Source organism: Pseudarthrobacter xylosi (assembly GCF_055412765.1).
The window spans coordinates 172,660-214,276 of the sequence record NZ_JBVAYT010000009.1 but is presented as its reverse complement, the minus strand read 5'-3'; the positions used below and the strand labels follow the sequence as shown (position 1 = coordinate 214,276).

The window sequence follows — 41,617 nt, the reverse complement described above, 5'->3', positions numbered from 1 at the left end:
GCTCGCGCCGGCGAGCGGCTTGTTGACGCACCATGTCACAGCGGGTGTAGCTGCCGTGATTGGACAACCTATTGGTTCCATCGCAGCCGAGACGCAGCCGGGCGCGTTGATCAAAGCAACGGAAGATGGGGCAGGGCAAAACCACCCAGACCCCATTTCTGACGAACGAGCCGAAGACGCTAACGGGATTCAAACCTGCGAAGCAGACGTAACTGCCGTCAGGTCCCTGTTGTGTAGTTACAGCGCAGGGTTCCGAGCTATCGAAGGGGTTGAACTCACAGAACATACTTTCGTAGCGCGCGCTGTCACTGACGCATTGAGGGCATACCCGCAGTTCAGCCCGCGGAACCATCCAGCGAAGCAGTCGGAGAAAGATTACGCATCGGTCACCCTCGCAATTTCCCCCACAGCCTCCGTTGATGATCAGGTTACTGTCAGGGACGCCCATCATTTGTCCTTGGCGGGAATAGCGCGTGCAATTCGCAGAAGCGGAAAGTCACCCCAGACGGAGTCCCCCGGGGCATCCGTACCCGGATTTTCCATCGTGAGTTTGCGCGACCCTGAGTTCCCGGTGGATGCAAGACATGCTGGCGCCCCTGTCCCCGTGGTCTTCGGATTTGGACACGTCGTACAGACGCCCCCAGCGAGCGATGAAGCTGGGCCAAAGAACATTATTAGCCTAAGCCTTCTTTTTAACCAGCAGGTGTTCAGCAATACAGAGGTGCTTGAGTTCCTGTCCTTGGTGAAGGACAGACTTGAAAATGCACACTTCGAGCCTGAATTGCGATACGCCTCTCAAGGCTGCTAGACCGCAAAATCCGCATCATCGAAAGCAAGAATGTGGACTCAAGCCGCTCCCACATGGAGCAGTGAGAGGCCCTCATCGGCCCTGCTTCTGGTGCGCAATAGAATTCTCTTCCAACACCGCAAGCACGAGCTCGCTAAAGATCAATCGGTTACCCGCGGAAATCACTGACCAGGAAAAAAGATGACAACTATCGACGAAACCGTACTCACTGACCCGGACCCCGGGTGGATGGCAGCCATAGGCACCTATGTCTGCCTCATAAAGCCGGGCGGTATGCCCCAGTGTGGAACTCTTGATGCCAAGACCCCAGATGGCAGCGTTATCTGGGTTACCTCCGACTCTGGTGAACGCCGGCTCTTTCACGTGAGCGATGGCTTCAGCCTTCTGAGCTTGATCGCACCTTCCCCTAAGACCAAGTCGTCCTGAGTCGCCGCCGCTGACGGCGTCCGTACCGGCGGCCTGGTGTCGACGCGGACGGGACGAGGACTTCGCAATGGATCTGTGGGAGGCTGCCAGCGCGGTAAGGTCGCGTTCTTTTCAAACTTCCCTGTCCCGTTAGGTACACCCCAACCTGACGTCAGGCTACGGCTCGTACACCGTCAGAATAGGGTCCGGAAAGCGTTTCCTAGACGCCCTCCGCGCCACTCCTATATGCCAATCTGACGGGGTTTGCAGTCTGGACGGTGATGCACCAGTGCGGGTGAAGACTGATGGATCTTGAGTCTGCGGGTGTCGTTTCCCGCTGGGACTTGTTGTTCCCGCCCGGTGAAACACGTCACCTGGACGGGAGTTTATTTCTTCGGTTTCGTGCGCCTCTTTTGAACAGGCGGGACGTCCAGGTGCGGGACGGCGCGCAGCATGAACCGGTCAAAGTGCGGAACCGTGAAGCCCGCGTAGCCGTGGGCGGGCGTATAGAGCAGGCCCATGCTGATGAGTTCTGACCGTGTGGGGGCCAGCTGGGTGGACTCGCGTCCCATGACGGCGGCGACGTCGGCGGCCTTTTGGGAGTCGGGGCCCAGCTGTGCCATCGCGCGCATGTAGGCGATCTGCAGCTGGGTGGCCCTGTCGAGCCGGACGCGGAAGAACGAGGAATCAAGTTTTGCCTCGTAGGCGTCCTTGGCATCCTCAACATCTTCCAAGGTGATGGAGTCGCCGTCTGCGACTGCCCACACTTGGTACCCAAGTTCCTGCACGAAGTATGGGTAGCCTTCAGTGAGGTCGAAGGCCCTGACCAGTGCATCGTCCTCGAAGTGCACATGTTCGATGTGCGCTGGCTCGGCCAACGCTTTCTTGGCATCTTCGAAATCCAGGGATCCGAGTTTCGGGAACTTGAAGAGCCGCTCGGCGTAGGATTTTGCGTCGCCGGCAAGCTCGGCGATCTGGGGTAACCCGGCCCCGACAAACGTAACCGGGAGTTTTCTCTGCACCGATTTGTGGATCGCCTGGATGACGGCTTCGAGTTGTGATTGGCTCAGGAACTGGACCTCGTCGAACAGGAGCACCAGGCCCGTCCCGTGTTCCCTGGCGGCTTCGCCTATCGACACCAGGACGTCCGTCAGGTCCAGGGTAAGACTGCCGTGATCGGCGAATCCTTCGGCGGCGTCGACATCGAGTGACAGGGTCGGGATACCCGAGGAAGGATCGATGGAAAGGCTGAAGGACTGCAGGACCTGGGCAGCCTTCCGTGCTTTGTCTCCCCACTTGGCTCGTGGTGAAATTTGGTAGAGCGCGGCCCGCAACTGCGAGTAGATCGTCCTCCGGAAGTGGTCGTCATCGTGTTTGCTGGCCTCGAGTTCCAGGACCTTCCATTTGAACTCTTCGGCGATCTGACGGAACTCCCCCAGCAACACGGTTTTGCCCACGCCGCGTAGGCCGGTGACGATCATGGATTGATTGGTGCGGCCCTTGTCGAGTCTCCGCAGGAGGATCCGGAAGTCCTCAAGGAGATCGTCACGGCCGATGACAATCTCCGGTGTAGCGCCGGCGTTCGGAGTGTAGGGGTTGTTCACTGGGTCCATGTTACGAATCTTACAAGGTTTACTTCACTTTATTGATTTCTAATAAAGGATGCATTTTGCAATAAAGTCTAGGTACGGGTCCGACGCTTATCCCACGCTGTACGCTCTGTGCTGTAACTCCAGGTCGCGCTCGGGGCTCCGCTGGTCGGTGCGTAGACCGTCGGCACGTCGAGAACTGCAGGGCAGCAGGGACCGGCTCGGCAGCACCGTACACTTGTGGAGGCGTCTCCACCGTTTATGCTGGCCAACTCCCACATCCTCACGGTGACCCCGAAGACACTGGCCAACCTCACCGCACTGACTGCCGGCATGACCGAGGACCTGAAGGTCACCACGACCCTGCCGGACACCGCACCGAAACGAGCTCCAGGGCCTCAGCAGCACCATCGGCTTCGACTCCACCGCCACCCAGCGGACAGCCACCACCAAGTAATCCGCCAGTCTCCGGAACGAGGGGCCCACCCCCATGAGCACCGCCATCAAATTCACCTCAATCGCCCATCAGGGTGAAGCACGGCCGCAACATAAGGTGAGCCCTCGCACGGGTTCCTGGCCGGCGGCACGGATCCTCCGCCGGACCCTGTCCCTGCTCATCACCCGCCTGCTGGTCCTGGCTGTCGCCGCGTTCCCAGAGACGCCTCAAGCTAAGGCGGAGGCAGAGGGACTTGCCTGAGCGGCTCCTGGCGCCGCTGTATCTTGACCGGATCTACGACCTGGCCGATCAGCTGGAAGACCCGGATGAGGCCTTGAAATTCCTCGAGGCCTATCTCGAAATGTTGCCCGGCCGTCTGCAAAGGATTCTGACCGCCCTGCACGGATACGACAAGAAGGCATCCGTCGATGCCATTCTGAGCCTGAAAATCACGTCGTCAATGGCCGGCGCCCTCAGTGCTGAGGCATGCTGCCTGGAACTTGAAATGCTCGTCCGGGAAGGACAGTTCGGCCCGGCCATGATCACTTCTCGGCACCTGGAGTCCGAAGTATCAGCGCTGTGCGCCTACACCCCTGACGTAATAGCGGAAGCCCGGAACGGCTTCACGGATAAGTAGGATATGGCGGCATGAAAACTCGAGTACCGCCTACTCGTGTCTCCGGTCTGCCATGCCGCGTATCGTCCCTCCTAAGTCCTGGGGGACGTTGGTAAATGTGGCGACTCTCAGGGGCTGATTATGAGTTTGAATCTGGAAGGATACCGGGCACTTCAGCAGAATGGCGCCAGCGTCAAAGCGCCGCCACTCTTCGATGCTGCGGTGCTGGAGAAGCTTCGTGAGGGACTCGGCGAGGACGACAGCGTCTGGAGGGTGTTCGTTCAGAATTTCATTGCGCTGCTGCCCGACAGGATCCGCCGGGTCCAACTGGCTGACGACCGGAGACCTGGCGGGCGCGCTGGATGCTGCGCTGAGCCTGAAGACGTCCGCGCAGATGGTCGGCGCAGAGAGGCTCGCGGGCCTTGCCCTGGAATTGGAGCTTTCCCTTCGGGCCGTGAACGATCAGGAACCCGAAAGAGCTTTGCCCCCGATGGCGGCGGTGCACCTGCCGCGGATCACGCGATGCAGCCAGCAGACCACAGATCTGCTGCTGCGGTGCCTCCCCTGACATCGGGAGATGAGCGTTAAGCATCCGGATGACGATGAGCTTGTGGCCCTCAGGGACCATCGCTTCCAGGGCCTGCCTTGGCTTGCGCGTAGGTGTCACCGACGGCGTTGACACTGCTGTGTCCGCCGTCTGGTTCCTCAAGGGTGCCTGAAATCTCCGCCCAACGCCTTAGCTCAAACCCGGCAGTGGTCCCCGGGTTTGAGCCACTTCCGGAGGGACAACGAACCTGAGATCATTCAAGCAGGCCTCCTGAAGGTGGGACCAAAACAGCCGGGCCGGTAGCGTTCCGCCCCACACCGAGGTATCCCGTGGAGGACCACATGCATCCTCTGACTCTGATCTGTATCGTCCTCGCGGCGGCGGTTCTGTGGATCGCATTCACTTGGAGCCTGCTTGCCCATCTCGCCCGCTCAGAACGCCGTGAAGGGGTGAGAGCACCCCGTAAGAGTGCCGACAACAACACCGGTCGGTGGCATGGGACCAGAACACCGAGGAGACTAACGGTGCGGCGCGTTCGGCCGTCTCGGAGGGTCGTCGTACACAGTCGAATCAGGTAAGTCAGTACTCTTCTGCCTGCCCCGGGCGTCCTCATAAGGTGGAGAACAGGGGTCGGCGGTGAGTGGTGCGGTCTGCGACCATGCACACCACCCCCAGCCTCCGTCGGCCCCCTCTACTCTGCGGCTTCCAGATGGAATTCGACCCGGTACTTCATGAACCGGCGGCGGACCAGGAAATCTTCAAGCTGCTTCTCCATTTGGAACGCGTGCTGGCGGCTGGACCCATCCCTCGTGCGTGGCCCAGGAGTTGGCGGTTCGGTGCCTGCTGGACCAAGTGGAAGTCATTCAGAACCTGTATGGTCTTGACCCTTGCCTACGGCTGGCGCGGCAGGCTTGAAGAACGCGTGCTCGAAGACACCGACAGCGGATTGCCTTACCAGAACGCGATGGACGGATTCGAATGGCACCAGACTTGGCTGGGTGTCTGGGAGCAGGGACGGCACAGCGCGGCGCTCCCCAGGGCTTCTGCAGCCGTTACGGCTTCATAGTGTTATTGCCCTGCCAACAGGTGGCCAGGCAATAACACCATGAAGAGGCCGGGGCCGCTCGAGGCGGCTCCCGGCGTCGCTCGCATTATTTTGTGCCGCGGCGTGGCTGCGGCGCCTTAATGCCCGATTAGCGGCGGGTTTCGTCCACGTCGTCGGATTCGATGCGTTCCTTGCGGACTTCCTCATCGATGGTGACGTCGTCCGTGACGGTTTCCTTATTCAGCCGGACACGCTCGACCGGCACCGTTTCCTTCTCGACCACGGGACGCTCCTCGTGCAGGATCACCTCGTGCTCCTCCTCGCTGATGTCCGGGCCCGAGAGTGCGGCCCCGCGGTTGGCGTCCGTGATGGGCTCCCGCTCCAGGCGGACTTCCTCCCGCTTCACAGGAACCGTTTGCGTCACGTTTTCCGTGACGACGTACTTGCGGAGCCGGACGCGGCCGGTGGCCTGACGCTCCGTGCCCACGTTCAGGCGTTCTTCGGATCGGGTCATGGCGCCATCCGTAGTGGGACCGGACGTGTCGTGACCGACCGCACCCTCGTTCCGCGTGCCTGCGTTAAGATCGGCATCGCCGGCATCGCGAACGGCCCTGTCAGCGTCAACATCCCTGTCAGTATCGGAGCGTGTTTGCGAGTAGGTGCTTGCGCCCCGTTCGTAGTGGGCATAGAGGCGGTCTTCCTCTTCCGGCTCCAGATGACCGTCCGTCTCCACGCGCGGGGCGTCCTTGACATGGTCCTTTGTATACGGGACCACCAGGTCATTACCTTCGGACCTGGAACCCTCAACCGGAACGAAGGACTGGGACGTGCCAAACAGTCCCGTCTTGACGGTGACCCAAGTGGGCTCGCCGGTGTCGTCGTCGGCGTAGAGCTGGCCGATCGAGCCGATTTTCGCGCCGTCGGATCCGATGACGTTTCCGCCCTTGTTGAGCAGGACTTCGATGTTTTCCCTCGTGAGCATGAGTTCTCCCTTGGATGGCGTCTTTGCGCTGAGCTGTTGCGGTAGGGCCACCCGTCCGACGGCGATTCATCAGCCGCGGCAGGTGGCATCCCCCATCTGCTTGAGGTCCGCTGCAACTGCCTTAATATGGTAAGCATGCTTAGCATTGAAAGCAAGGCTACTTAGTATTATCAAGTGCATGGGGGCCGCTTTTCTGGACGAGAACAGTGACCGCCCGCATCACGGCGCAGCGGGGCGGCATTGGTAGCCACAGGGCGTACCAAGGATCGGAACGCTGCGCGCCCCCCGCTTCCTTCCCACGTCCTGGGGTAGCGGCAAAAACCAGCACAGGCAGGAGTGTTGCCTGGTCGGGCACCCGCCGCGAAAACGACGGGTCCGCATACGAAACTGCAGGATCCATTCCGGCCGCGCCCGGCTCTGCAGGAACCTACTCTCGGCTCCACCTTGACTCCTTACGGTTCGCCTTCCGCCGCCTCTTCCTCTAGCCGACGCTTGGTGAGTTCGGCACCTGCGCATCCTCGGACGAGGCTCGGTGTTTCCGGGCGGTCAGATAGAGCCGGTGCGCGGTGATCACCAGGGCCAGCCACGCAGCCCCGAGGCACCACGCGGCCAAAACGTCGGTAAGCCAGTGGTGGCCCAGATAGACCCTGCTCAATCCGATGGTCAGCGCAAATGCAGCGGCCAGGGCCGCCACGAGAAACCTCCTCCGGGGTGACTTCAGGCGAAGAATTATCAGGTAGGCCACGATTCCCGCGATCACCACCGAGTTCAGTGAATGCCCACTGGGAAACGACGCTGAATACTCGTACGGCGGAACAGCGTCGGTCAACGGCGGACGCGTCCTGCCAACCAACTGCTTGCCGGCAATCGTCATCAGGAGCGACCCCGCCGCGGCCGTGACGATCAGGATCACCGGGGTCCAGGAGCGGCGGCGGAACGCCAGGAAGAGCATTACGGCCAAGGCCAGGATGGGCATTCCAATGGTGCCCCCGATGTCCGTATAGGCCGTCACCAGCCCATTCAGCGCGGGGGAACGGACGCCCATCGCTGCGTCCAGCACCGGATGATCCAATCCTGCCACTCCGTCAGCATTGACCACCGACTCGTAGACCTGAGCGAAGACTGCGGTGAGGGCTACCGCTATCACCGCTCCCGCCGCCAGGATGAGAATCAGGGCGGAATGCGGTCCCAGGACGGCACTGATGCGCTGGACCATGCGAGCCAGGAACCGCCCAAGGGAGTTGTCCCAGCGCGTTAAGTCCTGGCCACCGACATACCGGTCCTGTTGCAGTTCTCCCTGCACCCCGGCGGCGGGAGAGCTGTTCACGTCCTTGTACATGTCACTCCCCTATCCACGGCCGGGATCCTTCTCCCGGCAAGTTGTAAGCAAGCTTACTTTCTTGCCTCGGCGGAGCGTCGAACTCTCTGACTACAGCGACGTCATAGGTGTCGGACATCCGAATCCCTTTCAGCTGCGATAAGCAACGAAGATGGATGCCGGAGACTACATACGGCCGGCGGTTAGGTTCGCGTCACCCTCGAATCCGCTCCGCCTGCTTCTTGGCCGTAGCGAGCAAGCTTGGGGTGGTAGAAAGGCTGTCCTCCGGTTGCACGATAGTGGACTAGTTGTGCTCTTCCCGCTCGGGGGCGGTACGCGTCTTCGCCTGACAGCCGCCGCAGATCCGGTCAGACCAGCCAGCGCCAGCAACGTGACCGCTCCGGTTCCGGCGTCGGTTCCGGCTCCGGCTCCTCGCCCAAGGCCAGCGCGGCCTCGACGATGTCGTCCGCGGTGAGCGTCATGACGGCCTCACGATCGAGCGCGTCGAGACTTCGTTCCTCGTCGAGCGACAGCCGCAGCGCCTGGCGGTTGAGCGCCTGCTCGAACAGCGTGCGGGCGAACCGTGCGTTGCCGGAGTCCTCGCCCGCGTGAAGCCCGGTGAGGATGCGGCGCAGCATCTGGTCCGCACCCGGCCCCAGCGTGTACTCGTGCTGGGCCAGCATCTGGTGGAAGATCGTCTGGAGTGCGTCGACGGAGTAGTCGGGGAACGTGATCTCTCGGGCGAACCGGGAGCGCAGTCCGGGGTTCGAGAGCAAGAAGGACTCCATCAGCCGCGGGTACCCGGCCACAATCACGACGAGGCGGTGGCGGTGGTCCTCCATCCGCTTGAGCAGGACCTCGATCGCCTCGGGGCCGAAGTCCATCCGGCCGTCCTCCGGGGCCAGCGCGTAGGCCTCGTCGATGAACAGGACGCCGTCCAGCGCACGCCGGATCACCCGGTCCGTCTTGATGGCGGTCGCGCCGACGTACTGCCCCACCAGGCCCGAACGGTCGACCTCGACCAGATGGCCTTTCTGCAGCAGACCGACCGCACGGTACATCTCGGCCAGGAGCCGCGCCACAGTGGTCTTGCCCGTGCCAGGGTTTCCGAGAAACACCAGATGCTGTGATGTGGCCACCTCAGGCAGGCCGTGCGCCTTACGGCGGGCCTGGACCTGGAGCAGTGCGACGAGGGCCCGCACCTGTTCCTTCACGGTCTCCAGTCCGACCAGCGCGTCGAGCTCGGCCTGGACCTCGGACAGCGGCCGGGCCGGCCCGGGCCTGGCACCGATGAGATCGCCGACCAGGTCGTCGACGCGCTCTGAACTGGGCAGCTTGAGCTGATCGGCCAGATGGCCGAGGGTTTCGCGCAGGTCGTCGAGCGGATGGCGGCTGGGAGCCATGCATCCACTGTAATACTCGATTCCCGGCCGGGGTGGGGTCGGCCTCACCAGTCTCAAGTCCCTTTTGGTCGTAGTATTCACGCGGTACGGGCTGTCTCCGTTGGATAATGCGGGCACGTGCGATCCGCAGGACAGCAGCAAAAAACAGAAAAACGCTTCTACAGGGCGGGCGCAGCGAGGCCCTTTAGTCAGTGTTTAAAGAGGTGAGGCCGGCCCCTAATGAAATGGTCCCCCACATCAAGACTCGCAGAACGGATACCACCGTGGATTCCCCGCCGAAACCTAGCAGCGAACGGCGTCAGGTTCTACCCTAAGAGCAGGTGAATGTCCTGCCGCTGGCCGGGCGGTCAACACTTAAATAGCATCATCCGGGCCTAGTGCGATCATCGAATAAATTGGGAGCAGAAAATGGATGCCGGGACCATTCTCGGGTTCATATCGGCGTACGTTGCAACCCTTGCCGGGGTATTCCTCCTGTACTCGCCGATTATCGTCCTGATAGTTGCGCTGTTGATGGCAGGTGGTGTTCTCCAACTGCTGCTGTTACCGTTCGCCATCCTGATACGCAAAATTAAGGGGTCAGAGCCGGAGTCTGCAATGGATGGATCCTGGCTCTTGGACAGCGACCGGTAGCTCAGGCTTTGATCCGGGCCGTGGAACGGCCCCCCTGCCCGGTCGACCTGACCTTCAGTCGGGGGCCCGCGCAGGGCCGCACTGCGTTACCGCGGTGCCACCCGGCCAGCTCGACCAGCTCGTTATGAATCCGGGACTTCCCCGCACGATCCGCGCTCTGATACTGCCTGGCAAGCGTACTCTCGGCACTAGAGTCCACCCCCTTTGTAAGCAAAACGAAAGCCTCGCCGACTATTCCCGATCAGCGCCCTGGACTATTTTCCGCCGGCTGCATCATCACTTCCAAGAGGCTCGTGAGCCCGTGGGCTCGTGATTGCCGGCGGCCCTCACGCGGATCCTCCACTCGATGTTCAAAAAGGTTAAGGATACGGTCGAACCGAAAGCCCACCGGTCCCCCATCGGTGGGCTTTCTCTTTGTTAAGCCGCCGTCCCGGTTCCTTGGAATAACACTATCGGGGGGACAATCCCCGCCTCTCGCTCGCGCGCGGCGGTCAGCCCTGGACGGTCCCTTGCAGCTGCGATAGGCAACGAAGATGGATGCTGGAGACTACATTCGGCCGGCGGTAAGGTCCGCGTCACCCTGAAAATCCGCGCCGCCCGCGTCTTGCACGGGTGACGGGGACATGGTCTCTTCATCGGGTGTCTTCAGGGAGCGCCACACGCCTACCGCGGCCACGACCATGGCCAGCAGCCCGACAATCCACCACCACTTCGGCGACGCCGGCAGTCCAGCCTGAACCCGACCGGGCTCAGGGACCTCAACAGCGGCTTTCGGTGCAACCCGCTTCAAGCGTTCCTGGACCCGCGGGGTCAGTGTTTCCACCCCGCCCGCGAGCTCGTCAGCGAGCCGATACAAGACCGCTTGGAGCCGTGGGGATGCAGTTTCAATGCCTGCTTCCAGCCCGGCCACCGCTCTTTGCAGTGCAGCCTGCGCCCCAGGCGTGGCCCATTCCTTGCCCTTGGCCAGATGGGTCATGAGGTTCTCAGAGAGATGGTGGACCTGCTCAGTTTCGGTCATCGGGTTTGCCGTGCGCATGGGTGCCTCCTGGGTGTGACGGATGCCCATAGCCTACGGCGGGCAGCGCCGCAGAAAAAGGCTGTATCCATACCGTTCCCCGAGCCATCCCGCTGCATGCCCGTGTCTGGCTGGCCCTCACGCCAGCATCAGCCAGTGCCAGGCGGAACTTGTCGGTGTCGGATGGGCATCGGGTTGTCTGGGAGATAATTGCCGGGACCGGGAAACCTGTACGCCCTGTCTCTGCACGTCCCGCTTCGCTTTCCTTCGACTCTTCCGGAGATGGCCGTCGATGCCTGATGCTGAAACGTTTACCTTTGCCCTCACCTACGCCGGAACGCTTGCCGTGGCCGCTCTGATGTTCTTCGGCCAGCTCGCTGCCTTCACCATGCTTCTGGCTCTGGCCGGGATCGTCAGGCTCCTGACCATCCCCGTCCACGCGCTGACACGACGTAGAAATAAGTGACCAGCGGCTAACAAACGCTACACAGAGCACACCGGCGTGACCGTTGCAGCAGGTCACCTCTGACCAAAAAAAGTCCGTCGACGAAGGCGGAGGCGCGGCTGTCTACAAAAGGGAAAGCCCCTCGAAAGGGTCTTTCAACGGCTAGGACAGGTCGTGCTTGGTATTTGTCTGCGGTGACGTGCTCCCCCTCCCCCGGGCACTGTGCGCCCCTGCAGGTTTCAGCACTAAGAGACTTTATAGCCCGGCCACCCGTCCACCGCTTCAGCGCGTTGTTACAACCCGGTTTCGGGGCGTGCCGTGGGGATGCTGTGTGTCGTTGGCGTCCTGTTCGGCGATGACCTGATTGGCGATCAGGTCCACGCGGTCTGCGTCACTGAGCCGGTCATCATTTTGATAGCGGCAACGTCCCCGCCATCCACGTCCCCGCTGCCGGCGTGCCCGGCCCCTCGTCGGTGGTTTCCTGGATATCGTCTTTGTGGCGGGCTTCGTTCAGATGGTGCACCAGCTTCTCCTCCGCTTCCCGTCGGCGTTGCCCGACGGTCCGGATCTGCTGCGGGCTCGGCACCGCTCCCTGCGCATGCTGGTGCAGGCCATCCCGCATACGTGCTTCGTGTATGTCGCTCATAAGCGCATCGTCTCACCGGACCTGCCCTCACGGAAGACAAAGCCAGGAACGGGATCGTCGGGCCGATAGCGGACATGGCACTGCCCTTGTGTGCCAGCGAGCGTTATCAGAGCATCGGAAGGGCCGGAACGATCACCGGTCCCGGGCCATTGTGGCCCTCCCCACAGCGGCCTACACTCAGGGGCGCTACCCAGCCCATCCCAACCGCGTTCTGATGGAGTCTCCGTGAACAGTATCCACTGCAGTCCCCACGTCCGAGCTACCGCAGGATGACACCTCTGCAGCTGGCCCACCTCATCCATGATCCCCGCGGACCGGAAATGGTCCTCCCCACCCTGACGGCCCAAGAGCTCAGCAAACTCATCGATGCCCTGTACCGGAACCTGGACACGCCCTCACCCGCACTGGAGGCAGATTCCTGGTATGAACTCGCGGTCGAAGAAGACCGCCGCAGGTCCACCCCGCCCCAAGACGCTCCCCTCGGCTTGGCCTAGGCTCACTCCGAAAGACGTGCACGGCCCCGGCATCAAACCGGCGACGGTTCACGATGCGCCGACGCTCCCAACCATGACCGGTGACGCATCAGGGGGGCCAAAACCTCCTTTGCCCGTTTCCGCATCTCGGGTGCGGTGTTGCCGATCCGTGAAGCCAGTCCTCAGCCGCGGGTACTAGGCACGCCAAGATACGAGTACCCACTACTGGTGGGTAGCCTCGGGCCAGACGGTTGAATAGGAAGTGCCGGCGACGACAGAGTCTTTCAGAGACCGAAGGCTCTCCCCCAGCCGTCGCCGGCACCTCCTACAGACAAGGGTCTGTGCTCATTTCCCGAAAGGGCACGTAGCGGAAAGGCGTGCAGGGAGACGGTCCGTAGGCGTTTCATTGGAACCGAACGGGGACATCAACTGCTTGGCTTTCCTTGTTTTCGGCGCCGTTCTGCGGATGCACGCCGGGAAGGGACGCTGGGGAGTGGGCGTCTTCGCACCGCAGATCCTTGACGGTGAATTGTGAGGACATACTATGGACGCTTCCCCTATTTCCGCGGTGCTGCAGGACAATATCACTTCCCGTCTCCAGGACCTGGTCTTGGACACCCCAGATGCTGAGGAGTTCCTCCACGACCTCGCGGTCCTCTGTGCTTCCCTCCTCGCATCGCCTGACTCGGAGGTTTACTGCAACGTCACCCTGGTGCGCCCTAAAAAGCCCGTGACGGTAGCGTGCAGTTCTCCCGGAGCGGGGAAGGTCGATGAACTGCAGTTCGCCTTCGGCGACGGACCTGGCCTCTTGGCCATGCGGACAGGGACAACGATTCACGTCCCTGACCTCTCGCGTGAATATCGCTGGCCCGAGTACGCCAGGGCTCTAGTCACGCACGGAATCGGTTCAATCCTTGCTGTTCCCTTTCCACTGGAGGAGGGCACTTCGGCAGTCTTGAACATCTACTCCTCACAAGCGCATGCATTCGGCAGCGAGTTCATCGCCCGGGCAGAGCTGTTCGGTGAACAGTCAGCCAAAACACTCAGGCTCGAGCTGCGCCTGGCAGGGCTCCAGAACGCAAAGCACAACCTGGAAGCTGCGATGAAAAACCGAACGGCGATAGACACCGCTGTAGGCGTCATCATGGCCCAAAACCGATGCAGCCAGGACGCGGCCACGACAATGCTGAGGAACGCATCCAGCTCCCGCAACATCAAATTGCGGGACATAGCAGCATCAATCATCGAATCCGTTTCCTCCAACCCCCAACTGCGCACGCATTTCGAAGAATAGCCTGCAGCTTCCGGCTGCGTCCTGACGTGCGTGTCTTAGTACTCACAGCGTGCGTGCGCGCATACTCGATCTCATGGACACAGACCAGGCTGGCGAACCGGCAGGGCAAGCCTCGATTAATGAGCTGCTCGATGAGCCGTTCGGCATTACTCCTATCCAGATGGTGCTGCCGATCCATGTCCAACTCCGGGCGGGGGAATTTCGACGTCTGTCTTGACGCGGCGAGCCGCCCCTTGCGTGGGCGCCCTCCAGACCTCAACTGGACGGCATCGCGCCATGCTGATCCTGGGGATATCCGAACAACATGGGCGCAGCAATCCCCTGTCCGGCGCCTGAGGATCAGCGGATACGGCTGCTGGGGCTCAGGCGCCGGGTGCAGCTTGCGCACTGGTGTCTTGCGCGCTCTCAGATGGCCGTCCCGGCCGGGGTTGTTGCGGGGCTGGAATCTGTGTAGCGAAGGATTTCAAAACACACTGCGCCCTCGACTCGTCATGCCCATAGTTCACATCTTGCCTCCGATTCGATGCCGCGTGTGAACCGGTTGAGGGTGGTTCACGGAGAGACCGGGGCACCAGGTTTCCATGGCGTGTGCCCGTGGGTGAGCCAAACCATTTCAGGATTCAGAGAGCGAATCAGCAGCTGTCCCTCGGTGCGGGGGTTATCAAGTTCGTCGAACCAAACTGCTGTGTCACCGGCGACGATGGTGGGGCCTCCTGCTCCGTCAACGACGACAATCTGTGAGCCCCGGGTGTGACCTGGTGCCGGGAGGAGCCGTAGCCCCGGAAGCAGTTCGAGCTCACCCTCGACCGTGATGTAGTGCATCCCGGGCGGGTCTACCCATTCGGGGATGGTGTAGTCGCTTTGGTTGCGGGCGTCCTCGAGTTCCTGACGCTGGACGTAGGTGGGCTTGCCCGCGAAGAGGTGGTTACCTCCGCAGTGGTCAAAGTGCAGGTGGGTGTTGATGACGATGTCGACGCTGCCGATGTCGAAGTCCTGCCCGTTCAAGGGGTAAAGGCGGGGTTCCATGTCGGCGACCGCCGGATGAAGTTGAGTCATACCGGTGTCGACCAGCACGCGCGCGTCGGGGTGGTCGATGACGTGCACGTAGACCGGCATCGGCTCACCTTCGGCAAGCAGTTCGGCCACACGAACGGCAGTTACACGGATTGCAGCGGCGGAATTCACTCTTCACCTCAGTCCCACATCAAGGCCGTGATGTGTCCGGAATCAACAGATCGTCCTGCCGAGTCCCGATCTGGTGCCATGATCCAGAATCATATCCGTCGACGCGTCCCTCGACCACCGAAACCATGCATCACTTACAGAGGCATCAAATCCGAAACGACCGCTTATAGCGCGGCACAGAAAACACGTAAGGAACTATCCGCAAGGGAATCAACAAAAGCGCCCATAGGGCACCCCAGTGTCTGTCCCATCCGGTGGAAAATTTGTGATCCAACCTCGCCTTTCGGCCGCAGCACTGTAGTCCTGAGGATCCTGGCTAAGTCGTTCACGCTTGCCGGAGACGGATCGCTGGTGCCCGTTGAGCTGTACGTCAGCAGAGCGGCCGCGGGCGATGATTTCCGCCGTCCTCAACAGCGCTATTGCCGTGGTGCAATGGCGCTGGTCGCTCATATCCCGTGTTTTCCCGAATCCTGGCAAAAGGCTCCCCAAGTTGGAGCGCTGTCGCAGTGCCTGCTATTCGAAAGCACCTGGCAAAGCGTGCTTTTCTTAACGACCTCCACCAGCGTGGCGTTTGCGTCGTCTCGTTGGGTTTCTTCGGACCTGCAAGTGAAACTCTTCCCTGTCCATCCGGAACAGCGCTACGCGCTGCATGTCCCTGGTATGAAGCCGGCGGCGAATGTTGCGCTTTCGCCGCCGGCTAGCCACCAATGCCAGAACGAGAAGGGATGCGGCTCCGGCGAAGGTCCCGAGCGAGGGAACAAAGTCCATGGGCACTACATCCTCTACAGCCGGTCCGGGACCGGCTGCCCTGGTCTTGTTGGGGCATACAGCGGATAGCTGACGCCTCCCGTTGAGTCCCACTTTGGACTCTGTTTCACAACTATTCCCCAAAGCATCCGGAAAGAAGAAGTGCGACGAGACGGGCAGACATATTTACAATTCGTAAGCGCTATCGCACTGGGGCCTGATCCTCAGTCGGCGGTGCCACGGCCCGGCCAAGAACGACCGCCACAGCAGAGCCCGCTTACACTCCCACAGACGGTACGGACCAGGGCATTTTCTCTTGAATACCCTGCCAGAATCTATGCCGCCAGTGCTCAAGGTATCCCCAACCTCGGCTTCGAAGAGGTGGCCGCTTTCCCACGACGGGGGCACACGAGCTTCCTCCGTCCTACGGGACGAGCGGACTGGGAATCTGCACGACGGAGACGATATCGAGGATCCCCCACGTGGCCGCGGCCGCGTCCTGCTGTCCGGGTCAGGCGTGGCTCCTGCGGGTCACGGCCCCGTAGATTCCCAAGACGATGAGGGCGCCAAGAATGGCCAGCAGCCAGGTCCTGAGGTCGAAGAATTCCGCGAGGCCTCCGCCGAAGATCAGTGAGCCAATCCATCCGCCAAGGATCGCTCCGACGACGCCCAGAACCAGGGTGATCAGCCAGCCCCCGCCCTGCCGGCCGGGAAGTATGGCTTTGGCAATGGCTCCCGCAATTAGACCGAGCAGAAGAAATCCGAGAATTCCCATGACGCACTTCCTTCCAAAGGACCTTCAGCGTCGTAGTGGCGCTATGGAAACGATTTAATCAGTATGCTTAGCATCTTGCAAGGATTCGATTTACGATGAGAGGGTGAGCCGCAGGCAGCCCGCAGGCGGCAACGAACCTGAGGAAGTGACACTGTGGGTTTGGACGACAAGATCAGGAACGCCGCCGAGAAGCTTGGCGGCAAGGGCAAGGAAGCTGCCGGTGAAGCCAAAGGCGATCCGGGCTTGAAAGCCGAAGGCAAGGGCGACCAGGCCAAAGCAGATCTGAAACAGGCCGGCGAGAAGGTCAAGGACACCTTCAAGAAGTAACCCGCCTCAAATCGGGGAAGGGTGAGGCCCGGACACGGGCGGCACCCTTCCTGCACGTACGGTCAGTAGCAGGCCGCTCCGCCAGGCTGACGTACCGGTTATGGCCCTTAACGGGTCGCAGACGGATGAAAGAATGAGAACAGGTCTATCGGCGGCCACGCCTAATAGCCGGGGCTGTCTGAGCTTGGAAACGGAAGGGTTCCACTCATGCCGCTATCGGAGTATGAGCGCAAAGTTCTTCGGGAACTCGAGCAGGATCTGGTGGCCAAGGATCCTGCCCTTGCCCCGCACCTGGAGTCCGGCTGGCCGGAGCGCCGTTCAGCCCCTCGTAGGCCCTGGAATACTGCTGCCCTATGGGCCGGCCTGGTGATGATAGTCCTGGGAATTACCTTCCACCTTCCATCGGCCAGCACAGTCGGCTTCGTGCTGATGCTGGCTGGCGGCATAGGCATTCTTGTCCGCAAATATTATTCCGAGCGCGAGTAGAAGCCGCGGAGGCCCCGGTGCGGTCACATTAGGCCGCCGCCACCTGCCCGGCTGATCTGGCAGTCCAGAAGAGTGATGCGCCATGGTTCCGGAAGAAAGACGCGGTCCCATCCGCGAGGACGGCGGTCTGTCGAAACCTCAGCTGCCCCGGGGCTTCCAGTACGGGGTTCGAGTCTTCTGGCCCCCGTTCATGGGGGTATGGCTCAGGGGTTAGATCAAGCGTCTCCCACAGCACCCAAGAGTGACTTTTCCAGAGTTTTTCCGAGGGTGGTCTATCCCGTTGCTGCTGTCGCTCCCATTTCGGCGAGGAAGTCGGAGAAGCCGGGATCGGTTGATGATCTGAAGGAGGGCCGGTGGTCTTTGTGGCTTCCTTCGTTGATGCACTCAGTAATGCCCCAGGGTTTGGACCTGATGCGTTCGAGCATGGGCCAGAATGTTCCGTCGTGCCAGGAGGCTGCGTCCGTCACCGCATTCTTGTGACCGTAGTAGGCGGCCTGCCAAGCGACCCACGCGGCCGTGAGTTCTTCAACGACGGCTGTATGGAGGTACCAGCACCCGAGGATCCGGGAACTGTCCGTTACGCCGTACCGCTCGTTTATCCAATCCACCCAGGCGCCTAGGCCTTCCATGAGCTCTGCGGCGTCGGGTCCGTCGAGTTCTTTCCAGTTCCACGGTGCAGGTTTGGTCTTGGGTGGGGCGGCGAGAAGATCATCGACCATGTCCACAAGCGCCTGCATGCCCTCTTGGAGGGCACCTATCTGACCGACGTGGGTCAGGACGATATCTTCCACGGAGGGGACTTCAACGTCGTCGGGCCCTTCCTCAGGTGTGGCGCTCACGTCCTCGCTCAAGACTTGTCCCCTCCCGCGCCGGCGGTCGCAGCTTCAACGTCTGCGGCCTTCGTGGCCGCTGCGGCTTCGGTGAGCCGGTCCTGCTGGTACTGGTCTGCTGCGTTCGCTTCTTTGAGCGACTGCGCCGCCTTCTTGTCTTTGGTGATCTGGTCGGCGTCGGGACGTTCCCACCATGGGGTGAGCTTCACACGGGCCGGGGCCACGTTGCTGTAATGCATGAAGGCCTCCCCCACGGGCAGCTGCTGAATCTCGTAGCCGCGGATCACTGGCCGTTCTTCCTCACTGGTGGTGCGGGAGGACCCGTTCCTGCCCTGGGAGGTCGAAACCCGCTGGTGCCGGGTGGTCCCGGCAGCACGGGCGATCTTGTCGAGTTCATCGAGTTCTTCCAGGCCCGGCAGGAACAACCGGATCGAGGACGTTCCGCGGATGGCAGTGGCGGCCTCAGCACCCCATCGCTGACGGTTCTGGGCAAAGGATTGGCTGAATCCGATGATGCGGATCCCGCGGCCACCGGAGTCAGAGAGGGCGCCGGCCATGTCCGGGATGGCGGCAACGTTCGGTGCTTCATCCAAGACCATGGTCAGGACCGGCCATAGCCGGCCCCCGGGCGCGCTCTGGGAGATGCGCTGGGCCTTGCGGAACATGAAGTCAGCGAACATGGCCACCAGCGGTGCTACCGGTGAACGTTCTCCATCGGTGAGCAGGTACATGGTGTTCGGCTTCTCCAGGAACTTCTCCATGGTGAATCCTTCGCCCTTGGGCGGGCTGAGGATATGCATTGCCTTGGGAGAGGACAGCGGTTCCAGCAGGCCCGCGAGGGTTTCCTGGATGGAGTCCACGGTTTCTCCCGCGCGGGAAGAAATGAGCGCCTGCAGGCGGGAGGTGAATGCTGCGGGAGCGTTGTGCCGGCGGAGAATATCGAGCGGTTCAGTGTTGGAGAAGTTGTTGGTCCATTTCACGATGTCCTCGACGCTTTTCCCGCCCAACGCTGCTGCGTGGAGGAACCGGCCCAGGACGGCGGCTGCCTTGGAGTTGAAGAAGTCCCCGTTCTTGACGTCCCCCATGGGTTGGGCACCGGCCCAGGCTTTGCCGCGGGCCAATGCTTCGTCCGGGTCCTCGCACCCGTCGATGACGTTCCAGCGGACTTTGTAGTCCCAGCCGGAAATGTCCTGGAGGTCAAACTCGGAAACCTCGCCCTTGCGCTCCCGCGCAACGGCGGTGAGCATCGGCAGGTCATTCTTGGTGGACGTGGCAATCACGGCACCTGGTGCGTCCAGGACGATGCCAACGGCCAGGAACAGCGTCTTACCGGAGCGCTGCGGGGCGAACACCCACATCGAATCCTCGTGCTGGACATAAAGAGTCTGCCCGTCGAGCTTGCACAGCGCGACGATCATGTCATCTTCGGTGGCGTTCTCGGGGAGCTCCAGCGACTGTTTGGCTTTGGCCAGGGCAGCTTGTCTGCCCATCCGCTTTTCCAGGTCCTGGTAGCTGGGCAGCCCGTCATCACGGGACCGTTTGGAACCGAACTTCGAGCTGAGGAAGGCCGCACCAACGATAGCCAGGACTGCCAGGACGGCCAGAATCCAGGTGGCCGCACCGGGCCAGGAGAATTCGCCGGCCTTGATCTTCGCCCAGAGCGCTTCAACGTCCGTCCACGGCATCCCCGTAGGAGTCAGCATTTCGCCAAGGAAAGCGGACACCCATCCCAGGACGATCAGGACAACGATGATGACGGCCAAGCCGATCTTCATTTTCGAATCCGTGGACATCCCGACTCCGCTGCTCATGCTGCTGCTTCTTCCTGTGCGCTGACTTCGACGTCGTTCATGGTGGCGGTGGATTTCATGGCCTTGTCCGTGTCGGTCAGTTCGATTTCGAGGGCGCTGCGGACATGGATGGCGATGAAGGGGTCTTTGCTGCCGATCCGCATCATGCAGGTGCCCTTGGTCAGGGATGAGATATCGGCTGCGGATCCTGCCGGGAGGTTGAACATCCGTTCGCACGCCCAGGCGTCATCGGATTTTTGCTGCTTGTACAGCAGGACGGTTCCGCATTCCTTGAGCATGGCGATGGCCGGGCTGTCTTCGGGAATGTCGGAAATGTGATGGAACGCGAACATGCACGAGAGCGACAGGGCACGGGAGAGCTTGGTGTTCCTCCGGGTGACTTTCGCGACTGAGCCCTGGACGGTGTGCCAGGCTTCCTCGATCACCAGGACTGTGGGGACCGGTTCGGTCTGCCGGTAGAGGGTGTTCGCCAGCCAGGTGTTGATGATCGTCATGACAATCGCCAGCGCCGGCCCGTCCTCCGGGAGCAGGGACACGTCAAAGACGGTGAGACCTGCGTTAAGGGTGATTTCTACGCTTGTGGGTCCGTCGATCAGGCCGGCCAGGTCATCTTCAATCATGCGTTCGAGTTCGAATGCGGGGTCCTGGCCCCACTGCCGCAGTTCCTCCACCGTCAGGTTTGAGGCCGTAGCCGTGGCTTCATCCGGTGAGTACAACGCCTTCAGGACGTGGCGGACATCTGCGACTTCCCCGGCAGCCGCGGCGGCCCGTAGCGCCTGCTTGTGGGCCATGCGGACGGCTTTGCCTTCCTTGGGCAGCAGCGGTCGGCCAAGAGCTTCTTCCACGACGGCCCGGACGAGCATGGATTGTCCTGCCGGGGTGGAGAGTGCGGTGTCGTCGTGGTTGTCCTCGTGGAGGCGGGCAGCGATCCGGGGATCCAGGATGTTGATCCTTGCCCCGCCCCCGCCGACCATGAACTTCACCGGAGTAATGTCCAGCCGTTGGGCCAGGGAGGTGTATTCGCCGCCGTTCTGGTCCAGCTGGTACTTCTTATCGATCACCACGACGCGGCGGCCGAGGATCAGCTGACGCAGCACGGCCCAGGTTTTGATGGCCGAGGACTTGCCCTGGCCAAGGTCACCGATGAAGCAGACGTTCGGGGATTCGAGCTCGTTGCCATAGGAGGTGAACGGGTCATGAACGATCATCCACCCGGACCCGGCGTCGATCCCGAACGCCAACCCACGGTGAGAGGTAGGAGGCGAGGCGATGGCCATGTGTGAAAATTCCATCTGGCGTGTCGAAGACAACACCCCGGGCGCCGCCGGGTCGTAGAAACCCAGCCGCGAAGCCCGGACGTTTTTGTGCTCATGACGCCACGGGATGGAGGCAGCGGCCTGGGCCTCTGCCCTTTGCCGGAGGTTAACTTTTCGGCCCTCAGCCTTCTTCGTGGTGGACCCGGACCGGCGCTTGGTCTCCAGGGCATCTTCGGTGGCCACCGCTGCCGCGTTGTGCTGGGAGACCCGTGAGCTGCGGGCCTGGGAACGCTTTGCCCGGCGGGATTTGCTGCTCAGAGCCCAGGGCATCCGCAGGCCTTTGATGAGTTTCTGCGTGGTGTTCATCGGATTCCTCTCGTGAAAGGCATGGTGGTGATCAGGGCCAGATCGTTGCGGTGATCCATCCAGTCAATGAATTCGATCCCTGCGTCCGCGGCGGCAGCCTCGATCAGGTCAGCAGTGACCAGCAGCTCATCCTCAGACTCCACGGAGTACGAGATATAGAGCGCGTAGGAGGCCCCGTGGTGACCGGAGCCCGGTTTCAAGTCCAGGAGCCGCTGCCGGGAGGCGCCCATCAACACCTCTTCGGCACCATCAGAGAGCCTCCCGGATTTCCGGACGTCGTTGTCCTTGGCAATATCCATGGCCGCGTCCGTGCGGGCTTTCCCGCGTGCCTTGCGGGCATCCTCCAGCTCCATCACCATGGAGACCGAATGAACGACCGCCGGCTGAATGCCGCTGACCAACGCCTGGAGGGCCGAGACCGGGACGGCTTCGGGGCTGAACGCCGAGGCCGGCACGTACCCGGTGCGGGTATGCCAGTGTCCGTTGACAACCACTGAGGATTCAGAGCTCTCCCCGTCCAGGTGCTGCCAGCAGTCGGCCAGGTCGGCGCCTTCGTGGTCGTCAATGTCGTAGTCCGGGTCCTGCAAATGACGCAGCAACCCGGCCATCTGTCCGGGCCCCAGGGTCCGGTAGTCCTGAATGGATCCCATCATCTGCGCTTGGGACAGGGCCGAACGGATCTCCTGATAGATGGCCAGCCCGATACCGGTATCACCGTCGCCGAGCTTGTCTGCTTTCAGGGACAGGGTCGCGGACTTCGGAATCCGGAACGTCTCGTAGGTACGGTGCTGTTCAGAGCGGGACTGGAGTGTTTGCACCAGATCCCCGTAGGAGGCCAACAGAATGCTCTGCACTCCCGGTGCCTGCCGGTCCCGGACCCAGATCAGGTGATCCGTGGAGTCCATTGGCACCGCACGGGACAACGACTGCACGTGCGAGACCAGGGACTGTCGGCGGGCAAGACGTGCCAGGAACTGACCCCTGGCCACATACGCGGAATCCTCCCGGTTCTCCTCCCGGATACCCGAGGAGGAACCCATGACCTCGACGGTGACGGTGTAGTACGGAACCTTGATAGCGCCCTGGTGCCGGAACACCGTCATCGGGCCGCCCGGAGTGAGGACGGTGAAGGCCCGCACGTCCCCGACCATGAGCGGGACATTGTTCTTGTGCCGGACCGGGACCTCGATCATGCCCTTCTCGTCCGCCCGGGCACGGTCGGCCTTGCCCGCCTTGACCATCCGGGTCTGGTCCCGGAACTTCATCGGAACGAACGTCGCCGTCCCGTTCTTCTTCCGGGTTCGCTGATGCCTGGCCTCGACATACAGGGCACCCAGGGAGCGGTGCCCCGTCATTTTGCTTGGTGTCGTCAGCAATACACCGGCGCCGACCAACACGGCCGCGATCAACAGTCCCACCCAAATAATGGCCGCTGAGGCGACGATGGCGAGGACACCAAGACCCACCGAAAGACCTAAGCCAATCCACTCCGGACCGGTCCGGTTCCCCCCGAACAGGCCACGGCGTGAGACCTCACCGCCGACAACGACCATTCTTCCCATGACTGCCTACTCCCTTGGCGTCTGTACTACTTACCGGCCACTGATGTGGTCGGTATCGGGTGCCATTGAATTGACGCCCTGGCGGCCGCGCATCGAGGCCTGCCGTGCGCTCTCGCGGCCAGCGAGCAGGAACGCTGTCGCGCCGCCGGCGGCGACCTTCGCGGAACCCCGCGCCACTGATCCAGTGCCCCGGCCGAGAGCTGCAGCACCACCGCGCAGGGACTGAGCCGCCTTGCCGGACGGGGTGCCCGCCCGGTCATCGGCCTGCATCTCACCCAATGTGCGGGTTTCAGGTGCCGCTTCGCTGCCGGATTCCTGGCCGGCAGAGCCCTGCCGTGCAGCTGCACCGGCACCGCGCTGACCACCGGCACCAACACCGGCACCAACAGCGGCCGTACCGCCGTCTGGGCCGCCCTGACCGGGCCGTGAGGACCCGCCGGAGCCGCTGCTCCCGCCGGAACCGGACTGGCTCTGCGCCGTCCGGCGTTTGCGGATCATTGAGCCCATGGCAGCGCCAGCGCCGGCCACCATCGCCGCGCCCGCAATTGACGGACGGTTAGCGCCCAGACTTGTGGCCGAAGACGGCAGGATCGGGACGAACTTGAACAACAGGGCCGGCGAGAACGCCAGAACCAGCATGGCCGCGGCCGCAGTGAACACCGACGATGCGTTGATCAGGGCGTCATCAGTCCCCTCGCCCTGAAACGCGGGACGGCTGCTGATGAAACTGAACAAAGCCCCCATCAGCAAAAGGATCAGCGGCTTGGACAAGGCAATACCGAGCCACAGCGACCCGGTCTTAGCCACGCGGGCGCGGTACTGCGGGTGGATCATGAAACCGATCATCAGCGCCAGACCCACACCCAGCAGATACAGCGCCAGCGGCTGGAGGGCGAACAGCCCCAGCAGCGCCCACGCCCCAACGAACAGCAACCCGAACAGAAGGACGGCCGCCAACGGGCCGAACACGCCGTTCGACTCATAAGAGGCGAACCGGGAAATCGTCGTGGCGAAATCAGTGATCTGATTCGACGTCCACGGACTGATGGCGCCCGTGAGGTCCGTCAACCAGCTATTGCCCACATACGCCAGAGCCGGACCGAAGATCGCCAACAGGATCGACAGCGGGCCGAACCAGAACAACGACTGCCGCACCGTATCGAAGTCGATCTTCTCGTCCGAAAGATCCTTGAACAGCTTGAAATACATCAACGCCAGGAGCACGATCCCGATCCCTGAGAAGATCCCCCACATGTCCCGGAACGCGTCATCAACCTGAAACGAGGAGACCTTCAAGAGGTTCATCAGAACCTCATTCGTGGCTGTGACGCCGGCCTCCTTGGTCGAGTTGGCGAACTTCTCAAACCCGTCCTTGGCGTTGGCAATGAAAGCCACAGTGTCCACTGCACCCAGCACGAACTGACCGCCCGGCTGCATACCAACAGCCGTGCGCAGGGCAACGCCAGCAAGCGGCTGAAACTTTTCCCACGCTGCCTCAGCTATACAAAAACCAGCGGTTACCGGACGGGCACCTTCGTTGGCCAGGGCGGCACAAAACTGGCTTTTGCTTACCTCGGGTTTGTAATCGAGGGACTGTTCAGGGGTGGTCAGAAAGCTGTTGAATGCCCGTGCGGACATCCCTTCGCAGTCCTGTCCAACCATCGTTAAGCTCATCGGATTCGGCTTGCAGAGGTTCTTGGCCATCTCCCGGTTGAAGCGGTCGCGGATGCCGTCCCGTTCGGCGGGCGGCAACCCCGCCAGACGTTTCAGCTGATCGGCATTCAGCTTCTCGGACGCGTTCACTTCGTCCGCTGCCTGGGCAGCTCCCGCGGTGATAACACCGAGGCCAAGGAATAAGACCAGGAACGCGGCCACGAGCCGCAGACGGGTGCTAGCGCGTAGCGTTCGCATACTCGACCCACCCTTCCTTGCTCAGATCGTCGAAGTACCGGGCCACCAGGGGCTCATCAAGAGGCGGTATCTTGCCAGTGGTAGTACCCCCGACACCTCCTGAGGGGCCTTTGTCTTTCAACTGGGACACCAGGTCTGCGTCATTGACACCGGTCACGACGTTGGAGATTTTCCAGTCGCCCTTCCAGGTCAGCTCCATGGTTCGGGTACCGAAATATGCCTCTGGCAAGGTGTCGCTGGTTCCGAGGGCTCCAAAGAACACCTGCACTAGGGCCGTCTTCTTTGGCTCACAGGACACGGTCCGGTAGAGGCCGCCAGCCTTGACGTCAGCCTGGTCCATCCACCCGCCCCCGAAAGTTTTTAGCGCCGTACCTTGGGCTTTGGCATCGGAGATGATGGTGCCGGGAAGAAGGACCGTCTCCAGCCACGGCCCGGGGACGGCAAGGGAATTGAGGGTGGCCTTCTGGGTCCCCCAGGTTTCCAGATGCACGTCAACCAACATTGGTGTGTAGTTGGCGGCTGCCTGGGCTGCTGAGTCGCAGGTGCCGTTGTATCCAGTGAGGGTTTTGCTATCGGCAGCAGTTTTTGTGCCGCCTTCCCCGATGTTGATTTTGGAGACGGGGAAGCCGAACTTGCCGGCAACCATGCCGTTATCGGCGCTTGGTTCGGGCTGTGCAGCCTGTGCGCCCGGCCGGAGGTTGATGAGCACCACGGCAACCGCCACGATGATCACTACTGCGGCGATGGCCACCAGTACTTTCCAGTTCTTTTTCATGAGTCGCATTCCATTCAGTGTCGGAAGTTCCGTGCGAGCTGGAGGCCCCAATAATGGGCCTCCAGTGCTCTGGCTAGGCTCCTGCTGCGCCTGCGACGGCGAGGAATGCTCCGAGGATGACGCTGGCGCCGGCGACGCAGCCGAAGGCGATACCGCTGCGTTTGGCGCCTGTTGCACCATCGGAGATGTCATCCACGCGGCCTTTCTCGCGTGCGATTCCCCATTTTGTGAGGTTCCAGATGAACGCTGCCGCGACGGCCAGCAGTGCCAACGCCCACAGGCCGCCCATGACGAGCTGGGTTGCGCCTTTGAACTGGATACCGAACACGTCGATGCTGGGAATGACGCCGTCCAACGGGTTGTCCGGGGCGGCGGCGATGGTGATTTTGGTCAGGATGTTGCTGAGCATGATGAGTGGTCCTATCAGCTGGTGGGGTGAGTGGAGTTGGGGCGGTTGTCTACCTCGAGCAGGCCGGCGGCGATTTCGGCCGTGGCACGTTCGAAGGCGCGGCGGGCGGGATCCCCGACAAGCTGCCAGTCGATGATCGAGCCGGTGTCCAGGGCGCCGTCGTAGGGAATGTCGATGATCGTCCGAACAGCGGAACCGAGCTTTTCGCGGAGGTCCGCCTGCTCTGCGGCCGAGACCTTGGCCCCGCCGCCCTGAGTGACAATGACCAAGGCGTTATCGACCAGGTTCTTGTAGTGGACGTTTCCGGTGCGTTCGGTCATGGATTCGAGCTGTTCGATCATGCGAAGCGCTGAGACAACGGCATTGCGCTTGAGCGTTGTGGGGATCACGAGCTGGTCCGTGACCTCGATGGAGGCCAGCCAGTTTGCGGAGCGGGTGTTGTTGCCCGTATCCACAATGATCGTGTCGTAAAACCGACTGACCACGGTGTGGATCCGGTTGAACTCATCCGATCCGATGGACTTCATCCGGTCCGGATCTTCGTCCGAGGCCAGGACGGAGAACTGGTTCTTGCCCTGATGCCGCGTGTAGTAGGTGAAGTCACCCTTGCGGGCGGAGATGGTTTCGAACTTCGCCAACACATTCAGCAGATCCCACACGGTGCGGGTGGACTCGTTGGAGTTGGTCCGGACGCCGAGGGTGCCCATCATTTCGTTGATATCCCACACGATGGCGTGCTGGCCCGAGTGGATCCCGAAGGTGGAGCCGATCCCGACGCTGCAGGTGGTCTTACCGACCCCGCCCAAGGGCTGGGCGACCATGATCTGCATCGGGCGCGAGTACACGCGCTGGATCGCGGACAGGTCCGTCCGGCGTGCCAGCTCGGCCGCGCCGACCTTGGGCTTGACCAGGCCGAAGGTGATCGCCCGCAGGAACGCCTGCCAGCCGGTAGCCGGCGGAAGCTGATCGTTGACATTTTCCTTCCGCAGCACCGATGCGCTGCGGCGGCCACTGACCAGCGGGCCATGCACGCCCTCGGCTGCGGGCTGTGCTGGCTCTCTGGACGGCTGGACGGGCACAGCCGTGGCCTCCGTGGCAGGTACGGCGTTGATCACAGGCTCAGGAGCCTCTTGCGGGCTGTCCTCAGACGCCGGCTCTGTTGGATCGAGAAGGCTGATAGGGGCGCGGGACTTTCGCTCCGCGCCTGACCAGTTGGTAGTCATGAGTTCTTCCTTTCACTCGTGGTGTGCTGACTTCGGGAAACATGTGTGGGCGGGAGGAACCGTGTGTCCTGGAACAGAACCGGGCCGGGCCCGCCATCCCTTGGGGCTGCTGTGCTGTTGGATGTTTCGTACTGGGCCAGCGGGTCCGTGAACAGCGGTGCTGTGCCGAACTCGTCAAGGCTCACGCCGTGGTGCCCGTTCACTGGCTGGCCTTTGAGCTGATCGAGGTCACAAGCCAGGGATCGTCCTGGCCACCGCGGTGCAGCGTCATGTCCCAGGGGCCGTCGTTGGTGTAGAAGGAGGCCGTGACAGTCATTGGGTTCTCTGCCTCGCGGCTGATCGAGGGACCATCCGTAATCGTGGTGATCGGCACCCGGGCCGGGTCGATGTACTTGGCATCCTCCGCGTAGGCAGCAGCCAGCAACGGCTCCAGTTCGGAAAACCACTGCGTCTCCGGGACATCCGGGCGGGCGAAGAGCTTCATGGCCTTCGCCGCGGCCTCTTTGACCTTGACCTCGGAGTTGGCATCCCAGGTGACATTGGGGCCGTGATAGTGCTCGGTGGCGTGGCCGTCGTCGGCCGAGTGCTCCGCCTTTTCGTTTCCCCCGCCCGCGGAGGCGATCTCTGACGCTGAAGGGGTCGTGCTGGCAGTGTTGGAGGCAGGTTCCCCGGCGCAGGCCGCCAGCAGGAGCGTGGTGGCCATCAGGGCCGGAGCGAGTACGAGTTTCCGCATCAGAGGATGCCTTTCTCTTTGAGGATCGGTGTCGGGTCGATGGTGGCGTTGATCGGGATCATCGGATTCGGGAGTGCACCCGCGTAGAACTCCATGTGCAGGTGACGGCCGGAGACGTTTCCCGTCGCACCCTCAGCTCCCAGCGGAGTCCCGGCAGCAACGGTGTCGCCTTCCTTGACCTTCAAGGAGCCGGCTTCCATGTGGTACATGCCGATAGTGAGTTCGCCGTCCAGGGTCTGGCCAGTGACGCCCGTCCCGAACATGCCTTCAAGATTCCGGATCTTGACGATTTTCATATCCGTGATGGCCACGACCGTTCCGGCCTGTCCGGGGGTGGAGAAGTCGATCCCGTAGTGGAAATTAGCCAGCACTCCCCCGGCAGTGCCCGGAGGTGCCGGCCGGGGGCCGTAGCCACTGGTCATCACCGCATCCGGAAGAGCCTTGACCCACTTACCGGCAAGATCCCCAACGATCTGGTTTCCCTCACCCGGGCAGACGCCGGACGGATCAAGCTGCGCAGCTGCTTCCCCGCCCAGCGCCTTGACGATTTCCGTAGCCTTGGCACGGAACTGCGTGTAGTGGTTCGGGTCAGCGTTCCGCTGCGTTCGGTTGATCGCAATCGTGGGCTCCAGCGACTCCCAGCCCTCCACCCTCTGCAACGCCTTGAAGAAAAGTGCCGAGGACTTGGCAGGATCCATCCGGTCCGCGTAGGGGCCCCACGAGTCCCGCTGCTGGAACAAACCACGCGAATCCGGGCCGGCACCGTCACCAAAATCAATCACCCGCAGCGTGGACTCACCAATGGCAGCCTGCACACCGATCAGCTGAGCCGCCACAGGCAACCCAAGATCCGCTGCGGCCTTCATGATCGCGGCCGCGTTTTTCATCTGCTCATCATCGAACCCAGCCACTGTGCTGCCAGAGACCGGCGACGTTGCGGACACTGCTGAGCTACCCGGCGCCACACAGGCGGAAGCGGCCTGTGCCGGAGTCCCTCCGTCATCGAGGACCACGACAACAAAACCGATTGCCAGGGCAGTTGTAGCGGCAACAGGAACGACGACTTTTCGAAACGCTTTTCCTGCAACGGATTTTGCTGCCCCAGCTGCAGCGATACCCACTAGGAAGTCCGCCTGATCCCGTTGGTTCGAAACCAGGAATCTTTGAGGTTTATGGGGGGCCGTGTTGCGCGCGTGAGGGGAACTCCATGGAGCAGTGGAGCTTCGGACACGGGCCAGTTCCTGGAAACGAGCAGCGTCTCCATGTGAAATCCCCTCGTTTCGGCTGGTGGCTTCGGCCGCCGCTCAAACGCTGATCACGTGACTCCCCTTCGATGCTCACGCTTCGGCTCGCCAAATCAACGATACACGCCTGTAGTGAACATGTACAACGTCTGTAGTGGGCATGAATTGTTCATATATCAGGAGCTGAGGTGACGTTACGATGATTTGGCTTCGTTCCTCGCCCTGGAACGCGGCGGGAGGGTGAGACCTAATGCAGACGACACGGCGGGGCCTGGTCGGCCTGGCGTTCTTTGTACCGGCAGCCGCACTATCTGGATTCGCGGTTGTTATGGCCCGCAAGATCGTTAAACGGGGACCAAAGGACTACCGTCGTGCCGAATTGACAGATGATGGCCGAAGAGTCCGCATCGATTTGGACGACTACACCAAAGCCCTGGGCGACTTTGGCGTAGTCGACCCTGTGGCCGGGAGCTACACGCGAGTCGGCGAGGTCACACTGATCGATGAGGATCAGAAATACGTGGAGCGGCTAATTCATCCTTCGGGTGCCGGGCCGGCACGCCTGGGCCCCTTGGTCGATTGGACCCCCGATGTGTTCTTCGAACCCTCTGCGGTGGCCGGACGGTTCGAAGAGGTACAGATCCCCACAGCCTACGGCGCGGCACCTGCATGGCTATTCCAAGGAAAGAACACCGACACATGGGTGATCCATATCCATGGCAGCTGGACTGACCGCTCGATCATGTTTCGGGACGTCCACGCTTTCAGTCCCCTGGGATTTACCTCCTTGGTTCCGTCATTCCGCAGCGACCAGGAGGTCCGCCCACCACAGGCCGAATCGAGCCACCTTGGGCAAACCGAATGGCGTGACGTGGACAGCGCCGTGGCCTACGCAGTGGCTCATGGAGCCAGGCGGATCATCCTCTCGGGCTGGTCAATGGGTGGCACCATTGCGCTGCTGACAGCGGAGCGCAGCGCTTACCGGGACCGGATCGTCGTGGTCGTCCTGGTAGGGCCGGTCACGAGCTGGCGCAAGACCATCACGGCGGGGGCGGCGCGGGCTGGCGTGCCCTCGATTGGGGCCGGCCTTGTCATGTGCCTGCTGCAGGCACCCCCGTTCGCGAGGATGCTCGGGTTGGAGGAACCGATCAATTTCGATGCACTTGAATGGGTCGATGTACCAAACCGTGTGGCAGTCCCGACGCTGGTCTTGCACTCCTACACAGATCAAGAGGTTCCCTGGGAGATCTCGGCGGCGTTCCAACGAGCGAATCCTGACACCGTCACCCTGATTCCCCTAGCTGAGGCGCATCATACCCAGGAGTGGAACGCCTCTCCTTGTACCTTCTCCAACGAACTGACTGCTTGGGTCAGCAAAACGATCTTGGCTGAGGAGGGCTAGGTCTGTGCGTCTAGCTTGGCCTCAATTTGGCTGATTCTGCCCTGAACAGACTCCGGGAACATCGTCGTGTTCCCCCGCTGGTAGTTGTGCAGAACGATGAGGCTTTTGTAGACCCCGTTTTCGAGCGTTTCATTGAAAAGGTCCCACGCCGGGCTGACTCGGGATTGATCTGCATTTACCCGGGTCCTCAACGCCGTAAGCCAGAGCGCATCGATCATCCAGAGCCGCAACTTCGGGAGCTGCTTCGACAGGAAAAGAATCAGCCACCCCGTAGCCGTCACCGAGAGGCCCAAATAGAAAAGGCGGTCAAACCAGGATCCGATCGCTTGGGCGAAAGCGTCCCAGGGCGAGAAATGGAACAGCACCACGTACGTAAAGTGGCACGAACAAGCCGCCGCAACCACGAGCAGACCCGCTGAGAATGTTGCATAAGGACCCCTCGCCTTGTGCCGAAGCATGTAGATGATCCTGAGCGCGGTGAACAACAACGCGAGCATGTACGTGCCGCTGTACGTGGCAGTTGCGATCTGGTCCATGCGGGAATCAATGAAGCCCGCAGCCGTTGGAGCTTTGTCCTCAATCAGGGCAAAGCTGACAACCATGATGGGAATGCTGAGCAACGGGGCGTAGTAAGTCGATCTGACTGGTACGTTCGCTAACCGCCGCACGCTGTCGTTGAAAAAGAAGATCGCCAGTAGCGCGAAGATGGCTTGAAGCAGGTTCGTCACGTTGATGCCACCGAGGTAGCTGTCTATAACCTCTAGCGGTGTAACCGTCCCCAGGACATAGAGCGCCGTCAGGCCGAACATCGATGCCAGCCACGACGCCCGGGATTCAGCCACCTTCACCACCGAGGGGATCCGAAGGAGGCATAGGGCACTCAGCAGCGCAAAGAGCAAAAGTTTCATGGTCTAGCTAAGGAAAGGATCAGGATCGGACGAGCTGCGTGTGCGGGTCTTCTTCGACATCTCGAAAGCGAAATCCTCCACCCACCGTTCGACAGGATGATTCGGAACGGACCGGCAGGTAACGCTAATTGCGTCCGCGGTTTCCCTCAGCATCTCTTCAGAGAGATCCGGCAGAGCCAGGGGAATCCGAAAGCTCTCCAGGTAGATGTGACCGAGCTCGTGATAGATGCAGTGAAGTTTGTATTGCCGCGACTTCTGCGGGGGGAAATAGACATTTATGCGATCTTCAAATTCAGCTTTGAAGGCCGTCAGCGCACCCCAGGACTCCTTGTACTCGATCAGATTGATCGGCTTCTCACAGATCACGGTCAAGCGGTCGATTACTTCGTTCATCGACGTCGTGCCGTCTCCGCATAACTCCCGGACCTTTTCCGGGACCGGCGGGAGAGCCATTCACTCGTCGCCTTTCATCGATGCATCGATGATCCTGGTGATCGTCCTCAGTGTTTCTGGCGAGGTGGCCCCCAGGTTTCTCGCGGCAAAGTTCTTCACCTTGAGCTTCCGCATCTGCACGAGGAATTCCATGCGCGCTTCTACCTCGGGAGGAGTCTCGCTGTTGAGATCACACAGATAGCTGGCTGGTACAGCAAAAACGAACTCTGCTATGCCCTTCAGCAGTTCTTGATCCGTCACCAGGCTGCCAGTGCCATTGATCAAGTAGGACCACCGTGTCCGCGAAAGGTGGATTCCGTGGGCGGAAAGTGCTTCTTCGACATGAGGGTAAATGAGCGCAGTGTTGTTATCTGCCTCCCAGATATCCACCAGGATGCCCATGCGATCCGCTAGCCGCTCTTTCTTCTGTTGCTGCGTAAGAAACACGCTGCGGCCCCCATTTGCCATCTATACAGCTCCTTAGCCAAGCTCAGCCACTTGTCTAGGCCGCCACTGAGGGCGGGCGGGCAGCTGACACAAGAGATGTTACCCGATGCCTACCGCAGGGTGCAGGCAGTGAGTTGTGCATGTGCGGAGCATGTATGTAGTCTTTCGGTGGCTTGGTCATTTGAAAGAGCACTAGGTGCCACCGCGACAGGACCTGTAGACGTACAGGTTCTCTGCGAAGAATAACCTTGAGTTGCTGGCAGAGGAAGGAGTGGGGGATGCAGGACCCACCGGCATCGGAGGAACGGAGCGGCACGCGCGTCCGCTACAACCTCCTGACATCGCAGGTGCAGCAGAGGTACGCCGCACTGGGTCAAGCTCTGAGGCTAAGTCCATCCAGGACTGAAGCCCCGACACGCCGACGCGCAGCATCCCACTTAATGCAATCTAATTGCGATTGGGTAGTCCCAGCACCCTATTTAGGAGGACTCATGGCACGCATGTACAAAGGCGACCGTCACGTTGTCACGGCAAAGATTCCAAGGGCCGATGCAGATAAGCTACGCCGAGTCGTAGAACTTACTGCTGAAACTCGGTCTGACATAGTGGCTAGGCTCCTCCATGAGCACTTACAGACCATTGACTTAGAGGCGCTCGACACCCACGAGACCTTGCCCATGGCGAAGGCGTCATGACCAACCGAAATATCAAGAGGAGCTGCCCATCGGCCGCATCGCCTCTTAAATGACGAAGGCCCGCACGAGGCGGGCCTTCTAAGCATTTGACTCACTACCTTATTTGCTTGCCGGCGACGAGGTAGAGAGTCCTTGAGAATCAACTCGGGCCTTGCGGTCCGGGCATCTTCCTATCCCTTGAGAGGAATAGCATCATCGTACCCCACGAGATGCGCGCATGCACAGACTTACAGAGTCCGGGCGCGCCGCAGACACCGTGCCGACCTGCCGAAGCTTGGGCCGCACTAGCTCCCCTACTTGCTGGGCAGCCTCGCATGCGCCTTTCCCGCGATGGCGGCAAGACTTACCCACAGAAACATGAACGAACGCTAACCCCAGGCCTTCCGTCCTTCCCTGCCGCAGTCCGGATCTTCGGCAAGGATGGCACGTGCGCCGCGATCTTCCTTGACTTTGACTCCTCAGTCGCTGGCATCGACTGGGTCGAAGCCGATGTCCGCGCCGTGCAGACCTGGCTGCATTCGTGCGGTGCGCGGTGGATTGAGGACTACTCCCCCAACGGCGGCCGACACGTTTACATCCCGCTGGAGAAGCGAGTCACTTTTTCGGAAGCCCGAGATCTTGTTGAGGCCCTGGGTAACCGTCACCGGAGCCTGGATAAATCCCCGCACCAAAACCTTCTGCACGGCTGCGTACGAACTCCAGGTTCTCCCCACAAGCGCGGTGGCCACCAAGAACTGGCCATGAGCCTCAGCATGGCTTACGACGTCGCCCGCCGGCCCAACTCGGCCTCCGTATGGGCCGCCATGAATGCCAACCTAGTCGGGGAGATCAGCGCTGTGCGTGCGCTGCGGCTGGAACAGAGGCTCATACCGACGGACGTCGATACACCCAAAATTCAACACCCCACCGGCCGGATGTCCCGCGTTATGCATCAAATGGCACAAACAGGACTCTATGACGCTAACCGCTACGCGACCGACTCAGATGCACGGCAGGCAATCCTCGTCGGAGCAGCGGCGGCTGGGATGGAACTGACAGATGTAGAACGCCGGATGATGCAGGGGACCTGGCCCGGGCTGGCCTCCTTCTATGCTCGCTACGCTTCCCGACACCGCAGCCAGTCCCTGCGCCGCGACTGGCTTGAGGCGGTTGCTTACGCAGCAAAAAGCTCAGGGTCTAGGGAAGGTAAGAACAATGCCCGTAAATCCCCCACAAGCCAGCCAACTACACACGCCCCGGGGTTACAAGCAACTTCGATCTCTACGAACTCAGATACCGAGCACCAGCACATCAGAACCTGGCGAAGCGCGCTCAGACTGAAAGAGCACGCCTACACCGATTCGAGGACGGGACTGGCACGCAGAATGGTGCTGAGAGCACTTGGGGAAGCTGCTCACATGACGGCGTCTAGGTTCGTTGAATTCGGTGTCAGGTCCATTGCAATCGCTACTGGACTTGACCACACGACCGTCGGATCCCACTTGAGAGCGTTGCGTGGAGAGAGCGACGGCTTGGTCACCCTGGTCGAAGAAGGCCGCGGCACCAAAGGAGATCTCTACATGCTTACCGTGCCGGAGGACGTGAAAGCTGCCGCCGAGGATATGACCTGGCAGAAGGGGAAGATCCATGCCATGAGGCCGGTTTTCCGCGAGCTAGGTCTACCGGCCGCTTTTGTTTACGAGACGTTGGAGCACTCCCCCGGCTTGTCGACAGCGGGAATCATTAGGCTGACAGGGCTTTCCAGGACGGCTGTTAGTGAAGTGCTTGAATTAATGGCCGCGTGGAACATGATTGTCCGCGATATGACGCGGGCCTGGTCAGTGGTATCCGCGACGTCGTTGAAGGATCTCGCCGAGTACTTCGGGGTCATGGAAGCTGTCGCCGCGCAGCTGCAGCGGTACCGGATAGAACGAATCCTTTGGAAGGAGTGGCTGTCCAAGAATGTGAATACCGTCGCCGAGCTCATCTCCCCCGGTGAGGACTATCCCTGGGACGACTTCGAGGGACCACCGGATGAGTGGGCCCTCGCGGACATGGCATTCAGACGGGCTGGATGATCCATCCCGATGGGCTCAACCAGCCCTGCAGTCTAGTACTGACATACTCTGTAAGTCAGGCAACACGAACTTACAGAGTAACAGTGTCCGATCCGGAGTGAGTGTGCGGCTCGCCGCGGCCACGGGACGTGACAGCCAGGGCATATTTAGGCCCGTGGGGTTAGGCCTAACGCAACGCGCAGTTCATCCTCAGTTGAACCGACGAGTTCCTTCTGTCGCTCCAGCAACAAGTCCACGGCAACTCGGATCAGCGTGTTATCCGTAATGCGTTCGCCCTTTTCCCTCCGGGCGCGTTGAACCTTAGTAGCAAGTACTGTCAGCTCGTCGGCCTGGTCCGCATGCAGCCTCAATTCCTTGCGGACCAGTTCCGTATAATGCGTGTGGCTGGAAACAACGGGTCCCTCAACGTCTTTTGCCGCTTGGGTCGAAGTGGCATGCACGACTCCGTTCTCGGGCGTGGGCGCAATCTCCGACGTCACTCCCCCACCGGACTCCGGTGCAGGGTTAGCTGCCGCAATGGGTGATGCAGCTTCTTCTGTCGACAGTGCCTTTGAGCCGTTATGCAAAGCAGCGGCCTCATGGACAATGTGGAGGGTGGGAGCATCCCCACCTAGGTCAATAGGAGGGGCTTCCTTGATCTCCCGTGTCTGGTCAGCAAAGTTTTTGAATCCACCTTTTAGCACCATCGAGTTCAGCCCTTCCTGGTCTTGGCCCAGAGACTGAACAGTTCCAGAGCGACATCTTTGTAATCCATAGTTGCTTTCTCGGAGTTGCGAGTTTTTTCGTACGAAGTAACCACCGTCCCGTACATGGGTGCCCGCTCGTGTGCCTTGTAGGAGCGAACAAACGAGTTGCAAACGAGGATCCCCTGCTCTCGCAGCATCTCCTGTGCGTCCAACGCATCCTGCGGTGAACGCGAATCGGCCTTTGTGATCACGACCCTGTAGTCGAGGCCGAAGGGCTGGACTATCTTCTCGAAAGTGTAGACGAGAGGCAGCAGTGCCAAAGGGGTGGCTTCTGTTGGCATCACGATGAAGTCCGACTGTCCAACGATGGCCTTGAGAACCTGAATGTTTTCCAAGTTACCCGGGGTATCGACGAAAACCGTGTCGTAGTCAAGATTGCGCATTTGTGTGAGCGCTTCCGGATCCGTTTCAGTCGCCACGTCAAACTGCAGCTGTTCCCTTTCAGGGAGTTCCTCTGCATTGGTTGCCCACATCGTTACTGAACCCTGCGGGTCGGCGTCGACGACGAGCACCTTCGAGCTCTGTGCGGCAACGGCGGCAAGATTCATCACCGTCGTGGTTTTTCCGGCGCCGCCTTTTTGGTTGACGACAGCTACGACCCTCATGAGTGCTTCCTTAATTTTGGATTTTCATGGCCCTCGTAACGACTTGGGACTGTGGCCCCACCTAAGCTCCATCAACCCGAGGAAATGGGTCAGCTCGATCAAAGGTAGGGAACATCTGTCAGTCGCCGGCAAGCGCTACGCCAAAATTACCAGCCCCACTCCCCTACTGTCGGAAGAATCGCCGTAGACGCACAGACTCAGTGACTTTGTTTCTCTGTCACTCCATGACTCTGTCACTCTGTCACTCTGTATCTGCCGAGGCAGGGTGGGCAAGTGGGCCACTCCCCCACCATGCCGTTCCTGACACTTCAACCGTTGCCAGGAACGGGGGCGTTCGCTTCATGCTATGGAGCGACCCGCCGTTTCATGGAGTTTCATTGATGTCGATGTTGGGCCGTTGGTTGCGTCCGGGGTTACGTTCTCAGGCCCTTACGGACTGACGGACTCTGGGAGTCGCGTGCTCACGACTGACAGAGTCACAGGCTCGTGGACTGACGGACTGACGGACTGACGGACTTACATACTCACTGACTCACATACTCATGGGTTGGACATTATGGGGTCTCGGCGGCCCAGGGTGCCGACGCGCCAGGATAACATACTTACGGACTGACAGAGTCACTGAGTATGTAACTACCGGAGTTCCGAAATCACAGAGTACGTAACTACCGAGTTCCGAAATCACAGAGTGTTGGGCCGTTGGTTGCGTCCGGGGTTACGTTCTCAGGCCCTCACGGACTGACGGACTCTGGGAGTCGCGTGCTCACAACTGACAGAGTCACGGGCTCGTGGACTGACGGACTGACGGACTCAGTGACTCACATACTCACGGGCTCTTGGACTGACGGACTGACGGACTCAGTGACTCACATACTCACGGGTTGGATATTCTGCGGTCTCGGCGGCCCAGGGTGCCGACGTGCCAGTACAACATACTTACGGACTGACAGAGTCACTGAGTATGTAACTACCGGAGTTCCGAAATCACAGAGTACGTAACTACCGAGTTCCGAAATCACAGAGTGTTGGGGCCGTTGGTTGCGTCCGGGGCTACGTTCTCAGACCCTTACGGACTGACGGACTCTGGGAGTCGCGTGCTCACAACTGACAGAGTCACAGGCTCGTGGACTGACGGACTGACGGACTGACGGACTTACGGACTTACATACTCACTGACTCACATACTCACGGGTTGGACATTCTGCGGTCTCGGCGGCCCAGGGTCCCGACGTGCTAGTACAACATACTTACGGACTGACAGAGTCACTGAGTATGTAACTACCGGAGTTCCGAAATCACAGAGTGTTGGGCCGGTGGTTGCGTCCGGGGCTACGTTCTCAGACCCCTCACGGACTGACGGACTCTGGGAGTCGCGTGCTCACGACTGACAGAGTCACAGGCTCGTGGACTGACGGACTGACGGACTGACGGACTCACATACTCACGGGTTGGACATTCTGCGGTCTCGGCGGCCCAGGGTCCCGACGTGCCAGTAGAACGGACTAACAGGCTCACAGAGTATGTAACTACCGGAGTTCCGAAGTGTAGGCGAGATGCGATCACGCCCTTACTTCGACTATGACGGGTTAATGGGCAGGGATGTTTGGTTATGGCCTGGGTGGAGGGATTTGTTCCGACCCGGGAAACCAGGTTCAAAACGACCGTTTCTGACCACTGCTGCGAAAATCCTCTGGGTGAGCCGAACTGGCCTCGGGACCGTGGTCAAAAGACGTAGTCGGAATCAAACCCGGGCAAAAAGGCTGCTTGATCGTTTTTGAAGGGCAGTAGTTGGGGAGGCCTTGTATACGTTCGTCAGGGATATCGTCACGGGCTACGTGCTTCCCCGCGCTCTGTCGTTTCAGGAGCGCCCACGGACCCGTCATCGAACTTGATGACCTGGCACTCACATGGCGCTTTGTAGTTTGTGTTCCCTGCCTGCTGGAAACGTTGCCGGTCACTAGGACGGATTGTCGTGTTTGGTGACCTCGATGCCACGGAAGTTGTCCCGGACGGTGCGGCCGAGCCTGTCCAGTGTATGTACCACGAGGACGTCGCCCGCCCTTAGAGCCGGAGCGCGGTCCTGGAGCCCTGGGCGGCGCAGCGCGCAAGGAAGGATTGGGATGTCCCAGACTTTTCCGTCTATTCCGGGCTGGCAGGTGGCCCGCTCCCGAAAGGCAATCATGAAGAGACCTGAAAACTGCGTTCACGCACAATAGTGTTCGTTATCGCATCTTGTCCCAGTCAGCCATCCCATAGCGTTATCCCACGTAATCCCATATGGCACCTGACAGCACCGTTGCGGTTTGCCAGCTACGTTGCCCGAGATGGCCCAGTCCTGCACTATTGGGGCATGACAACAACCAATCCCTTCGCTGGCATTGCGGATGACGTACCGCATACGACGGCGACCTTGCGGGACTTCTACCTGAAAAAAGCGCGACGCGGCACCGCGCCCGTGCGCCAAGTGTTTGTTCAGAACCACCAGGACGAAGCGAACCGAGCGTCGACGTTGGCAGCATTCGTCAACGGCCGGCACAAGACCGCTCTTGACCTTTACCTGTTACTACTGGCCCTAGAACCAGTAGTAGTGGAGAGCCCTTTGTCGTTGCAGACTTGGGCGATGCTGCTGGGCCCCAAGATCACCACGGCTACTACCGCGAACGCCTTCAAGGTTTTGCAGGAGTGGGATCTCGTCCATCGCCAGCCAGGGAAAGTCGTATACAACGTCCGCCCCCTTCTGGAGGACCGCAGCAGCGATCCCTACATACGTCCGGACGGGACGGCGGCCTTCAAACAGTGGTACTTCTCCATCCCGCATGAGTACTGGACCAACGGTCACGCCGACCAGCTAGGCCTTCCCGGTAAGGCGATGATGCTCGTGCTGCTGGCCGGCACCTCGAAAAAGACGTCCCAAAATGTGGCCGCCCAGCAGGTACCACGATGGTACGGATTCTCAGAACGGACAGCGGAAAGAGGCTACAGGGAACTTCGCCTTGCCAAACTCAGCCAGGAACGCGAGACCTACGAGCGTGACCCCAAAACTCCGATCAAGCTGCGAAAGGTCTACCATCGGGCCTTCTACGAACCATTCGACACCGACACGCGCCTCAACCGGCAGGCTTCCGCAGCCAAGGCTATGAGAAAGAAAAATGGTTCTGCAGGGGACAGAACCGGCTCAGAATCCGCGCCAGTACTGGGAAGTAAGGGGGTTGCCTGACAGGACTTCTGCAGGGGGGCCTAAAACCTCCGGTAAAATTGATACTAGGGAAACAACAAAAAGGGAACACCAGTAGGTGTTCCCTAAGCTAAGAATCCGTGCAGCTCTTGCGACCGTACTCTTCATTACTTGACACTAATAAAGGTACACGAGGTTCCCTACCTTGTCAAAGGATCAGTCACGGTATTCGATTACCGAAAGGGCGCCCACTGTGGCTGCTAAACACCTAAAAACGACCAACAAGAACACCCTTCGGACAGTGCTCCGGACTATCGGCCTGGCCTTCCGCATGGCTAGGCTCCTCCAGCTCGCCAGGGACATCCAGTCAGCCCTGCAGAATGCCGGCCAGGGCCCGGAGAGCCCCGGAGAGGTAAACCCGGACTCCGGCGCCGGCAGTGGAACTGACATCGACTTTCCCACTGATTTGGGCCTCTTCGACGGCATTTTCTAGGCCTTCGACTGCCTGCACAGCGACGCTATGCAGGCAGTCGTCCGGCTGAGGCCGTCCTGGAAACCCTGAAATCGCCTAGCATGCTCCTTGTTCAGCAGTGTGGAATTTGGGGGATTGCAGCCATGGCCAGCAAGGTGACGCAAACTTGTTCAACGCCAAAGGACACTCGAGGAATGGAAAGTTCAAGCGCAAGCGGTCTATCGGATCAGCGCGAACGAGAGGCCCACGTTGTTTTCGCGCCCCGTGGTCGGCTTTCACTTCTTCGTGTGTGGTGATCACAACCCGCTCCCAGCCTCATGACCTCTGCCATATCCTTCCACGACGGGGAGGTTAACCTCCACCACGCTTTCGAATGGCGGGCCTGTGGATTTGATCGCTATATGGCGGCGTTTTGCTGTCGCTCGGTGTCGCACCTGCGCCCGTAAGTCGATCGCCGTCCGCGCTTCGCGATGACAGGAGGGCCTCGGCCCCGAAGGGCTGGGCAGGTCCTCCGGGGGGACCTGCCCAGCGTTGCAAGGGGCGGGCCTAGCTGGCCTTCGGCAGACCCCTCAAAATGCGGCTGCGGGCCTCGTCTGCATCAAGCGGGACATACGCCTGGTCTACTTCCTGCTGGTATTCCTGTACGTGATTGCTCACGGACATGTCTTTCAGGGTTCGTTCGGAGTTGAACTGCTTGATCTTCGGGTGGTCGGCCTTGATCTGCCATTTGTATGGCTTATCAATTTTCCCGTCCGGAGTGATGCTGGTCTGCTCGTCCTGAACCGCCTGAGTCGTGTAGCGGTTGTAGAACGGGTTGGGGTGCATCAGCGGTTGCCATGTCACCCAGCTCCGGGGAATAAGGACCAGCTGTTTCTCGCCAACGAATGGCAGCTGGCACCTCTTGGAGACCCAGTCGAATTTCTGGAGATCCCACACCATCAAGTTCTGCGTGGTGGTGGTGGCGGCCAGGGCGGGATATTGGCGCATCATGTCATGCGTGAAGTCAACCAAGATGTCCATGGCCACACGCGTAATCATGTCGGACATAAGGTCCCGGTCAACGCCGTCAAGGAACAGCGGAAGGTGTTCGATCCGGGTCAGCGCTTGTTCCTGGCAAAGGCGGTTCCCAAGCGCGGTCCAAAGTACCCTGCCAAGTCCGTTTCCGAATCCCTTGCCGTTCGTTCCCTTCGCGGAGTAGCCCAACCGGGTCTCCCCGGGTTCACTCATTCGCTGAAGGACGGAAAGCCCTCGGGTCCTGTCAGCAAGTGACGGGCTTTGGCGGAGCTGGATCAGGCCGGTGAAGAAACCTGTCAACTGGGCTTGGGCCCGCACCCCGTAGGGGCCGGCGGCGTTACGGATGGCACTGCCATCTGCGAACAAAAG

40 protein-coding genes (1 of these 40 cut by a window edge) are annotated in these 41,617 nt (G+C 60.7%); 15 read left to right on the top strand and 25 right to left on the bottom strand.

The window, feature by feature from the left end; genetic code table 11:
• Positions 1-1,599: 1,599 nt before the first annotated feature.
• Positions 1,600-2,826, bottom strand: a complete 1,227-nt coding sequence (locus ACZY1F_RS18150; protein WP_463943628.1) for an ATP-binding protein — start codon at positions 2,824-2,826, stop codon at positions 1,600-1,602.
• Positions 2,827-3,292: 466 nt separating this feature from the next.
• On the opposite strand from ACZY1F_RS18150, the gene ACZY1F_RS18145 reads away from it, so the two are divergent.
• The 3 genes from ACZY1F_RS18145 (at position 3,293) to ACZY1F_RS18135 (ending at position 5,467) form a co-directional block, all read left to right on the top strand.
• Positions 3,293-3,499 carry a hypothetical protein gene (locus ACZY1F_RS18145; protein ID WP_463943626.1) on the top strand — a complete coding sequence of 69 codons (207 nt, stop codon included), beginning with the start codon at positions 3,293-3,295 and terminating at the stop codon, positions 3,497-3,499.
• A complete protein-coding gene (locus tag ACZY1F_RS18140) occupies positions 3,492-3,875 on the top strand; it encodes an Hpt domain-containing protein (RefSeq protein ID WP_463943624.1) in 384 nt (127 codons plus the stop codon). The genes ACZY1F_RS18145 and ACZY1F_RS18140 overlap by 8 nt, the downstream gene beginning before the upstream one ends.
• Before the next feature lie 1,400 nt (positions 3,876-5,275).
• Positions 5,276-5,467: a hypothetical protein gene (locus tag ACZY1F_RS18135; RefSeq protein ID WP_463943622.1), complete on the top strand. Its 192-nt coding sequence runs from the start codon at positions 5,276-5,278 to the stop codon at positions 5,465-5,467.
• A 127-nt stretch (positions 5,468-5,594) separates the two neighbouring features.
• Here ACZY1F_RS18135 and ACZY1F_RS18130 read toward each other — a convergent pair whose 3' ends face one another.
• The 3 genes from ACZY1F_RS18130 to ACZY1F_RS18120 all read right to left on the bottom strand — a co-directional run bounded on the left by ACZY1F_RS18130 (position 5,595) and on the right by ACZY1F_RS18120 (position 9,149).
• Positions 5,595-6,428: a PRC and DUF2382 domain-containing protein gene (locus ACZY1F_RS18130; protein ID WP_463943621.1), complete on the bottom strand. Its 834-nt coding sequence runs from the start codon at positions 6,426-6,428 to the stop codon at positions 5,595-5,597.
• 481 nt (positions 6,429-6,909) lie between these two features.
• Positions 6,910-7,767, bottom strand: a complete 858-nt coding sequence (locus tag ACZY1F_RS18125) for a phosphatase PAP2 family protein (protein ID WP_463943619.1) — start codon at positions 7,765-7,767, stop codon at positions 6,910-6,912.
• A 347-nt stretch (positions 7,768-8,114) separates the two neighbouring features.
• On the bottom strand, positions 8,115-9,149 hold the full coding sequence (locus ACZY1F_RS18120; protein WP_463943618.1) for an AAA family ATPase: 1,035 nt from the start codon (positions 9,147-9,149) through the stop codon (positions 8,115-8,117).
• Positions 9,150-9,557: 408 nt separating this feature from the next.
• Here ACZY1F_RS18120 and ACZY1F_RS18115 point away from each other — a divergent pair, with 408 nt between their 5' ends.
• Positions 9,558-9,782 (top strand): hypothetical protein, encoded by a 225-nt coding sequence (locus ACZY1F_RS18115; RefSeq protein ID WP_463943616.1) that lies wholly within the window; start codon positions 9,558-9,560, stop codon positions 9,780-9,782.
• 547 nt (positions 9,783-10,329) lie between these two features.
• On the opposite strand, the gene ACZY1F_RS18110 is transcribed toward ACZY1F_RS18115, so the two are convergent.
• Positions 10,330-10,818, bottom strand: coding sequence for a hypothetical protein (locus ACZY1F_RS18110; RefSeq protein WP_463943614.1), 489 nt, complete (start codon positions 10,816-10,818; stop codon positions 10,330-10,332).
• A gap of 271 nt (positions 10,819-11,089) precedes the next feature.
• On the opposite strand from ACZY1F_RS18110, the gene ACZY1F_RS18105 reads away from it, so the two are divergent.
• A complete protein-coding gene (locus tag ACZY1F_RS18105) occupies positions 11,090-11,263 on the top strand; it encodes a hypothetical protein (protein WP_463943613.1) in 174 nt (57 codons plus the stop codon).
• Positions 11,264-11,648: 385 nt separating this feature from the next.
• Here the strand turns inward: ACZY1F_RS18105 and ACZY1F_RS18100 are convergent, their stop codons facing one another.
• Positions 11,649-11,888 carry a hypothetical protein gene (locus tag ACZY1F_RS18100; protein WP_463943612.1) on the bottom strand — a complete coding sequence of 80 codons (240 nt, stop codon included), beginning with the start codon at positions 11,886-11,888 and terminating at the stop codon, positions 11,649-11,651.
• A gap of 269 nt (positions 11,889-12,157) precedes the next feature.
• Between ACZY1F_RS18100 and ACZY1F_RS18095 the strand changes: the two genes are divergently transcribed.
• The 3 genes from ACZY1F_RS18095 (at position 12,158) to ACZY1F_RS18085 (ending at position 13,872) form a co-directional block, all read left to right on the top strand.
• The gene (locus ACZY1F_RS18095; RefSeq protein ID WP_463943610.1) at positions 12,158-12,382 is read left to right on the top strand and encodes a hypothetical protein; all 225 of its coding nucleotides are present in this window, start codon (positions 12,158-12,160) and stop codon (positions 12,380-12,382) included.
• A 523-nt stretch (positions 12,383-12,905) separates the two neighbouring features.
• A complete protein-coding gene (locus ACZY1F_RS18090) occupies positions 12,906-13,655 on the top strand; it encodes an ANTAR domain-containing protein (RefSeq protein ID WP_463943609.1) in 750 nt (249 codons plus the stop codon).
• Between the two features lie 73 nt (positions 13,656-13,728).
• Positions 13,729-13,872: a hypothetical protein gene (locus tag ACZY1F_RS18085; protein WP_463943607.1), complete on the top strand. Its 144-nt coding sequence runs from the start codon at positions 13,729-13,731 to the stop codon at positions 13,870-13,872.
• Positions 13,873-14,207: 335 nt separating this feature from the next.
• Here the strand turns inward: ACZY1F_RS18085 and ACZY1F_RS18080 are convergent, their stop codons facing one another.
• A complete protein-coding gene (locus tag ACZY1F_RS18080; RefSeq protein ID WP_463943605.1) occupies positions 14,208-14,840 on the bottom strand; it encodes an MBL fold metallo-hydrolase in 633 nt (210 codons plus the stop codon).
• 351 nt (positions 14,841-15,191) lie between these two features.
• On the opposite strand from ACZY1F_RS18080, the gene ACZY1F_RS18075 reads away from it, so the two are divergent.
• Positions 15,192-15,677, top strand: a complete 486-nt coding sequence (locus ACZY1F_RS18075) for a hypothetical protein (protein ID WP_463943604.1) — start codon at positions 15,192-15,194, stop codon at positions 15,675-15,677.
• 421 nt (positions 15,678-16,098) lie between these two features.
• Here ACZY1F_RS18075 and ACZY1F_RS18070 read toward each other — a convergent pair whose 3' ends face one another.
• The gene (locus ACZY1F_RS18070) at positions 16,099-16,362 is read right to left on the bottom strand and encodes a GlsB/YeaQ/YmgE family stress response membrane protein (protein ID WP_463943602.1); all 264 of its coding nucleotides are present in this window, start codon (positions 16,360-16,362) and stop codon (positions 16,099-16,101) included.
• Between the two features lie 153 nt (positions 16,363-16,515).
• On the opposite strand from ACZY1F_RS18070, the gene ACZY1F_RS18065 reads away from it, so the two are divergent.
• Positions 16,516-16,689, top strand: a complete 174-nt coding sequence (locus tag ACZY1F_RS18065) for a CsbD family protein (protein ID WP_463943600.1) — start codon at positions 16,516-16,518, stop codon at positions 16,687-16,689.
• Between the two features lie 207 nt (positions 16,690-16,896).
• Positions 16,897-17,175 carry a DUF3040 domain-containing protein gene (locus ACZY1F_RS18060; RefSeq protein ID WP_463943598.1) on the top strand — a complete coding sequence of 93 codons (279 nt, stop codon included), beginning with the start codon at positions 16,897-16,899 and terminating at the stop codon, positions 17,173-17,175.
• A gap of 272 nt (positions 17,176-17,447) precedes the next feature.
• On the opposite strand, the gene ACZY1F_RS18055 is transcribed toward ACZY1F_RS18060, so the two are convergent.
• The 10 genes from ACZY1F_RS18055 to ACZY1F_RS18010 form a co-directional block, all read right to left on the bottom strand.
• Positions 17,448-18,026, bottom strand: coding sequence for a hypothetical protein (locus ACZY1F_RS18055; RefSeq protein WP_463943597.1), 579 nt, complete (start codon positions 18,024-18,026; stop codon positions 17,448-17,450).
• Positions 18,023-19,816 carry a type IV secretory system conjugative DNA transfer family protein gene (locus tag ACZY1F_RS18050; RefSeq protein WP_463943595.1) on the bottom strand — a complete coding sequence of 598 codons (1,794 nt, stop codon included), beginning with the start codon at positions 19,814-19,816 and terminating at the stop codon, positions 18,023-18,025. Before ACZY1F_RS18050 ends, ACZY1F_RS18055 begins: the two co-directional genes overlap by 4 nt.
• Positions 19,813-21,438: a putative type IV secretion/conjugal transfer ATPase gene (locus tag ACZY1F_RS18045; protein ID WP_463943593.1), complete on the bottom strand. Its 1,626-nt coding sequence runs from the start codon at positions 21,436-21,438 to the stop codon at positions 19,813-19,815. Before ACZY1F_RS18045 ends, ACZY1F_RS18050 begins: the two co-directional genes overlap by 4 nt.
• Positions 21,435-23,000, bottom strand: a complete 1,566-nt coding sequence (locus tag ACZY1F_RS18040) for a hypothetical protein (RefSeq protein ID WP_463943591.1) — start codon at positions 22,998-23,000, stop codon at positions 21,435-21,437. The genes ACZY1F_RS18045 and ACZY1F_RS18040 overlap by 4 nt, the downstream gene beginning before the upstream one ends.
• A gap of 30 nt (positions 23,001-23,030) precedes the next feature.
• A complete protein-coding gene (locus ACZY1F_RS18035; RefSeq protein ID WP_463943589.1) occupies positions 23,031-24,875 on the bottom strand; it encodes a hypothetical protein in 1,845 nt (614 codons plus the stop codon).
• Between the two features lie 16 nt (positions 24,876-24,891).
• Positions 24,892-25,686 (bottom strand): hypothetical protein, encoded by a 795-nt coding sequence (locus tag ACZY1F_RS18030; RefSeq protein ID WP_463943587.1) that lies wholly within the window; start codon positions 25,684-25,686, stop codon positions 24,892-24,894.
• 73 nt (positions 25,687-25,759) lie between these two features.
• The gene (locus ACZY1F_RS18025) at positions 25,760-26,095 is read right to left on the bottom strand and encodes a hypothetical protein (protein ID WP_463943585.1); all 336 of its coding nucleotides are present in this window, start codon (positions 26,093-26,095) and stop codon (positions 25,760-25,762) included.
• A 14-nt stretch (positions 26,096-26,109) separates the two neighbouring features.
• Positions 26,110-27,318 carry a MinD/ParA family ATP-binding protein gene (locus ACZY1F_RS18020; protein WP_463943583.1) on the bottom strand — a complete coding sequence of 403 codons (1,209 nt, stop codon included), beginning with the start codon at positions 27,316-27,318 and terminating at the stop codon, positions 26,110-26,112.
• Between the two features lie 199 nt (positions 27,319-27,517).
• Positions 27,518-28,051 carry a hypothetical protein gene (locus ACZY1F_RS18015; protein WP_463943581.1) on the bottom strand — a complete coding sequence of 178 codons (534 nt, stop codon included), beginning with the start codon at positions 28,049-28,051 and terminating at the stop codon, positions 27,518-27,520.
• Positions 28,051-28,938, bottom strand: coding sequence for a M23 family metallopeptidase (locus tag ACZY1F_RS18010; RefSeq protein WP_463943579.1), 888 nt, complete (start codon positions 28,936-28,938; stop codon positions 28,051-28,053). The genes ACZY1F_RS18015 and ACZY1F_RS18010 overlap by 1 nt, the downstream gene beginning before the upstream one ends.
• A 685-nt stretch (positions 28,939-29,623) precedes the next feature.
• Here ACZY1F_RS18010 and ACZY1F_RS18005 point away from each other — a divergent pair.
• Complete coding sequence (locus ACZY1F_RS18005) at positions 29,624-30,697, top strand: alpha/beta hydrolase family protein (RefSeq protein ID WP_463943578.1); 1,074 nt, start codon at positions 29,624-29,626, stop codon at positions 30,695-30,697.
• On the opposite strand, the gene ACZY1F_RS18000 is transcribed toward ACZY1F_RS18005, so the two are convergent.
• Genes ACZY1F_RS18000 through ACZY1F_RS17990 form a run of 3 tightly spaced genes read right to left on the bottom strand, consistent with a single transcriptional unit; the run spans position 30,694 to position 32,505 of the window.
• A complete protein-coding gene (locus ACZY1F_RS18000) occupies positions 30,694-31,605 on the bottom strand; it encodes a hypothetical protein (protein WP_463943577.1) in 912 nt (303 codons plus the stop codon). The two genes, ACZY1F_RS18005 and ACZY1F_RS18000, sit on opposite strands and share 4 nt — an antisense overlap.
• A 3-nt stretch (positions 31,606-31,608) precedes the next feature.
• A complete protein-coding gene (locus ACZY1F_RS17995; RefSeq protein WP_463943575.1) occupies positions 31,609-32,058 on the bottom strand; it encodes a hypothetical protein in 450 nt (149 codons plus the stop codon).
• A complete protein-coding gene (locus ACZY1F_RS17990) occupies positions 32,059-32,505 on the bottom strand; it encodes a hypothetical protein (protein ID WP_463943573.1) in 447 nt (148 codons plus the stop codon). It abuts the gene before it with no gap.
• 883 nt (positions 32,506-33,388) lie between these two features.
• Here ACZY1F_RS17990 and ACZY1F_RS17985 point away from each other — a divergent pair.
• On the top strand, positions 33,389-35,236 hold the full coding sequence (locus ACZY1F_RS17985; RefSeq protein ID WP_463943571.1) for a MarR family transcriptional regulator: 1,848 nt from the start codon (positions 33,389-33,391) through the stop codon (positions 35,234-35,236).
• A gap of 146 nt (positions 35,237-35,382) precedes the next feature.
• Here ACZY1F_RS17985 and ACZY1F_RS17980 read toward each other — a convergent pair whose 3' ends face one another.
• The 3 genes from ACZY1F_RS17980 to ACZY1F_RS17970 form a co-directional block, all read right to left on the bottom strand.
• Complete coding sequence (locus ACZY1F_RS17980; protein WP_463943569.1) at positions 35,383-35,922, bottom strand: hypothetical protein; 540 nt, start codon at positions 35,920-35,922, stop codon at positions 35,383-35,385.
• A 5-nt stretch (positions 35,923-35,927) separates the two neighbouring features.
• Entirely contained in the window at positions 35,928-36,587 is a 660-nt protein-coding gene (locus ACZY1F_RS17975; protein ID WP_463943567.1) for a ParA family protein, read from the bottom strand.
• 1,957 nt (positions 36,588-38,544) lie between these two features.
• Positions 38,545-38,769, bottom strand: coding sequence for a recombinase family protein (locus ACZY1F_RS17970; RefSeq protein ID WP_463943565.1), 225 nt, complete (start codon positions 38,767-38,769; stop codon positions 38,545-38,547).
• Between the two features lie 168 nt (positions 38,770-38,937).
• Between ACZY1F_RS17970 and ACZY1F_RS17965 the strand changes: the two genes are divergently transcribed.
• Together ACZY1F_RS17965 and ACZY1F_RS17960 are read left to right on the top strand one after the other, a co-directional pair.
• A complete protein-coding gene (locus ACZY1F_RS17965) occupies positions 38,938-39,804 on the top strand; it encodes a hypothetical protein (RefSeq protein WP_463943563.1) in 867 nt (288 codons plus the stop codon).
• Between the two features lie 259 nt (positions 39,805-40,063).
• Complete coding sequence (locus ACZY1F_RS17960) at positions 40,064-40,255, top strand: hypothetical protein (protein WP_463943561.1); 192 nt, start codon at positions 40,064-40,066, stop codon at positions 40,253-40,255.
• Between the two features lie 525 nt (positions 40,256-40,780).
• On the opposite strand, the gene ACZY1F_RS17955 is transcribed toward ACZY1F_RS17960, so the two are convergent.
• On the bottom strand, positions 40,781-41,617 hold the 3' portion of the coding sequence (locus ACZY1F_RS17955; protein WP_463943559.1) for a DUF8370 family protein. 75 nt of this gene lie beyond the right edge of the window; 837 of the gene's 912 nt are visible here — the last part of the coding sequence; its start codon lies off the right edge, out of view; the stop codon is at positions 40,781-40,783.

Coding starts and splice junctions, on each gene's coding strand:
- ACZY1F_RS18150 (WP_463943628.1), bottom strand. CDS start 2,826: ATGGACCCAGTGAACAACCCCTACACTCCGAACGCCGGCGCTACACCG.
- ACZY1F_RS18145 (WP_463943626.1), top strand. CDS start 3,293: ATGAGCACCGCCATCAAATTCACCTCAATCGCCCATCAGGGTGAAGCA.
- ACZY1F_RS18135 (WP_463943622.1), top strand. CDS start 5,276: ATGGTCTTGACCCTTGCCTACGGCTGGCGCGGCAGGCTTGAAGAACGC.
- ACZY1F_RS18130 (WP_463943621.1), bottom strand. CDS start 6,428: ATGCTCACGAGGGAAAACATCGAAGTCCTGCTCAACAAGGGCGGAAAC.
- ACZY1F_RS18125 (WP_463943619.1), bottom strand. CDS start 7,767: ATGTACAAGGACGTGAACAGCTCTCCCGCCGCCGGGGTGCAGGGAGAA.
- ACZY1F_RS18120 (WP_463943618.1), bottom strand. CDS start 9,149: ATGGCTCCCAGCCGCCATCCGCTCGACGACCTGCGCGAAACCCTCGGC.
- ACZY1F_RS18115 (WP_463943616.1), top strand. CDS start 9,558: ATGGATGCCGGGACCATTCTCGGGTTCATATCGGCGTACGTTGCAACC.
- ACZY1F_RS18110 (WP_463943614.1), bottom strand. CDS start 10,818: ATGCGCACGGCAAACCCGATGACCGAAACTGAGCAGGTCCACCATCTC.
- ACZY1F_RS18105 (WP_463943613.1), top strand. CDS start 11,090: ATGCCTGATGCTGAAACGTTTACCTTTGCCCTCACCTACGCCGGAACG.
- ACZY1F_RS18100 (WP_463943612.1), bottom strand. CDS start 11,888: ATGAGCGACATACACGAAGCACGTATGCGGGATGGCCTGCACCAGCAT.
- ACZY1F_RS18095 (WP_463943610.1), top strand. CDS start 12,158: ATGACACCTCTGCAGCTGGCCCACCTCATCCATGATCCCCGCGGACCG.
- ACZY1F_RS18090 (WP_463943609.1), top strand. CDS start 12,906: ATGGACGCTTCCCCTATTTCCGCGGTGCTGCAGGACAATATCACTTCC.
- ACZY1F_RS18085 (WP_463943607.1), top strand. CDS start 13,729: ATGGACACAGACCAGGCTGGCGAACCGGCAGGGCAAGCCTCGATTAAT.
- ACZY1F_RS18070 (WP_463943602.1), bottom strand. CDS start 16,362: ATGGGAATTCTCGGATTTCTTCTGCTCGGTCTAATTGCGGGAGCCATT.
- ACZY1F_RS18060 (WP_463943598.1), top strand. CDS start 16,897: ATGCCGCTATCGGAGTATGAGCGCAAAGTTCTTCGGGAACTCGAGCAG.
- ACZY1F_RS18050 (WP_463943595.1), bottom strand. CDS start 19,816: ATGAGCAGCGGAGTCGGGATGTCCACGGATTCGAAAATGAAGATCGGC.
- ACZY1F_RS18045 (WP_463943593.1), bottom strand. CDS start 21,438: ATGAACACCACGCAGAAACTCATCAAAGGCCTGCGGATGCCCTGGGCT.
- ACZY1F_RS18040 (WP_463943591.1), bottom strand. CDS start 23,000: ATGGGAAGAATGGTCGTTGTCGGCGGTGAGGTCTCACGCCGTGGCCTG.
- ACZY1F_RS18030 (WP_463943587.1), bottom strand. CDS start 25,686: ATGAAAAAGAACTGGAAAGTACTGGTGGCCATCGCCGCAGTAGTGATC.
- ACZY1F_RS18025 (WP_463943585.1), bottom strand. CDS start 26,095: ATGCTCAGCAACATCCTGACCAAAATCACCATCGCCGCCGCCCCGGAC.
- ACZY1F_RS18020 (WP_463943583.1), bottom strand. CDS start 27,318: ATGACTACCAACTGGTCAGGCGCGGAGCGAAAGTCCCGCGCCCCTATC.
- ACZY1F_RS18015 (WP_463943581.1), bottom strand. CDS start 28,051: ATGCGGAAACTCGTACTCGCTCCGGCCCTGATGGCCACCACGCTCCTG.
- ACZY1F_RS18010 (WP_463943579.1), bottom strand. CDS start 28,938: ATGAAAAACGCGGCCGCGATCATGAAGGCCGCAGCGGATCTTGGGTTG.
- ACZY1F_RS18005 (WP_463943578.1), top strand. CDS start 29,624: ATGGCCCGCAAGATCGTTAAACGGGGACCAAAGGACTACCGTCGTGCC.
- ACZY1F_RS18000 (WP_463943577.1), bottom strand. CDS start 31,605: ATGAAACTTTTGCTCTTTGCGCTGCTGAGTGCCCTATGCCTCCTTCGG.
- ACZY1F_RS17995 (WP_463943575.1), bottom strand. CDS start 32,058: ATGGCTCTCCCGCCGGTCCCGGAAAAGGTCCGGGAGTTATGCGGAGAC.
- ACZY1F_RS17990 (WP_463943573.1), bottom strand. CDS start 32,505: ATGGCAAATGGGGGCCGCAGCGTGTTTCTTACGCAGCAACAGAAGAAA.
- ACZY1F_RS17985 (WP_463943571.1), top strand. CDS start 33,389: ATGCGCGCATGCACAGACTTACAGAGTCCGGGCGCGCCGCAGACACCG.
- ACZY1F_RS17980 (WP_463943569.1), bottom strand. CDS start 35,922: ATGGTGCTAAAAGGTGGATTCAAAAACTTTGCTGACCAGACACGGGAG.
- ACZY1F_RS17975 (WP_463943567.1), bottom strand. CDS start 36,587: ATGAGGGTCGTAGCTGTCGTCAACCAAAAAGGCGGCGCCGGAAAAACC.
- ACZY1F_RS17970 (WP_463943565.1), bottom strand. CDS start 38,769: ATGATTGCCTTTCGGGAGCGGGCCACCTGCCAGCCCGGAATAGACGGA.
- ACZY1F_RS17965 (WP_463943563.1), top strand. CDS start 38,938: ATGACAACAACCAATCCCTTCGCTGGCATTGCGGATGACGTACCGCAT.